Source organism: Chryseobacterium indologenes (assembly GCF_001295265.1).
Lineage (GTDB): Bacteria > Bacteroidota > Bacteroidia > Flavobacteriales > Weeksellaceae > Chryseobacterium > Chryseobacterium indologenes_A.
The window spans coordinates 57,672-110,686 of the sequence record NZ_LJOD01000016.1; the positions used below are offsets into that span (position 1 = coordinate 57,672).

General features: G+C 36.4%; 37 protein-coding genes and 1 other RNA gene (1 of these 38 only partly in view). 22 read left to right on the forward strand and 16 right to left on the reverse strand.

The annotated features are described in order from the left end of the window. From lpxB to AOB46_RS19075, 14 genes are all read left to right on the forward strand, one after another. Positions 1-573 carry the 3' portion of a lipid-A-disaccharide synthase gene (gene lpxB, locus AOB46_RS19015; protein ID WP_062702414.1) on the forward strand. Its footprint begins 540 nt before the window's first position, so only the last 573 of its 1,113 coding nucleotides appear in the window; its start codon lies off the left edge, out of view; the stop codon is at positions 571-573. A 52-nt stretch (positions 574-625) separates the two neighbouring features. Beyond that, positions 626-1,708, forward strand: a complete 1,083-nt coding sequence (locus tag AOB46_RS19020) for a glycoside hydrolase family 99 protein (protein WP_062702344.1) — start codon at positions 626-628, stop codon at positions 1,706-1,708. Between the two features lie 204 nt (positions 1,709-1,912). Next, positions 1,913-3,682, forward strand: a complete 1,770-nt coding sequence (locus AOB46_RS19025; RefSeq protein ID WP_082377266.1) for a ComEC/Rec2 family competence protein — start codon at positions 1,913-1,915, stop codon at positions 3,680-3,682. A gap of 144 nt (positions 3,683-3,826) precedes the next feature. After that, entirely contained in the window at positions 3,827-4,489 is a 663-nt protein-coding gene (locus tag AOB46_RS19030) for a succinate dehydrogenase cytochrome b subunit (RefSeq protein WP_062702348.1), read from the forward strand. 15 nt (positions 4,490-4,504) lie between these two features. Then, complete coding sequence (locus AOB46_RS19035) at positions 4,505-6,517, forward strand: fumarate reductase/succinate dehydrogenase flavoprotein subunit (protein ID WP_062702350.1); 2,013 nt, start codon at positions 4,505-4,507, stop codon at positions 6,515-6,517. A gap of 28 nt (positions 6,518-6,545) precedes the next feature. Then, positions 6,546-7,313: a succinate dehydrogenase/fumarate reductase iron-sulfur subunit gene (locus AOB46_RS19040; RefSeq protein ID WP_062702352.1), complete on the forward strand. Its 768-nt coding sequence runs from the start codon at positions 6,546-6,548 to the stop codon at positions 7,311-7,313. A gap of 339 nt (positions 7,314-7,652) precedes the next feature. Continuing rightward, positions 7,653-7,823, forward strand: coding sequence for a hypothetical protein (locus tag AOB46_RS23480; RefSeq protein WP_185113891.1), 171 nt, complete (start codon positions 7,653-7,655; stop codon positions 7,821-7,823). Between the two features lie 412 nt (positions 7,824-8,235). Next, positions 8,236-9,774 (forward strand): TlpA family protein disulfide reductase, encoded by a 1,539-nt coding sequence (locus tag AOB46_RS19045; RefSeq protein WP_062702354.1) that lies wholly within the window; start codon positions 8,236-8,238, stop codon positions 9,772-9,774. Between the two features lie 159 nt (positions 9,775-9,933). Beyond that, positions 9,934-11,340, forward strand: a complete 1,407-nt coding sequence (gene rlmD, locus AOB46_RS19050) for a 23S rRNA (uracil(1939)-C(5))-methyltransferase RlmD (RefSeq protein ID WP_062702356.1) — start codon at positions 9,934-9,936, stop codon at positions 11,338-11,340. 35 nt (positions 11,341-11,375) lie between these two features. Continuing rightward, positions 11,376-13,853: a zinc-dependent metalloprotease gene (locus tag AOB46_RS19055; RefSeq protein ID WP_062702358.1), complete on the forward strand. Its 2,478-nt coding sequence runs from the start codon at positions 11,376-11,378 to the stop codon at positions 13,851-13,853. Between the two features lie 4 nt (positions 13,854-13,857). Continuing rightward, positions 13,858-14,334 carry a DUF6452 family protein gene (locus AOB46_RS19060; protein WP_062702360.1) on the forward strand — a complete coding sequence of 159 codons (477 nt, stop codon included), beginning with the start codon at positions 13,858-13,860 and terminating at the stop codon, positions 14,332-14,334. Beyond that, the gene (locus AOB46_RS19065) at positions 14,300-14,959 is read left to right on the forward strand and encodes a DUF6048 family protein (RefSeq protein ID WP_062702362.1); all 660 of its coding nucleotides are present in this window, start codon (positions 14,300-14,302) and stop codon (positions 14,957-14,959) included. Before AOB46_RS19060 ends, AOB46_RS19065 begins: the two co-directional genes overlap by 35 nt. Positions 14,960-15,282: 323 nt before the next feature. Continuing rightward, a complete protein-coding gene (locus tag AOB46_RS19070) occupies positions 15,283-18,228 on the forward strand; it encodes a reprolysin-like metallopeptidase (protein ID WP_062702364.1) in 2,946 nt (981 codons plus the stop codon). A gap of 165 nt (positions 18,229-18,393) precedes the next feature. After that, positions 18,394-22,872: a GEVED domain-containing protein gene (locus AOB46_RS19075; protein WP_062702366.1), complete on the forward strand. Its 4,479-nt coding sequence runs from the start codon at positions 18,394-18,396 to the stop codon at positions 22,870-22,872. Between the two features lie 394 nt (positions 22,873-23,266). Here AOB46_RS19075 and coaE read toward each other — a convergent pair whose 3' ends face one another. From coaE to ruvB, 4 genes are read right to left on the reverse strand one after another with little or no spacing between them, the layout of a single operon-like run. Beyond that, positions 23,267-23,896 carry a dephospho-CoA kinase gene (coaE, locus tag AOB46_RS19080; RefSeq protein ID WP_062702367.1) on the reverse strand — a complete coding sequence of 210 codons (630 nt, stop codon included), beginning with the start codon at positions 23,894-23,896 and terminating at the stop codon, positions 23,267-23,269. Positions 23,897-23,905: 9 nt separating this feature from the next. Next, positions 23,906-24,772: an MBL fold metallo-hydrolase gene (locus tag AOB46_RS19085; RefSeq protein ID WP_062702369.1), complete on the reverse strand. Its 867-nt coding sequence runs from the start codon at positions 24,770-24,772 to the stop codon at positions 23,906-23,908. A gap of 14 nt (positions 24,773-24,786) precedes the next feature. Beyond that, positions 24,787-25,401, reverse strand: a complete 615-nt coding sequence (locus AOB46_RS19090; RefSeq protein ID WP_062702371.1) for an FMN-binding negative transcriptional regulator — start codon at positions 25,399-25,401, stop codon at positions 24,787-24,789. 56 nt (positions 25,402-25,457) lie between these two features. Beyond that, positions 25,458-26,480: a Holliday junction branch migration DNA helicase RuvB gene (ruvB, locus tag AOB46_RS19095; RefSeq protein ID WP_062702373.1), complete on the reverse strand. Its 1,023-nt coding sequence runs from the start codon at positions 26,478-26,480 to the stop codon at positions 25,458-25,460. 206 nt (positions 26,481-26,686) lie between these two features. Between ruvB and hutI the strand changes: the two genes are divergently transcribed. The 5 genes from hutI (at position 26,687) to AOB46_RS19120 (ending at position 33,922) form a co-directional block, all read left to right on the forward strand. Further along, complete coding sequence (gene hutI / locus AOB46_RS19100; RefSeq protein ID WP_062702375.1) at positions 26,687-27,913, forward strand: imidazolonepropionase; 1,227 nt, start codon at positions 26,687-26,689, stop codon at positions 27,911-27,913. 8 nt (positions 27,914-27,921) lie between these two features. After that, the gene (locus tag AOB46_RS19105; RefSeq protein ID WP_082377256.1) at positions 27,922-29,025 is read left to right on the forward strand and encodes a DUF695 domain-containing protein; all 1,104 of its coding nucleotides are present in this window, start codon (positions 27,922-27,924) and stop codon (positions 29,023-29,025) included. A 405-nt stretch (positions 29,026-29,430) separates the two neighbouring features. Further along, entirely contained in the window at positions 29,431-31,443 is a 2,013-nt protein-coding gene (locus AOB46_RS19110) for a BCCT family transporter (RefSeq protein ID WP_062702377.1), read from the forward strand. 126 nt (positions 31,444-31,569) lie between these two features. Beyond that, positions 31,570-32,493 carry a formimidoylglutamase gene (gene hutG / locus AOB46_RS19115; protein WP_062702379.1) on the forward strand — a complete coding sequence of 308 codons (924 nt, stop codon included), beginning with the start codon at positions 31,570-31,572 and terminating at the stop codon, positions 32,491-32,493. 136 nt (positions 32,494-32,629) lie between these two features. After that, positions 32,630-33,922: an aldehyde dehydrogenase family protein gene (locus AOB46_RS19120; protein WP_062702381.1), complete on the forward strand. Its 1,293-nt coding sequence runs from the start codon at positions 32,630-32,632 to the stop codon at positions 33,920-33,922. A 370-nt stretch (positions 33,923-34,292) separates the two neighbouring features. Here AOB46_RS19120 and pyk read toward each other — a convergent pair whose 3' ends face one another. Genes pyk through AOB46_RS19145 form a run of 5 tightly spaced genes read right to left on the reverse strand, consistent with a single transcriptional unit; the run spans position 34,293 to position 38,471 of the window. Continuing rightward, entirely contained in the window at positions 34,293-35,738 is a 1,446-nt protein-coding gene (gene pyk, locus AOB46_RS19125) for a pyruvate kinase (protein ID WP_062702383.1), read from the reverse strand. Then, on the reverse strand, positions 35,731-36,204 hold the full coding sequence (locus AOB46_RS19130) for an IPExxxVDY family protein (protein WP_062702385.1): 474 nt from the start codon (positions 36,202-36,204) through the stop codon (positions 35,731-35,733). Before AOB46_RS19130 ends, pyk begins: the two co-directional genes overlap by 8 nt. Then, on the reverse strand, positions 36,182-36,943 hold the full coding sequence (gene rnc, locus AOB46_RS19135) for a ribonuclease III (RefSeq protein ID WP_062702387.1): 762 nt from the start codon (positions 36,941-36,943) through the stop codon (positions 36,182-36,184). The genes AOB46_RS19130 and rnc overlap by 23 nt, the downstream gene beginning before the upstream one ends. A 9-nt stretch (positions 36,944-36,952) precedes the next feature. After that, positions 36,953-38,197, reverse strand: a complete 1,245-nt coding sequence (gene fabF, locus AOB46_RS19140) for a beta-ketoacyl-ACP synthase II (protein ID WP_062702389.1) — start codon at positions 38,195-38,197, stop codon at positions 36,953-36,955. Between the two features lie 34 nt (positions 38,198-38,231). Further along, positions 38,232-38,471, reverse strand: a complete 240-nt coding sequence (locus tag AOB46_RS19145; RefSeq protein WP_002976354.1) for an acyl carrier protein — start codon at positions 38,469-38,471, stop codon at positions 38,232-38,234. Positions 38,472-39,497: 1,026 nt separating this feature from the next. On the opposite strand from AOB46_RS19145, the gene drt3a reads away from it, so the two are divergent. Further along, positions 39,498-41,306, forward strand: coding sequence for an antiviral reverse transcriptase Drt3a (drt3a, locus tag AOB46_RS19155; protein WP_082377262.1), 1,809 nt, complete (start codon positions 39,498-39,500; stop codon positions 41,304-41,306). 16 nt (positions 41,307-41,322) lie between these two features. Then, positions 41,323-41,970, forward strand: a complete 648-nt coding sequence (locus AOB46_RS19160; protein WP_062702395.1) for a hypothetical protein — start codon at positions 41,323-41,325, stop codon at positions 41,968-41,970. 174 nt (positions 41,971-42,144) lie between these two features. Here AOB46_RS19160 and AOB46_RS19165 read toward each other — a convergent pair whose 3' ends face one another. From AOB46_RS19165 to AOB46_RS19185, 5 genes are read right to left on the reverse strand one after another with little or no spacing between them, the layout of a single operon-like run. Beyond that, on the reverse strand, positions 42,145-43,170 hold the full coding sequence (locus AOB46_RS19165; protein WP_062702396.1) for a DUF4238 domain-containing protein: 1,026 nt from the start codon (positions 43,168-43,170) through the stop codon (positions 42,145-42,147). Next, entirely contained in the window at positions 43,170-43,448 is a 279-nt protein-coding gene (locus tag AOB46_RS19170; RefSeq protein WP_062702398.1) for a hypothetical protein, read from the reverse strand. Before AOB46_RS19170 ends, AOB46_RS19165 begins: the two co-directional genes overlap by 1 nt. 29 nt (positions 43,449-43,477) lie before the next feature. Continuing rightward, positions 43,478-45,049, reverse strand: a complete 1,572-nt coding sequence (locus AOB46_RS19175; RefSeq protein ID WP_062702400.1) for a hypothetical protein — start codon at positions 45,047-45,049, stop codon at positions 43,478-43,480. Continuing rightward, entirely contained in the window at positions 45,049-47,541 is a 2,493-nt protein-coding gene (locus AOB46_RS19180) for a sensor histidine kinase (protein WP_062702402.1), read from the reverse strand. The genes AOB46_RS19175 and AOB46_RS19180 overlap by 1 nt, the downstream gene beginning before the upstream one ends. After that, positions 47,541-48,863: a hypothetical protein gene (locus AOB46_RS19185; protein ID WP_062702404.1), complete on the reverse strand. Its 1,323-nt coding sequence runs from the start codon at positions 48,861-48,863 to the stop codon at positions 47,541-47,543. The genes AOB46_RS19180 and AOB46_RS19185 overlap by 1 nt, the downstream gene beginning before the upstream one ends. Before the next feature lie 1,106 nt (positions 48,864-49,969). Here AOB46_RS19185 and AOB46_RS19190 point away from each other — a divergent pair. Then, entirely contained in the window at positions 49,970-50,500 is a 531-nt protein-coding gene (locus AOB46_RS19190) for an antirestriction protein ArdA (RefSeq protein WP_062702406.1), read from the forward strand. A 181-nt stretch (positions 50,501-50,681) separates the two neighbouring features. Here the strand turns inward: AOB46_RS19190 and ssrA are convergent. After that, positions 50,682-51,082, reverse strand: a transfer-messenger RNA (tmRNA) gene (gene ssrA / locus AOB46_RS19195). A gap of 130 nt (positions 51,083-51,212) precedes the next feature. Next, a partial coding sequence (locus AOB46_RS19200; RefSeq protein WP_131724423.1) for a T9SS type B sorting domain-containing protein occupies positions 51,213-53,015 on the reverse strand: 1,803 nt, incomplete at its 5' end.

The following is a 53,015-nucleotide window of genomic DNA, read 5'->3' on the forward strand; positions in this document are numbered from 1 at the left end:
AACGGGCTGAACGAAAAAGAAATTATTGCCCTGCTTCCCGGCTCCAGAAAGCAGGAAGTGGAAAAGATGCTGGAGATCATGCTTTCCGTAAGGCCGTATTTTAAAAATTATCAGTTCGTGATTGCCGGTGCTCCAAGTCTTCCGAAGGAATTCTATCAGAAATATGTAGATGGCAATGTGCATTTTGTTTCCAACAGGACGTATGACCTGCTGAGGTGCTCCAAAGCAGCGCTTGTTACTTCCGGAACAGCCACCTTGGAAACTGCACTCTTGAATATTCCGGAAGTAGTATGCTACCGGGGAAGCCGTATTTCTTATGCAATTGCCAAAAGGCTTGTGAAAAATATCAATTACATTTCCCTGGTCAACCTCATTATGGACCGGGAGGTGGTAAAAGAGCTGATTCAGAATGATCTTACAACCCAAAACCTGGTGGATGAACTGAATAAAATGTTAGGGGGAGAAACAAGAGAAAAAGTACTGAAAGATTATAGCCTTCTAAGGGAAAAGCTGGGTGGAAAAGGAGCCAGCGATCATGCTGCTGAAGTCATTCTGAAAGGACAAAGATCATAATGGAACAGGTATTTCAGAAGTTGTTAATAACTGTGAATTTAGACTGGTTAAGATGAATTATTTAAAAAATGTACTGACGTTTTTCATAGTTTTGTTTTCAGTATCAGAGCTTTCTGCACAAAGTGCCCGGGAAAAAATACAGATCTTCTATTACGGCTGGTACGGAAATCCTGCTGCTGATGGACAGTATCATCACTGGAATCATGATATTCTCCCGCATTGGAAGGATCCTCAGTGGAACAACCTGGGAAACTATAAAGGGGGTGATGATATCGGGGCAAACTTCTATCCGGCTTTAGGAAATTACAGCTCCAATGACCCTGAAATTATCGGCAGACATATGAAGATGATCAGAGAATCCGGAGTTGGAGTATTGGTCATAAGCTGGCTGGGCAAAGATTCATTTACCGATAAAAGTGTTAGCAGATATCTGGATGCCGCAGATCAGCAGGGACTTAAAATTGCATTTCATATAGAGCCATTTTATAAAAATATTTCTGAATTTAAAGAACAGATTTCCTATCTGATTCATACCTATTCCCGCCATCATGCTTTTTACAGAAAAGATGGGAAACCTTTATTTTATGTGTACGACAGCTATAAAATTTCACCGGAAGAATGGTCAAAATTACTTTCTGAAAACGGAGAAGAAACATTAAGAAAAACAGAACTGGATGCCCTTTATATAGGTTTGTGGGTTGAGAAAAATGATGCGGATTTCTTTGGAAAATCAGGTTTTGATGGTTTTTATACTTACTTTGCCAGTGAAGGTTTTGTTTTCGGGAGTACGGTTTCTAACTGGGATTATCTGTCTCAGTATGCAAAAGAGCATCATCTTATGTTTATTCCCTGTGTTGGTCCCGGATATTCTGATACAAGAATTAGACCCTGGAACAGCGCCAATTTTAAAAGCAGGGAGAGCGGAAAGTATTATGAAAGAATGTTTGATGCAGCCATAAAAGTTAAACCGGAGCTGATAGGTATAACATCCTTTAATGAATGGCATGAGGGAACACAGATAGAGCCTGCAGTTTCTAAAAATTCAGGAACCTTTACTTACGAAGATTATGGAAAAGATTCATGGTTTTACATTAATGAAACCAAAAGGCTGACAGACCGGTTCCTGAAAAGATAATGATTGTTTAAGATTTAAACCTGAATTTCAATACAAACCAAATTTATAAACGATAGTTTTTGTTTTTCTGTAAACTCTTGATTTTATAGTAAATATTCAGGCTTTCTGTTGTTTATTCATCATTATTAAAATGTTGCAACCCTGCAAAGCCAGTGTTAACAGCTGGATATAGAAATCAATACTTTTTATGACAAAATATTGATTGTGAATAAACAGCCTCTTCTTATTCTTACTATATGCTTTATTCTGGGAATTTTTTTTCAGGATTACTTTTTGCTGGGTAGAAAATCTGTTTATTTTGTCATTTCAGCTTGTGTTCTTATTCTGATTCTGACTTTTTTTCATTCTTATTTCCTGCATAAATCCAAAACGGTTCTGTTGGGACTGATGTTTTTCGGAGCCGCTGTGGTTATCCACTTTTTCAATACGTTTCAGTCCCGGAAATACTCATTTTCTTCCAGGGAAACCATTATTTTTAAGATTTCAAAAAAATTAAATTCTACGGAGAAAAATAAAAAATATGAAGCTGAAATTCAGGTGGGAAAACGGAAACTGAATGCAGTAATTTATATTCCTAAAAAGAATAAGGAACTGGATTTTAAACATTATTACAAGGCACAGGCTTATATTTCAAAACCGGAGTCGCCACCTTATGATTTTCAATTTAATTATGCCGCGTATTTAAACCGGAAAGGTATTGAATATCAATGCTATGTTTTGGACGGGATATCATCGTCTGTAAGGAGTGACATGACCCCTTTCGAAAAAATTAAGCAGCGGCGGCTTGATGTACTTCTGATGATTGATCATTCAGCAATGTCCGGTAAAACCCGGGAATTTTTAAAAGGCATGATCCTGGCAGACAGAACAGAGACTGATTCTGATACTGTACAGGATTTCAGCAGGTCAGGGTTGGTCCATTTTCTGGCGATATCCGGAACACATATTATTGTGATTTTCGGTATCTTTTATTTTCTGTTTACGCGTTTCAGCCCCCTTCAGTTCAGGAAATATGCCGTAGTGTTGAGCTTGTTTTTCATCTGGTTATTTGCCGGGTTTATAGGATTCGGGAATTCTGTGGTCCGCTCCTGTATTATGCTGAGTGTTTATTTTGTCTATGTGCTGCTTCAGAGAAAACCGGATCTGCTTCACTCACTTTCCCTTTCGGCATTGATTATCCTGTGTCTGGATACACAGCAGATTTTTGATGTTGGATTCCAGCTTAGTTTTCTGGCTGTTTTGGGCATTTTTTGGCTGAATCAGCCTTTACTGCGGTATTTTCCTGAACAGGACCATTATTTGAAAAAGCTGCTGTTCAGTACCATAACCATATCACTGTCTGCACAGCTGGCAACACTGCCGTTAATACTGTATTATTTTCACCAGTTTTCGCTGATTTCTTTTCCTGCAAATATCCTGATCATCCCCTTTTCGGAATCAGTTATTGTATTTTCTTTTCTGATGACAGTTCTTATCGCTCTGCAACTTGATTTCACCCTGTTCAATGTGATCTATGATTCCTCTATCAATATTCTTTTGAAGGTGATTCATGGGCTGGCAGAATCCAAATCCCTGTTTTACACGGATATTCCGATGAATCCGGCTGAAGTGTTTCTACTCTTCATAATGGTGTATATGACAGGAGTTGTGCTCAGGAAATATAGTCTTAGAAACAAAGTTAGAATGACGGCAGCAGTGGTTGTATTTTTTATTTTTCGTACAGGATGTAATGTATATGAGAACCAAAGGAATGAAATTCTTTTTTATGAGATGGATAAAAGCCGGATTTTTTCAATAAAAAAAGGAAATATAGCTGAATTCTGGGTTTCTGAAAAGTCGGACGAAGAGAAGATCCGGAAGTTTATTATAAGCCCTTACTGCTCTTCCAGACGGGTTCGCAGCTTTGATGTAAAAACCTTTCCCCTTACCGCACAACACATGGAATACGAAGGGCAAATTTATCCCTTAAAATAACCTTGTTTGAAATTCATTTTTCCCGTATTTACAACGTATAAAGCTCTTATTTAGAAAGATTACAAACTGGCTAATTGTGAGATTTCTCACTTTTCGATATTGTTAACATTTCTTAATTTTGTGGAAATTCAAATTTAAACTTATATGGCAGGTTTAACGAGTTCTACGATAGGTAGAAAATATGCTATGGCATTATCAGCTATGTTTTTGCTGATTTTTCTTATACTGCATTTGACAACCAACTTATTATCAGTTCTTAACCGTGATGCTTTCAATACCGCATCAGACTTTATGGGCTATAATCCGTTTGTGCAGTTCTTAATGCAGCCTATTCTTGGCTTTGCAGTAATTTTCCATTTTGTAATGGGATTTGTATTGGAAATCAAGAATAATAAAGCACGTCCGGTAAAGTACGAATCAAACAATCCTTCTGTGAACTCTTCATGGATGTCCAGAAATATGATTATTTCCGGTGCCGTTGTTCTGGCTTTCCTTGCGCTTCACTTATATGATTTCTGGTTGCATGAAATTACGTATAAGTACGTTGATGGAACAGCTCCTGATGCTGAACGTTTCTGGCCGGAACTGCACGAGAAGTTTGGAGACCTTTGGAGAGTGGCTTTATATGTAATCTCTTTTGTTCTGTTAGGACTACACTTAGCTCACGGATTCCAGTCTTCGTTCCAGTCAATCGGGGCAAGACATCCAAAATATACTCCGGTAATTAAAGCTTTCGGAAAATGGTATTCAATCCTTATCCCGGCAGGTTTTATTTTTATCGCAATTTATCACTTTGTAACTCAATAATATCAATATACTAATATGAGTAAATTAGATTCAAAAATTCCGGCAGGTCCTTTAAAGGATAAGTGGAAAAATCATAAAGACCATATGAACCTTGTTGCCCCAAACAACAGAGATAAGATTGATATTATTGTTGTAGGAACAGGTTTGGCAGGAGGTTCTGCTGCTGCTACTCTGGCAGAGCAGGGATATAATGTAAAAGCATTCTGTTATCAGGATTCCCCAAGAAGAGCACACTCAATTGCTGCCCAGGGGGGGATCAATGCTGCTAAGAACTATCAGGGTGACGGGGATTCAACATACAGGTTATTCTACGATACCATCAAAGGTGGTGATTATAGAGCAAGAGAAGCCAACGTTTACAGATTGGCCGAAGTATCTGCTAATATCATTGACCAGTGTGTTTCCCAGGGGGTTCCTTTCGGTAGAGATTACGGCGGCCAGTTAGACAACCGTTCATTTGGTGGAGTTCAGGTAAAAAGAACGTTCTACGCAAAAGGGCAGACAGGTCAGCAGTTATTATTAGGTGCCTATTCAGCAATGAGCCGTCAGATCGGTAAAGGAAGAATCAAAATGTACAACCGTCACGAAATGTTAGATCTTGTTATTGTTGACGGAAAGGCAAGAGGAATCATCGCAAGAAACCTGGTGACAGGTGAAATCGAAAGACATTCTGCGCACGCAGTAGTAATTGCTTCCGGAGGATACGGAAACGTATATTTCCTTTCTACCAATGCAATGGGATCAAACGTTTCCGCGGCTTGGAAAATCCACAAAAAAGGAGCTTATTTCGCCAACCCTTGCTACGTGCAGATTCACCCGACATGTATTCCGGTTCACGGAACACAACAGTCCAAACTGACTTTGATGTCCGAATCATTAAGAAACTCAGGAAGAATCTGGGTTCCTAAAAAAATTGAAGATTCAGTAGCGATCAGAGAAGGTAAACTGAGACCTGAAAATATTAAAGAAGAAGATAGAGATTACTATCTGGAAAGAAGATATCCTGCATTCGGTAACCTTGTACCTAGAGACGTTGCTTCAAGAGCTGCTAAGGAAAGATGTGATGCCGGATTCGGAATCGAAAATAATGATACTAAAGAAGGAGTTTACCTGGATTTCTCTACAGAGATCATGAAAAAAGGTAAAGAAGCTGCTATCGAAAAACATCTTCATAATCCTACAGATCAGCAGATCTATGATCTTGGTAAAAAGTGGGTAGAGGAGAAATATGGTAACCTTTTCGTTATGTACGAAAAAATTACAGCCGATGATCCTTACAAAACGCCAATGAAGATTTATCCTGCGGTACACTACACCATGGGAGGAGTATGGGTGGATTATAACCTTCAGTCTACCATTCCGGGATGTTTCGTAATTGGTGAAGCCAACTTCTCAGACCACGGAGCGAACAGACTTGGGGCTTCTGCATTGATGCAGGGGCTTGCAGACGGATATTTCGTGCTTCCTTACACCATTGCAGATTACCTTTCAGCGGATATCAGAACGGGAGCTATTCCTACCGATTCAGGTGAATTTATTGAAGCTGAAAAAGGAATTAAAGATAAAATTGATTTCTTCCTGAACAACAAAGGAACTCATTCAGTAGACTATTTCCACAAAAAGCTTGGGCACATTATGTGGAATAAAGTTGGAATGGGAAGAACTCCTGAAGGATTAAAAGAAGCGATCAAAGAAATTGAAGAAGTAAGAAACGATTTCTGGAAGAATGTAAAAGTACCTGGTGAAAGCGATGGAATGAACACTGAACTTGAAAAAGCATTCAGAGTAGCGGACTTCCTTGAATTAGGTCAATTAATGGCTATCGATGCGCTGAACAGAGAAGAATCCTGTGGTGGACATTTCCGTTGGGATCATGCCACTCCGGATGGAGAAGCGGAAAGAGACGACGTAAACTTCAAATACGTTGGAGCTTGGGAATATCAGGGTAGCGACATCAATAAAGAGGTGTTGCACAAGGAAGAACTGATATACGAAAACATCGAGGTTAAAACTAGAAGTTACAAATAAATAATCTCCAACCTATAAATATAACATTATGAGTGCAAAAAAAGGCTTACATCTTACGCTGAAAATTTGGAGACAAAAAAATAATAAATCTAAAGGTCAGTTTGAGACCTATAAAATATCAGATGTTTCTACAGATTCTTCTTTTCTGGAAATGTTAGACATTCTGAATGAAAATCTAATTAACGAAGGTAAAGAACCTGTTGCTTTCGATCACGACTGCCGTGAAGGGATCTGCGGGATGTGTTCTCTTTACATCAATGGTAGAGCTCATGGGCCGGATACGGGTATTACAACCTGCCAGCTTCACATGAGAATGTTCAAAGACGGAGAAACCATCGTTATTGAACCTTGGAGAAGTGCTGCTTTTCCAGTGATCAAAGACTTAATGGTAGACAGAAGCGCATTCGACAGGGTAATGGCTGCCGGTGGCTTCATTTCTGTGAATACTTCCGGGAATACACTGGATGCCAATGCAATTCCTGTTCCTAAAGAAGATGCAGACAAAGCAATGGATGCTGCAGCTTGTATCGGATGCGGAGCTTGTGTAGCTACCTGTAAAAACGGATCAGCAATGCTATTCGTGGGAGCTAAAGTTTCTCAGTATGCTTTACTTCCTCAGGGTAGAGTAGAAGCGAAGAGAAGAGTTCTTAATATGGTGAAAGCCATGGACGAAGAAGGATTCGGAAACTGTTCAAATACAGGAGCATGTGAAATAGAATGCCCTAAAGGTATTTCTCTTGAGAATATTGCAAGAATGAACAGAGAGTACATGGCTGCACTTGTAGACCAGGGATAGAATTCATTCAAATACAATAAAAAATCGCCTTCATTTCTGGAGGCGATTTTTTCATGTGAATATATAAAATTAGAATTTTCCATGTTTCACTAACCTTTATGGGGAACCAGAAAGCTCGTGAAGCAGAAAAAGCTGGCCATATTTCAGTTAAATTCAGGAGGTTGAAGCTTTAAAAATTTCTTACAATATCAGCTTTCAATTGATGGTGTTATCTACTATTGAATCATTTTATACTGTTTTCAATTGAATGTGTTAAATTTTTGTTAAACGTTTGATTTTCAGTTTGTTTTGTTTGTTGTGTCCAGTATTTTTAAAAAACCAACATTAAAAATTTTGAAAATGGAAAAAATGAAAAAACTTTCAAAAAGTGTTATGAAAGAAATTAACGGTGCTGCCGGAACTGGTGATAGCTGCAGAAGTCACAGCGAGTGCCCTCCGGGTCACATCTGTATGCCGGTTGCTGGTGGAGGAATGATCACCTTTATTTGCTATCCTGTACAGCAGGCTTAAAATAAGAACTGCCTCAAACAAGGCAGTTCTTTTATCTGAAACAGTAACAAAAGAATTGTAGTATAAAGATAAAAAGAGTCAGATACCGACCGTCAAAGGCAAGAATGATTCAAAAACAATAAAAGATCGCCTTCATTTTTTGGAGGCGATTTCCTTTTAAATTTATTTTCCTGTTAAAGTTTGTTAACTTATTACCATGTTTTTGCTATTCTTTATTTAATAAGTATATATTTGGAGGGTATTTGAATTGTTTTTATGGAAATTTATAAATACCCTTTGCCGTTCATACGCAGAAAGATAAAATAATTGAAAAACTTCTTTTTGAGAGGGATCATAAATTTTTCAAAAAAAATAATCAGGGTGAATTAGCAAGCCCTAAAAAACGTATTTTTGTGTAATATTAAAAATTGAAATGAAAAAATATCTTTTATTGTTTATCATCGCGGTTTTTGCGGTGTCTTGTTCAAAAAAAGTTGAAGTAAAAGGAAAGATCACAGGTGGATCACCATTGGAAAGAATAGAGCTGATAGAAGCTTCAGGTGTTGCTACTTTACCTTTGGTGAATTTAGGATTAGATAAAAACGGAAATTTTTCCGGTTCCTTTAATGCCCCGAAAGACGGGATGTATGAGATTTCTTACGGAGAGAAAAGAAATCTGATCTATTTAAAAGCAGGACAAAATTTAAATATTTCCGGTAACGGTGCCACATTCCCTATGGAATATGTAATTACCGGTGATGCTAAAAAGAACAACGATTTCTTTGTAGCAACCCAAAAATATCTGGGAACCTATGCACAGAAGGCGAACGTTCCTGAGCTGATGAGAAAAGACGAAAAAACATTTCTTCAGGGAGTTCAGAAAATAGATAGTGACATCAAGAAAAATATTGATGAGAACATTAAGAAATTCAATCCTGATAACGATATTGTAGAGTGGAAGAAAATAGATGTTTCCAGTACAGTTCTTACCATTATGGCTCAGTATGAAATGATGAAGAAAATGTCTGAAGGTCCGGCTTTTAAAGTTACAAAAGCTTTTACCGACTATGAAGAGAAACTGCAGGAGAATAAAGATAAAATGCTGAAAACAAGCCCTATTTACAGAAGCTATTTATTAAACAAATATAATTCTGATTTCCAGAAATTTGCAGAACCAAAAGTAGCTAATAATCCAGGGGTGACGTTAACTGAATTATTCACTCAGTTTTTGAAAAACCAGAAAGATGTACCACAGACGAAGAAAGATTACCTTCTTTCATTTATCGCAGCTCAGGATATGCGTCCGGGAGCAGATCCTAAAGCGCTGGACAGAGTTTCTAAGATCATTGATGAAGAAATCAAGGATAGCGGAATTAAAAAGAGCTTAAAAGATCTTCATCTGGCAATAACAGGTGTGAAAGTTGGAGAAGCAGCTCCGGATGCCTCATTAATTAAACAGGACGGTAAATCATATAAGATTTCAGAAACAAAAGGAAAGCCTGCAATGCTTGTATTCTATGCATCATGGAATCCTTACATCGCAGAAGCTACTGTGCCGATCCTAAAAGAAGTGGTGAACTTCTATAAATCTAAAATGAACTTTGTATTTGTAAACCTGGACGATACAAAAGATCAGTTTATCAAAACAAGCAACGCTCTTCTGAAAGGTATTCCGGGAGTAAATGTATACGGAGAAGGAGGCCTGAACTCAGATGTTGCCAAAAAATACGGAATCTATGGATTTAAACTTCCATGTTTTGTAGTGATTGATAAAGACGGTAAAATTGCCAGCAGATCTTTCGTAAATATCGGAGAACAGGAACTGGTAAATATTCTGGATAAGCAGACAGGTCTTACAGCACCTAAAGTAAATCCTAACATTCAGCTTCAGCCTGGAGGAATGATGGTTGATCCTTCACAGCCTGCACAACCTGCACAACCTGCAAATCCGCAGCCTGCACCTGTAAAATAGTAAACTTTAACATACATGAAAACCTTATCCTCGGATAAGGTTTTTTTTTATTGTATTTTTGCGGGATAAAGCCGGAAGGTTTTATGATTTAGAAAAATAGAAATTGAGGGATGAGACCGAAAGATTCCATCCAGTATTAGAAAAAATTGAATTTTACGGATGAAAAAGAAAAAGAATATAATTCTTGAAAATATCAGACTTATGGCTGCAGGGGCTAAAGGAGTAGCCATAGGGAAAACGGAGGAAGGTAAAACAGTGCTGGTTTCAGGAGCTGTGCCGGGAGACTTAGTAAATGCCAGGGTAAAGAAGGCTAAATCCAAATATTTTGAAGCCGAAGCGATAGAAATTGTAGAAGAATCCCCTTTCAGAACAGAACCTAGATGTATTCATTTCGGGGCCTGCGGTGGATGTAAATGGCAGAATATGAGCTATGAAAAACAACTGGATTTCAAACAGGAAGAAGTCTATAACAATATCAAAAGAATTGGCGGAATTGATGATTTTGTAACCGTACCGATTCTGGGCTCTGAAGAACAATATTTCTATAGAAACAAAATGGAATTTTCTTTTTCCAATGCACGCTGGCTGACATTGGATGAAGTAAACTCACAAGAAGATATCAATGATAAAAATGCCCTTGGCTTTCACATCCCGGGAATGTGGAGCAAAATTCTTGATCTTAAAGAATGTTTCCTTCAGGAAGATCCTTCCAATGCTATAAGATTGGCTGTAAAAGAATACAGTGACAATAACGGCCTTGAATTTTTTGATGTTAAAAATCATGCGGGTTTCCTGAGAACCCTGATGATGAGACAGAACTCTAAAGGAGAATGGATGGTATTGTTCCAGCTTTATCAGGAAGAAAAAGAAAGCCGGGAAAAACTTTTTGAGTTTTTACTGGAGAAATTCCCTCAGATCAAAACACTGGTGTATGCCATCAATCCAAAACCCAATGATTCTATTTACGATCTGGATATTAATGTTTACTCTGGTGAAGGCTATTTGATGGAAGAAATGGACGGGCTTAAATTTAAAATAGGTCCGAAATCCTTTTTCCAGACCAATTATAAACAGGCACTTGAATTATACAGAAAAACTCTGGAATTTGCTGACCTGAAAGGAACAGAAGTTGTATACGACCTGTATACCGGAACAGGAACTATTGCTCAATATGTAGCAAGAAATGCTAAACAGGTTATCGGGATAGAATCTGTTCAGGAGGCAATTGATGCAGCAATTGAACATGCAGAGCTCAATGGTCTTGATAACTGTACTTTCTATTGTGGAGATATGAAAGATATTTTCAATGATGAGTTCCTGAAAAATCACCCTAAAGCCGATGTTCTGATTACAGATCCGCCAAGAGACGGGATGCACCAGAAAGTTGTAGAGCAGATTCTGAAGCTTTCACCGGAAAAAGTAGTGTATGTAAGCTGTAACTCTGCAACACAAGCCAGAGACCTTGCATTGATGAAAGAACACTATACCCTGGTTAAAATACTACCTGTAGATATGTTCCCACAGACGCACCATGTTGAAAATATTGCCCTGCTGATCAAAAAATAACGATTTAAACTTGAAAATATAACCTGAAATTTTAAATGAAAGAAGTGAAAAACCTTAGGAATACCGCATTCATTATACTGGCGCTGACATTAGGGCAGGGTGGATTGAAAGCACAAGAGAAAGATTCTGCTGCAGTAAAAACAGATACAGCCAAAGTAAAAAAAGATGATCCGAAAAAGAAACCGGCGATGAAATCCTATAAAGAGATCATTACCGATAAGGCAGTTTCAGATCAGGGTGTTTTCACCGTTCATAAAATTGAAGACAAATATTATTTTGAAATTCCTGATAAAATGTTGAAAAAGGAATTTCTTTTAGTGACCAGACTTACCAAAGCAGCAGCTGGAATGCGCTCGGGAACTACCGGTTATGCCGGAGACCAGATTGGTCAGCAGGTGGTTGCCTTTGAAAAAGGCCCTAAAGATAAAATCCTTCTGAGATCTATTTCGTATGTAGACTATGCAAAAGATTCTACATCAGATATGTATAATTCCGTGATCAGAAATAACGTACAGTCTATCATTAAATCTTTTGATGTAAAAACGTACGGTAATGATAAAAAATCTTCGGTAATTGAAGTAACAGATCTTCTGAATTCTGACAATGAAATGGTTTCTTTCTCCGTAAGAAATAAAGATGCATTTAAAGTAGGGGCATTTCAGAAAGATATGTCTTTTGTCAACTTCGTAAAATCATTCCCTGGAAATATTGAAGTCAATACCACTAAAACTTTTGCACGTACTTTAGGAAAACCGCTGCCGGGAACTCCGCCTGCCGATATCCCGAAAGTAAGCGGAAACTATACCGTAGAGATCAACTCATCATTTGTGCTTCTGCCGGAAAACAAAATGCAGGCACGTTATTTTGATCCAAGAGTAGGATATTTTGCAGTAGGCTATACAGACTTCGATTTAGACCCTCAGGGAGTAAAAAGAATCTCTCTGGTCAAAAGATGGAGACTGGAACCTAAACCTCAGGACCTTGAAAAATATAAAAGAGGAGAATTGGTAGAGCCTGCAAAGCCTATCGTATTCTATATAGATCCTGCAACACCTAAAAAATGGGTTCCTTATCTGATTCAGGGAGTGAATGACTGGCAAAAGGCTTTTGAAAAAGCTGGTTTTAAAAATGCAGTGTATGCAAAAGTTCCGGATCCTAAAACAGATTCAGAATGGAGTCTCGAAGATGCAAGGTTCTCTGCCATTGTTTATAAACCTTCAGACGTTCCGAACGCTTCAGGACCTTCAATTTCAGATCCGAGAACAGGAGAAATTCTGGAAAGTCATATCAACTGGTATCATAATGTAATGCTTCTGCTGAGAAACTGGTATTTTGTACAGGCAGCTCCTAATGATGAAAGAGCCCGAAAAGTAAAATTTGATGATAAGCTGATGGGAGAACTGATTCGTTTCGTTTCTTCTCATGAAGTAGGGCATACTTTAGGACTAAGGCATAATTTTGGCTCAAGTTCTACCGTGCCGGTTGAAAAGCTGAGAGATAAAAAATGGCTGGAAAAAAATGGGCACACCCCTTCCATTATGGATTATGCGAGATTCAATTATGTTGCACAGCCGGAAGATAATATCGGGGATTCCGGAATTATGCCGAGAATTGGTGACTATGACGACTGGGCCATTGAATGGGGATACAGAAGATTCTATCAGTATAACACTCCGGATGCAGAAAAAGAACATCTGAATAAATGGGTCATTAAAAACCTGAAGAATGAAAGGCTTTGGTTTGGTACAGAAAGCAATCCTTTAGATCCAAGATCGCAGAGTGAACAGGTTGGTGACAATGCCATGCTTGCCAGTACTTACGGAATTAAAAATCTGAAGAGAATTATAGATAACCTGGACAAATGGACGGCTACCCCGAATGAAGATTATGAAAACCTTGGAATGATGTATGATCAGGTTGTATCACAATTCAGAAGATATACGGGACATGTTTCAAAATATATTGGAGGCCAGATGGAAACTCCTAAAACAGCAGAACAGTCCGGAGCAGTGTATGAAGCTGTTGCTAAAAAAGATCAGCAGGAAGCCATGAGATTTTTAGAAGAAAATGTTTTTACAACACCGCAGTGGCTGATTAAAAAAGAGATATTTGAAAAAACAGGAAAGACACCGGTAAAAACAGTTGAAGAAATTCAGAATGGAGTTCTTACAAGAATTTTAAGCCCTTTTGTATTACAGAATATGTACCAGATGGAAGCGGTAGATCAGAATACCTATTCCGTGGTTAATCTACTGTCAGACCTTAATAATTCAATTATCAGAAAACAGAGTCCGGATGTATATGGAAGAAACCTGCAGCGAAATTATATAGACAGCCTGATTAAACTTGTTGATACAAAAGTTTCAGATAAATCTGATGTTGCCGCTATTGCAAGAGGAAATTTAAATACAATAAAAAAAGAGCTTTCAGTAAAAGCAGATCCTGATACAGTCAATAAGTACCACTATGAAGACCTTGTTTTCAGAATTGAAAAAGCATTAGATCCAAAATAACAATATGAAATACCTAAGATATCTTATAGTATTATGCGGCCTTTGTATGATCTGGTCATGCGGGGGAGACGATGACATATGCGAAAGCGGAGAGGGAACTCCCCGAATGAAAATAGGCTTCAAATCTAAAGCAACCGGTAAGATTATTCCCTTGGAAAATGTCTATGTTGCAGTAGACTATGGTTCCGGAAAAGTAGAATTGGGAAGACAACAGAATGTTGAGACCATACTTGCTCCCTTAAGAGTAGATGATAGCCCGTATACGGATATTTATCTCAGAAGGGAAGAAAAGGGAAAAGAATCTCAGATAAGAATCAGTTATACCACAAAAGCAACTTATGTATCTCCGGGGTGCGGTGTAAAAAAATCCTATGAGAATCTAAATGCAGAATTAATAACCGCTGATCCTGTCAATGGAACGGAAGTAGTACAAAATCAAATAGAGAATGAAGACAAGACTAATATTTACCTTCTTTTTTAGCCTGATCGGGATACTGACACTGGCTCAGGAAGAAAAAGAAGTGAAGAAAACCAAGTGGAAATACGAGCCTAATTTCATGGTAGGTCTTGATGCGCTGAATACAGGAGTATCTTTTTTTTCAGACCGTATGCTGTATCAGGGGTTTATCTCCTCCAGGATAAAAGAAAATATTCATGCCATTGCCGAAGCCGGTTTTGAAAAAAATGTCTATCAGAAAAATGGATATGATGCAAAGGCAAGCGGCCCTTTTGTAAAACTGGGAGCCTTTTATATGCTGGCAAAAGATCCGGAAAATGCATTCAATGGTTTCTATGCCGGAGGTAAAGCAGGAGGAGCCTTTTATAACCAGGAATATATGGCGATCCCGGTGCGTGGATTTGGCGGAAGTACTTCTTCTGTAGCATTTCCGTCCTCTTCCCAGTCTTCTTTCTGGCTGGAAGGAACATTGGGGGGCAGAGTTCAGCTGTTCGAATCTGATTTTTATATTGACGTCAATCTCCAGCCAAGATACCTTGTATATACCTCTAAGCAGGATAATATATCACCAATGATTATCCCCGGATTTGGCCGAAGCTCTTCCAAATTCAATATGGGTTTTGCATGGAACATAGCCTATAAGTTTTAAAATGAAAATGGTATAAAAAAACAGAACTCCGGAAGCACCGGAGTTTTGTTTTTTTTATGGATAGAGTGAAAGATATTGCGTTTTCCTGTGATAGAAATAAATTGGCATTTATGGTATTTTTTTGTCAATGTAATTGGGTATTTGTTTTAAAGTGTTGATTTTTTTTAATTTAAGTTGGATGTTGTTGTTTGTGTGTTTTTATAGGTTTGTTGTTGTTTTGTTTGTTAAAAAACGGTTATTTTGATGTTTAAATAGGATTTTAAGTTTTTTCGTTGAATATTTTTTATATTTTTGCTGGATATGAATTTGTTAAAAAGTAATTTATGAAAAAACTTATTACTACTTTATGTTTAAGTTTGATAGGAGGTACAGCCCTTGCGCAATGGTCTCCTGCCAGACCGGAAACAAAGGTCAGGTCAATTGATCTGAAGTCACCTACGGGAATGGTGAGGCAGAGTTTCAAACTGGATATCAATTTACTAAGGGAGCAGCTTAAAAATGCTCAGGAAATGGGAAAAGGGAGTAAGCCTGTGGTTATCTCCATTCCAACATTAAGCGGGAAAATAGAAAAATTTAATGTGTACAGTTTTCCGGTTTTTGTAAAATCTCTTGCGGACAGATATAATTTGGGTTCCTATGTGGGAGTTGGGATTGATGATCCGGGAAAATACCTGAGATTCTCATTGGCTCCGAATGATTTCCAGTCTATGATTATCAAAGGAGGAGAATATGAATTCATCGATCCGCAGAATGCAGATAAAACACTTTACGGAGTTCATCCTAAAACGGTAAACACGGAAGGTAAAAGTTTTGTATGTACTACATCGGAAAACCCAAATGAAGTTCATCAGATAGAACAGATGTTCAGATCCGGGCAGACTTTCAGCAACCAGCCGACAGATTTCTCCAGAAGTTCTGACAAGAAGTACCGTACAATGAGACTGGCTCTTTCGGCTACAGGAGAATATACTACTTTTCATGGAGGTACCAAGCAGTTGGCACTTCAGGCAATGAATGCTACAATGACAAGAGTAAATGCAGTATTTGAAAAAGATCTTGCGCTTCACTTAAATGTTCAGGATTTTGAGAATATTATTTTTACGGATGCAACTTCAGATCCTTATTCAAACAATTTAAATTTACAGCTGCAGCAGACGCTTACATCATTGGTAGGCAACGAAAACTATGATATAGGCCACGTATTTAATGCTGCCGGAAATAACGGAAATGCCGGATGTATCGGCTGCGTATGTATATCTCCGGTTTCCACTACAGACAGAGCAAAAGGGTCTGCCTTTACTCAGAGTACAAGCCCGGTAGGGGATAATTTTGATATTGATTTTGTAGCTCATGAGATGGGGCACCAGCTGGGAGCTAATCATACCTTTGCCCATACCCTGGAAAGTGCAGGAAAGAATGTTGAACCAGGCTCCGGAACCACTATTATGGGGTATGCAGGAATTACAGGTGCTAATACAGATGTTCAGCCTCATTCCGATCCGTTTTTTCATCATGTGAGCATTCAGCAGATTCAAACCAATCTTACCAACAAGCTATGTGATATAGAAACTCCGGTTACCAATAACCCTCCTGTTGTTGCTGCATTACCTACTTATAATATTCCTAAAGGAACAGCATTCGTATTAACAGCTTCTGCTACCGATCAGGAAAATGATGCGCTTACCTATATTTGGGAGCAGATTGATAATGCTGCGCTTGTTATTGATAAAAATAATCTCGGGAATACCACTTCAGGGGCTACATTCAGATCGCAGCCGGCCAGTACAAGCCCTACAAGATATTTCCCTAAATTATCTTCAGTACTTGCCGGAGTATTGGATAATTCAAACAACGGTTGGGAATCTGTTTCTAAAGTGGCAAGAACGACCAACTTTGCTGTAACTGTAAGAGATAATAATCCAAACCCGGCAGAACAGCAGACTAATTATGGTACACAAACCATTGTGGTAGGAAATGACGGACCATTTAAAGTGAATACTCAGTACGTATATCATAATTCACCAACTGCCGTTGAATGGGATGTGGCCAATACAACAGCTGCTCCATACAACTCTGCGAATGTTAAAATTGATTATACAACAGACAATGGAACATCATGGACTGTTCTTTCAAATTCAACAGCCAATGATGGTTCAGAAGTGTTTTCTTTCCCTTCCTCATTGAACGGCCAGACCATTAAATTGAGAATTTCCTCAATAGGTAATGTATTCTATGCTGTTAAAGCAATTAATGTCGTTACTTTAATTGCTTGTGATGGTACTGCGCCGGTTGGTATAAGTGTGAGTAATATTACTCCTAGCTCAGCTGCAGTAACATGGGCGCCTGTACCAACAGCTACGTATGTCGTGAGATATAAGAAGGTAAGTGAGACAACATGGCAAACAATCAATACAACTTCAAATACAGTAACGCTGCCAAACCTTGTTGATGGAACTGCATATGAAGTACAGGTTGCAACAGTCTGCTCTGGAACTACTGGAACCTATTCTGCACCTTCAGGATTTACAACACCAGGTCTTGTATATTGTAATGTACAATCCGGAAACGGAACAGATGACCACATCGCTAACATATCATTATCAAATATAACAAGCAACCCTTCTGGTCCTAGTGTGTATACCAATTATACTACGAATCCTGCATTGCAGATCAATTTGGTAGCAGGTACCCAATATACACTTTCTATTACAAAAGGATGGACAACCGGTGCTGTTCCTGAAATGGTAACTGCCTGGATCGACTTTAACAGAAACGGAAGCTTCGAAGATAGTGAAAGAGTTTTAATGGTTTCTAATGCAACAACCAATACACAGAACCCTGTTACTTCATCATTTACAGTTCCTGCCAATGCTGTTATAGGACAGGGATTAAGAATGAGAGCCAGTGTGTTCTATTACCAGACTCCAGGCTATGTAATTTCTACTGCTCCATGCGGTACTGTAGGTTTATACGGAGAAGTTGAAGACTACAACGTAGTGGTAACTTCACCAAATTTAGGAACAAGTGACATTAAAAAAGCCAATGACGGAATCCAGATCTATCCTAATCCGGTAAGTGATATTCTTAACGTAACAAAAGTTTCGGATAAAGCAGCATATAAAATTTATAATGCAGCCGGCCAGCTTGTAAGTGATGGAAATATCAACAGCGGAAAGATCAATGTTTCCTCTTTAATTAAAGGCGGATATGTGATCACAATAGATGATAATGGAAAAGAGCAATTCCGATCTAAATTTATCAAAAAGTAACTGATTCGCTTGAAATAACGTTAATCCCCGGTAAATCCGGGGATTTTTTATTTTATGATGTAAAAACAAATATTATGAAAATTTTACAAAAAAAATACTTGTTCCTGTGAGATTAGTAATGAAAAATGATTAGATTTGTATGATTAATATAATAATGAGAACATTATGAAGAAACTCTTTACTTCTTTAATACTTCTTCTGTGTTTGATAAACATTGGCTTTGTATCAGAGCTCTATGGTCAGACACCCGCGACATTACCCTATAGCCAGGACTTTACGGCAGGTAATGATTTCACAATTCTGAATGGTACCCAGGTTAACAAATGGGTACACGGTAACGTAGTCGGAAATCCCGGAAACTCCCTTTTCATTTCTAATGATGATGGAGCTAGTAATGTTTATGACAACGGTACCAAAAGTGTTACTTTTGCCTATAGGGATATTACCATTCCTGCAGGATCTGTTATTGGTAACTTTTCGTTTGACTGGAAAGCTAACGGAGAATCCACCTATGATTATTTAAGAGTATGGCTGGTTCCTACCACATATACTCTTACCCCGGGAACGGCAATTACTACCGGAACCGGAAGAACACTGGTAAGTGGTGGACGTTTTGAACTTCAGTCAACCTGGCAAACTTATTCTACCAGCAACTTAGCTATTAATACATTTGCTGGTGGTACTATGCGTCTTGTATTTGAATGGGTTAATGATACTTCAGATGGATCAAATCCTCCGGCATCTATTGATAATATCTCACTCTCAGTACCTTCGTGTCTCTTCCCTATATCATTGGCAGTTCCTACAGTAGGCGCTAATTCTGCAAGCCTTTCATGGGCTCCTCAGGGAACAGCTCCGGCTAATGGTTATGAATATTATTATAGTACAACCAATACACCTCCTGCAGCGGGTGTATCAGGTACTCCTTTTGCTGGTACTACGGTTAACCTTCCTGGATTAACTACTGGTGCCACATATTACTGGTGGGTAAGATCAGTTTGTTCCGGTACAGATAAAAGTGCCTGGGCAGCTGGTCCTTCATTCATGACCGGACAAATCGGGCAAGGAAACCTTACTGGGGTATTACCGGATTATTCATATTATGGATACAACTACTCCCAGCAGATTTATACTGCAGCTGAAGTAACGGCTGCCGGTACCAACAGCTATATTACAGCTATTAAATTCTATGTAGCAACAACTTCAACCCCTCAAACCAACTATAATGACTGGACGGTTTATATGGGGAATACCACTCAGAATAACTTTGCCACTACAACAAGCTGGGTGCCTTTGGCTAATTTAAAACAGGTATATACGGGAACTCTACCTACTATGAATGAGGGGACCTGGGTGACCATACCTCTGAGCAACCCGTTTGTTTGGGATGGAACAAGTAACATTGTCATCGCTGTAGATGAAAACTCTCCGGGCTATACCTCATCTCCGGGTGCTACCTGGGGGAATTATGCTGCCGGAACCAACAGAGGTATTCTTTTCTACGAAGATAGTACCAACCCGGATCCTGCTGCTCCGCCAACAGCAACCAGCAGATATGCTAATATCCCGAAACTGGTATTGGTAAGTGAAGCTCTTCAGCCGTGTTCTGCTGCGCCGCCTGCCAATATTGCGGTAACTGGTATTACACCTACTTCAGCTAATGTAAGCTGGACACCTACCCTTGGGGCAACATACGTTCTGCAATACAGAGTAGCACCTAATGGTCCTTGGACACAGGTTCAGATAAATACGCCTCTCACATCAAGCTGGCCTCTTACCGGTCTTTTAGAACAGACACAGTATGAAGTTCAGATCGCAACAAAATGTAATGGCAGCCAGGGAGCATTCTCTCCAGGTGTGTTTTTCACAACTCCTCCTATTACATATTGTGCTGCTGCTTCTACAAGTGCCACCATTGATGGATACATCAGTAAAGTTGTAGTAAATCCAACAGGAGGAATACCAGTGACAAGTAATTCTGGTTTCAGTAACTATACAGATTATACAACAGATCCTGCAAGACTTATTACTTTATCAAGAGGATTAAATAATAATACCATTTCAATTACCAAAGCATGGCCGGATTACCAATGGTCTTTTGCAACCGGGGTATGGATTGACTTTAACAGAAACGGAGTATTTGAGCCTTCTGAAAAGGTTTTAACTTCAGGAAGCAATACAACTTCTCCGGTTACCGCTACCTTCTATGTGCCAACTGTAGCAGAAGGTGCTTATGGTGGTGCCCTTACTACCCGTATGCGTGTAGCCCTTAGAGAAAGTACTGCACCGGCTGCCTGTGGTACATTTACTTATGGTGAAGTAGAAGACTATGCTGTAAAACTGGTTGACCAGCCGGCATGTACTAATGCCCCACCTACCAATATTACAGTAACAAACCTTACTGCAAACACAGCTACGGTATATTGGACAGCCGCAGCTAATGCTACCTATTCACTTAGATATAGAGTAGTAGGAGGAGGATGGATTGCAACAATAAACCCTGTCCCTGCTCCAGGAAATAGCTATACCATTACTGGCCTGCTAGAACAGACTAAATATGAAGTACAGATAGCTACCAAATGTGGTACTGCTGCTCTGGGAGCATATTCTGCTTCAGTAGAATTTACTACACCGCCATTATCATACTGTGATATGACAGGTACAGGAACTAACGACCACATTTCAAATGTAACTGTTACTTCTATTAACCCTGGTGTGCCGGTAATGAGTAATACTTCTGTACAGACCAATTATTTCAGCTACACAACACCGGAAACTCTGATCACTCTTGACGCAGGTTCTGTCGGTAATAAAATTTCTGTAGCTAAAGGCTGGACAGCAGCAACCAACAGTGATGCTGTTACAGCTTGGATCGATTTCAACAGAAACGGACAGTTTGAAACAGGTGAACGTATCCTTATTGCACCATCAAATACGAATACTCCTGTTACAGGAACTTTCAATGTTCCGAATGATGCTTATGTAGGACAGTATACTACAACAATGAGAGTGGTGCTGAAGCGTGGAAGCGCACCAACCATGTGCCAGAATGCGGCCAACGGAGAAGTAGAAGACTATGCGGTAAGAATCAGACCGTGTACAACAACTACTCCGAACCAGCCTAACATTACACCTACACACAACTCTGCAACAATTAACTTTACAGGTCCTGCAACTACTGTTACATACCTTGTAAGATACAGAACTCAGGGACCTCCTCCGGGAGCCTGGACAGAAGTATATGCTTCTACTGTTCTGAATAACGTTCCGCTTGTTATCACAGGATTGGCAAATGCTACAACTTATGAAGTTCAGATCGCTGCAGTTTGCGGTGGAGTAACTGGAAACTTTACACCAATAAAGACATTCACAACAAGATGTGATCCTACTCCTCCGAATGTTACGGTAAGCAATATTACTTCCAACTCTGCCCTTATTACCTGGGCACCGGTAGTAGCAAGCTCAACGTACGTTTTTGAATGGAGAAAAGTTGGAACAACAACCTGGACTCAGATTACAGGTATTGTACCTCCTACCAACACCTACCAGCTGAACAATCTGGATCCTTATACTACTTATGAAGTAAGAGTGGCGAACAAGTGTAATGGAGAATCAGGAATCAATCCATATTCTAATCCAAAAGTATTTACAACAGAGAGAATTTGTGAACTTCCTCCTCCGGGATTAACAATTACACAGCTTACTCCTACAAGTGCTGAAGTGGTATGGGAAGGATTCACTGGAGCAACCTATATCCTTAGATACAGAAAAGTGGGAATTCCGAGCTGGACAACAGTTACAACAATCAATCCTACTTATACAATCACAGGATTAACTGAACTTACGAGATATGAAATGCAGGTAGTGAATGTATGTAATGGTACCCCTGGAACTTATACTCCTCCGTACTATTTCACAACACCAACAGTAATCTACTGCCAGATGGGAGCAGAAAGCTCTACAGGAGAACATATTTCTAAAGTTACCGTAAAACCTAACGGAAGACCTGAAATGAAGAATGAATCCGGAGCATCAAGCTACACTGATTATACAGGAGTTCCGGGTGCTTTCATTGAACTTGTTCAGGGATCTACAGGAAACGAGATTTCAATTGAGAAAAAATGGACAGGTACCAACCATGATGAAGGTATCGCTGTTTGGATTGACTTCAACAGAAACGGATACTTTGATATTGATGAAAGAGTATTCACTTCACCACCGAATACAACAAGTCCTGTATCAGGAACATTCAGTGTACCAGCTGATGCATTCGTGAGCACATCTACTCATAAATATGTAGTAATGAGAGTCGCAATGGCAAGAGATGGTGTTCCTGTAAACTGTGTGAATATGAAGAACGGAGAAGTGGAAGACTATTCTGTAAGAATTGCAAAACAAGGTGTTCCTAATTCATTGAACCAAGATGATATCATGATTTATCCAAACCCTGTAAGCTCAGTATTGTATGTGAAAAATATCAGCAAAAAAGCAAAATATAAGATCTACAATGCAGCAGGACAGGTGATCGCAGATGGTATTCTGTTAAACAATCAGATCAATGTAAGCAGACTCATCAACGGAGTATATGTAATTGATATTGATGACAACGGTAAAACCGTACAAAAGAAATTTATCAAAGAATAATCAATAAATTTCAAATATAAAGAGCCCTCAGTAATGAGGGCTTTTTTATGGCTTTATGGTTATTAAAATGAAATATGAAGTCCTTCCTCCGGATGTAATGGGAAACCTGCAAATCAGGGCCAATTTGGGGGACATAGGCTGAAACAGGAGAGATGATCATTCAAAGTATTTTTTGCTGAATAATAAGAGACGGATGATCAGTGAACTAATGCGGTTGTTTTTTTAGACAGTTTGATTTTACAGAGGCATCCGATACATATAACTAAAAGTAACTCCCATCTTCCTCCTTAATCCTGATTTCATTATCCCGAACTTAGATTAAAAAAATAAGCTCTCAGAAATGAGAGCTTATTTTTTATGGTTTTCAATCCTGTAATAATTAACAGGAACATATTTATTCAATAGAAAAAATGATCTTTTCAGTCTGTTCTTTAAGATCTTCCAGATTGGTATTGTTGTAGATGATACAGTCAGCCAGTCTTATTTTATCTTTTTCAGGCATCTGTTTCTCCATAACAGCTTCTACTTCGCGGTAGGTTTTGCCATCACGGTCCATTACCCTTTTAATTCTGATATTATCTTCTGCCGTTACTAAAAGAGACTTATAGCATTGTCTGTTAAGTTTTAATTCAAACAAAAGAGCTGTTTCTTTAAAAACCAGATACTTGGTCTGTTTTTTTACCCACTCTTCAAAATCAATTCTTACCGCAGGATGAATGATCTCGTTTAGCTGCTGGAGCAGATCTTTATTGTTGAATACTTTTCCGGCTACAAATTTGCGATCATAAAGACCATTCTTATCATAGGCATCTTCTCCTAACAATTCTTTGATCCTTATTTTTAAATCTTCACTGTCGTTGACGATACTTTTGGCTCTGTCATCCGAATAATAGACAGGAAATCCAAATTCTTCAATAAAACGGGCAACCGTCGTCTTTCCGGAGCCTATTCCTCCGGTGAGACCAATGACTTTGGGTGATGGTTCCGGTTCTGCTTTCGGTGTTTCTGAATGTAATTCTTCCATGATTAAAAATTAATATCCAAAAACATCATTAAAGCTATAGGTTTCATCAAGCCTTACCCCTTTTTCTGTCATTTTAAGGCTGGCCAGCTCATGATGAGCATCATGCTCAAAGAACAGTAAATATTCATTATCAATACACTGTTTCAGAAATTTTCCTTTCTCTTCAAGGGTCAGAAGAGGTCTGGTATCATAGCCCATTACATACACCTGGTTTATATGTCCTGCAGTAGGAATAAGATCCGCAGCAAAGACAATTGTTTTTTCCTGATACTGGATTACGGGAAGCATTTGTTTTTCGGTATGTCCGTCTACAAAAATCACGTCCATTTTCAGGTCAGGAGCAAATCCGTAATTTCCTGTGGCGGGAAGCGGTAAAAAATTAAGCTGTCCGCTTTCCTGCATCGGAATAATATTTTCTTTCAGAAAGCTGGCTTTTTCCCTTGCATTAGGTTCTGTAGCCCATTTCCAGTGGTTTTCATTAGTCCAGAACTGAGCATTTTTAAAGGCAGGTCTGTATCCCGTTCTGTCGTCGTTCCATTCAATAGCGCCTCCACAGTGGTCAAAATGAAGGTGGGTAAGGAAAACATCTGTAATATCTTCTCTTATGAAACCGAATTTTTTTAAATTCTTATCAAGGGTATCATCACCCCAGAGCGAGTAATGGCCGAAGAATTTATCATCCTGTTTATTGCCCAGACCGCAGTCTATCAGGATCAGTTTTTTCCCGTCTTCAACAAGCAGCGAGCGGGTTCCCAGCTCAATCAGGTTTCTTTCGTCTGCAGGATTCGTTTTTTCCCACAGACTCTTTGGGACGACGCCAAACATGGCACCGCCATCCAGTTTAAATTTTCCACATTGTATTGGATATAGCTTCATATATATTTTGATTATTATTTCTTTATTAATTTCATTTTTTCGGCAATCTTTGCTGCATAAATATCAGAAGAATTTTCAAGATGTGAAATGATACTTTGAAAATCGTCTTCTTTTCTGTTCTGCGAAAGCTTCTGCTTGATGAATATTTCCGTGGGAATAATCTTCAGTCCGGAAGCTCCCTTCATTTCCTTTTCCACAAATTCCTGCCCCATATCTTTAACTATCATCGGACACTGCTGAAATTTTTCATATTTGGAAGTCAGTTTTTCAAGATGCAGATAAAGCTCTTCAGAATTCATTACCTGTACTTTTCCATAAATCTGTACCGCTTCATAGTTCCATGTTGAAACATTGATATGATTATACCAGCTGCTCGAAATATAAGTATGAGCTCCTAAAAAATCACACAGCACTTCATCACCATCCTTTAAAGTTTTCGCCTGAGGATTCGCTTTGGAAATATGAGTTTCAATATAAACATTTTCAGGATCATTTTCGTTAAGCATCATCATAGAATGGGTTGCTCTTATTTTATCAACAGAGGAAATCAGTAAAGCAAAAGAGTTTTCGCGGATAATTGCTCTCATCACATCAAGATCTTCACTTCTGTATAATTTAGGAATAAACATAGACTAATAACTTCTCATTAACTTTAAACTCTGACCAGTAAACCTAAAACCGTGAATCAGAAAAGCTCTCCCGGATTCTTAGGTCTCGAAATATTTAAATGCTTATACGCTTTTTCAGTAACTTCTCTTCCTCTTGGAGTTCTGATGATAAAGCCCTCCTGAATCAGGAATGGTTCATACACTTCTTCTACGGTTTCTGGATTTTCCCCGATAGAAGTGGCCAGGGCAGAAATTCCAACAGGCTTCCCTTTGAAATTTTCAATCATGACACGCATAATTTTGTTATCCATTTCGTCCAGACCGAACTCATCCACATTAAGAGAATCCAGAGCATATTTTGTAATGTTGATTTCAATTTCCCCGTTTCCTTTTATTTCAGCAAAATCACGTACCCTTCTCAGTAATGCATTGGCAATTCTCGGAGTTCCGCGGCTTCTTCTGGCTATTTCTATTGCTGCATCCTCATAAATGATGCTGCCTAAAACCCTTGAGCTTCTTTGAATAATCATAGATAAAAGCTCTACAGAATAGTATTCCAGCCTGCTTTGAATACCGAATCTGGCCAGCATTGGCTTAGTCAGCATTCCGCTTCGGGTAGTAGCACCCACCAGCGTGAAAGGATTCAGCCCGATCTGTACGCTGCGTGCATTTGGGCCGGTTTCCAGCATAATATCAATTTTGTAATCCTCCATGGCAGAATAAAGATATTCTTCCACTACCGGAGAAAGACGGTGAATTTCATCAATAAAAAGAACATCATTTTCCTCCAGATTGGTCAGCAGTCCTGCCAGGCTTCCCGGTTTATCCAGTACAGGACCGGAAGTGATCTTGCAGTTTACCCCAAGTTCATTGGCAATAATATTCGCTAAAGTGGTTTTACCCAGACCCGGAGGACCGTGAAGAAGAACATGGTCGAGAGCGCCGCCACGTCTTTTGGCTGCCGATACAAAAACTTCAAGGTTTTCCAACGTTTTTCTCTGTCCCGCAAAGTCTTTAAAACTCTGGGGGCGGATCTGCTCCTCCTGCATTAGCTCTTCGTGCGAGTAGTTTTCTTTATCTGGATGTAAAAAATCTGGCATTAATTCATTTCATTTACCTCAAAGATAGGAAATTTAGAATAAGGTTGAAAGCCGGATTGAGAAAAGGACGGGGACTGTACCGGGATTAAAGCAGTTAACGTAATGAGTTTAACAGATTGAGATATTTTAAGTATTTTTGAGAGGAAATATTAAAGTTTGAATTGTGAATTGAACGCAGTTCATCTTCTAACCCATAGTCTAAATAAATGAAATTACTAGGACCATTCAGGCAGATCGTAACACTTGCCAACTTACCATTAAGAGGAAAACTTTCCGATGAACAACTGGAAGTTATTGTTGACGGGGGAATTGTAGTAGATAACAATACCATTCAGAAAATTGGACATTTTGATACCCTGAGATCAGAAAACCCTGCTATAGAAATTGAACATATTGAAGGAGAACAGGTTGTTCTTCCTGCTTTTGTAGATTCACACACCCATATCTGTTTCGGAGGAAACAGGGCTAATGATTTTGCCATGCGTAACGCCGGAAAAACATATCTGGAAATCGCTGAAAGTGGAGGAGGAATTTGGAGTTCTGTACAACACACAAGAAATGCTTCAGAAGAAGAATTGCTGAAAACATTATTGGAAAGAATCAACTTCTTGGTTGATCTCGGAATTACAACAATTGAAGTGAAAAGCGGTTATGGCTTAGATGTGGAAAACGAATTGAAAATGCTCCGGATTATCAAGAAAGCGCAGGAATCTACTAAAGCGACTTTAGTTCCTACCTGTCTTTCCGCCCATTTAAAGCCAAGAGACTTTGAAGGAAGCAATCCTGAATATTTAGAATATATTCTTACTGAAATTTTACCAAAAGTAAAAGAAGAAAACCTGGCGCAGCGTGTTGATATTTTTATTGAAAAATCAGCATTCCAGCCCGAAGAAAGTAAAGATTTTTTACTTAAAACTAAAGATTTAGGTTTTGAAATTACCGTTCATGCAGACCAGTTTACCCCTGGAAGCTCCCGAATAGCGGTAGAGGTTGGAGCGAAATCTGCAGACCATCTGGAAGCAACAATTGATGAAGATATTGAGTTTTTAGCAAAATCAGACACTGTGGCAACAGCCCTTCCGGGAGCAAGCTTAGGGCTGGGAGAAAAGTTTACTCCGGCAAGAAAGCTATTGGATGCAGGAGCTATTGTAGCAATTGCAAGTGACTGGAATCCCGGATCAGCACCCATGGGGAATTTAATTACCCAGGCTTCCATTCTGGCCACTTTCCAGAAATTAACAACAGCTGAAGTATTGGCAGGAATGACCTATCGTGCAGCTTTTGCTCTTAACCTTGAAGACAGAGGGAAGCTGGAAGCTGGTAAAAAAGCTGATTTTGTAACGTTTAAAACCAATAATTTCCAGAATATTCTATATAATCAGGGAAGCTTAACGGCAGAACATGTTTATATTGACGGAAACCTTGTAAAATAAATAGGCTTATGGGTATCTTTGATAAAATTCCCGGCAAAAAAGATCCGGAACAGGAAATTCACACCTATAAAGACTTTTGGGACTGGTTTCAGACCAGAGAAAAAGATTTTTACGAAATCGTGAAAAACAGAGAAACGTCATCCATTGAAAAAGATTTTTTTGATGTACTCTCTCCTAAGCTTCGTCAGATCAATGAAAACTTCTATTTTCTTACGGGAATGTTTAATGATACTACTGCCGAGCTGATCATTACAGTAGACGGAGAAATAAAGAATATAGTGTTTGCCGAAGAATTGATCAATGCAGCACCGAAGTACGATCATTGGTTGTTTACCGCTTTAAAACCGGCTAAAAATATAGATAATATAGCCCTTCAGATGAACGGTTATGAATTTACAAAGGATAATGTTTTCTTTTATTCCAACGAATCGGAAGAGTATCCGGATGAAATTGATCTTACCTTTATTTATGAAGGTTTAAATGAAGAAAATAAAGGACCGATTACCACCGGAATCTGCGTGTTTTTAGATCATTTTTTAGGCGAATTGAATTTTGCAACGCAGATTGACGTATTCAATATTATGGGAAAAGATCAGGCGAAAAAGGAGCTTGTTCCTATTGAAAAGCTGAAAGATTTCCTGTTGTGGAGAGAACGGGAATTTACAGAAAAGTATGAAAGGATAAAAAGAGCCGATACAGAAGATGAGTTTTCTTTTCTCAGAGCTGCTTTAGGCAATGAAAGACCGCTTATTGCCTGCATGAATCTTCCTTTATTACAATACGATGCAAAAGCTTCCTATCCATGGATTTCGGTTCTTAAATTTCACTATAACGGAGATAACAACGACGGGCTTCCTGAAAAAGAAGATTTTGAAAAATTAAGCGATATAGAAGATAAAGCCATTGAAGATCTGAAAGAGAAAGGATATTTGTACATAGGCCGGGAGACGGCGGATAACATTAAAGAAAGTTATTTTGCAGGTAAAGATTTCAGAGAGATCTCTAAAGCTTTTAAAACAATACAGGATAATAACCCCGAATATAAAATTTCATCCAGGATCTTTAAGGATAAATACTGGCAGTATTTTAAATATTACAATAATGCTGTATAACAAAAATGCGGAAGAGTTTTTCTTCCGCATTTTTTCTTCCTGTTGGGAAGCAATCAAAGCAATTACCTTCGTCTTTATTTTTTATTTGCAAAATAACCCCAAAAATCTCCCATCTGTAAAGCTGCGGAAAGCTTAATCTGCAGGTTAGATTCATTAAATAGCAGATCTTAAAAGTCAGTAGTATAGAATCATAAACTCCTTCATATTTTTCATATTTTCTATAAGTTTTCTTATCTTGCGCCGCAATCAGCGTTGATTTTTAGATAAATAACGCGTTTTTCAATAGTTCTTAAGTGCACCGGAGATCCCGGAAAACCTGGATATTTTCTTGTTCTCAGTACTTTTTTACAGCTATATCCCATACCAGGAAGACTTGTCAGTACAATAAATTCGAAAATAAAAAAGATGAATTTTCAAAATGTTAGATCTACTTTTAACAAAGGGGTCACTATTCCGAGTTTGCTCTTTATTCTAGGTACCTGTATTCTGTCAGCGGTTTATCCGAAGCCGACTGAAAATATCCTGAATGAAGTCAAACAGTTCATATTCGTTAATTTAAATTGGGTGTACGTTTGGTCCGTAACGCTTTTTGTCATTTTTCTGGTATACCTGCTGTTCAGTAAATATGCCAACATTAAGCTGGGAGCAAATGACAGCAAACCTGAGTATTCTTTCTTTTCCTGGATTTCCATGCTGTTTGCTGCAGGAATGGGGATTGGACTGATTTATTTCAGTGTGGCTGAGCCCATGCAGCATTATTCCTCAGAGGTTTTTGCCGATAATCATTATGTAAGCCGGGCCAAACAGGCACAGCTTTATACCTTTTTCCATTGGGGAATCCATGCATGGGCAATTTATGGAGTGGTAGGACTCTCTTTATCTTACTTTGCTTACCGTTACAGACTTCCGCTTTCATTACGGAGCTGCTTTTATCCCTTGTTAAAAAATAAGATTAACGGAAAATGGGGCAATGCTATTGACGTTTTTGCCTTATGCTGCACTTTCTTTGGAATCACTACCACGCTGGGTTTCGGAGTGGTGCAGATCAGTTCCGGATTGAATATTCTTCATATTACACCTGAGAACAGCTTTATATATCAGATCATCATTGTGATTACTCTTGTTGCTCTTTCCGTGATATCTGCTATCTCCGGGGTAGCAAAAGGTGTGAAGATTTTAAGTAATATCAATGTCATCAGTGTAATCGGGCTCCTGCTTTTTGTATTGATATTGGGGCCAACCGTATATCTGATCGGAAGTTTTACAGAAGGACTGGGAAATTATATTAATAACTTCTTCAATCTTACCTTCAATACCCATGTTTATGAGAAAAATGCTTTGCCATGGTTTTACGACTGGACCATTCTGTACTGGGCATGGTGGATTTCCTGGTCTCCTTACGTAGGCTTGTTTATTGCAAGAATTTCCAAAGGAAGAACGATCAGGGAGTTTATTCTGGCCGTTTTAATTCTTCCTACACTATTCAATTTTATCTGGATGTCCGTATTTGGAAACAGTGCCATCTGGTTTGATTTAAATATTGCCAACGGACAATTAAGCCGGTTTGCCACAGATCCGGACGCGTTAATGTTCCGTTTCCTGGACTATCTGCCTTTGTCAGGATTTACGGAGTTCTTTGTGATCCTTATTATCCTCATCTTTTTTGTGACTTCAGCAGATTCAGGAATATTTGTAATGAACAGTATTGCGACTAAAAATGCAGACAAGTCTCCCAAATGGCAGATTGTGTTCTGGGGCGTTTTGCTGGCTGTTCTTTCCCTTTTGCTGCTGAATGTGGGCGGTTTGAAGGCACTTCAGAGCATGACTTTAATTACGGCATTACCGTTCTCTGTCGTGGTGATTCTATTCATTGTAAGTCTGATGAAAGGGCTCAGTATCGATCAGAAATATTATGAAAGAAACTTCTCTGTTTCCACGGTTCCGTGGTCCGGTGAATTCTGGAAGGAACGCTTAAAAAATATCGTTTCCTTTAAAGATAATGCTTCAGTAGACAATTTCATTCATGTGAAAGCAAAAGAAGCCTTCACAGATCTGCAGCAGGAATTTGCAGCCAATGGAATAGAAGCCGGAATAAATCAATATGAAGCCCCCGTCAGAATAGAAATAGAAATTCATCAGGGAGTAGTGAATAATTTTATTTATGGTATTAAAAATCAAATGAAAACGGTTTCTGAGTACATGATTAATGAAGAGAACCTGCCTGATCTGGATGACAAGAAAACCCACTATCCCAGAACCTATTTCGGAGACGGAAGAGAAGGTTATGATGTACAGTATTTTACTAAAAATGAACTGATTTCTGATGTCCTGAAACACTACGAGCGGTTTTTGGAAATTATTTCAGAAGAGAGCAATGAAATGTTCATCAGCAGCAATGCCAACCAGAAAAAAGAATAGAATAAGCTTAAGTTGTTCTTATCCTAAATTCTTTGCATAATATGTAAACATAGCTTTTTTATCTAAACAATATTAGCTAGCTTTACTGGATATAATGATGTGACTAAAATTGAATTTTAAAGGATTATGTTTCAAGATATTTGGCAGGGTAGACTGGATGGAGAAGAGCTTCTTTTCCACAGGCTGTTTCAGAGAGTAAAAGAAGAACACAATTATGATACTATTTCAACGAATGATTTCGTTATGCACGGTTTTGCCGTAGATGAAGGAGTACGAAGGAATAAAGGACGCCTCGGGGCAAAAGACGCACCTGATGTGATCAGGAAGAATATGTCTAATTTTCCGGTTATTTTCCCTGATTTTTCTTTGCTGGATTTCGGAAATATTACCTGTGAAAACGGAGATCTGGAAACCGCCCAGAACAGTCTTGCCAAAAATGTGTCAAAAGTACTTTTAAAAGGAGGAAAATCATTAGTGCTGGGCGGTGGCCATGAAGTAACATATGCCCATTATTTAGGAGTAAAAACAGCTTTTCCCGAACAGAAAATAGGGATTATTAATATTGATGCCCATTTTGATAACAGGCAGCCGGAAAAAGGAGTAGGGCCAAGCTCAGGAACAGGATTCTGGCAGATTGCACAGGAAGGACCAATCAATTCCCTTCATATCGGAATCCAGAGAAATTCAAATACGTTAAAACTTTTTGATACCGCCCACCAGTATGGAATGAAATATATCCTTGCCGACGAACTCTTTTTTGAAAACCTACCCTCCATTTATCAGCGGATCGATGAATTGCTGGACAATGTAGAGTATGCCTATCTTACCATTTGTATGGATGTGTTCAATGCTTCCGTTGCGCCGGGAGTTTCTGCCTCTGCTTATAACGGAATCTTTGCAGATGCTGCTTTCATGCATTTTTACAGACATATCCTAAAGAATAAAAAAGTAGTTGCACTGGACGCCGCGGAAGTAAACCCGTCCTTTGATATTCAGGACAGAACAGCAAGACTGGCAGCATGCCTTTTGAATGAATGGTTTATGGTATAGGAACGTATATTGTATTAATAGAGAAAATCATTACTTTATATAAACTTAAGGAACAAAATTTGTTGCTTTCATGATGCTTTTAAAGAAGAAGCATTCAATAAATTCATTGATTTGAATTTAAAACAGAAATTAAATTATGGAACAGTTAATTGAAAATAAACTTATTAAAGCTGATAAGACATTTTCATCATGGAGAAAAGTGCCGTTTGAAGAAAGACAGAAGCTGATTGCAAAGGCGGCAGAAATTTTAAAAAATAATTCGGAAAAGTTTGGAAGGATCATTACTACGGAAATGAATAAACCTATCTCAGAATCAATTGCTGAGGTGGAAAAATGCGCTTTAATGATGAACTATTATGCAGATGCCGAGAATATTTTAAAGCCCGAAAAAGTTGAGTCTGAATTTGCTTATTCTGAAGTTCATTACGCTCCGAAAGGGGTGATTCTAGGAGTAATGCCCTGGAATTTTCCTTTCTGGCAGGTATTGAGATTTGCTGTTCCTGCCATTTTAGCCGGAAATACAGTGGTTCTGAAACACGCTTCCATTTGTTTCGGAAGCGGAAATGCAATTGAAGAAGTTCTTCTGGAAGCAGGTTTCCCGGAAGGTGTTTTCCAGAATCTTGAAGTAGGGCATAAAGTTGTAAAGGAAATTCTTGAACATGATGCTGTAAAAGGAGTAAGCTTAACGGGCAGCGGAAAGGCTGGGGGAGAAGTAGCTTCTATTGCTGGCCTGAATATTAAAAAATCGTTACTCGAGTTAGGGGGAAGTGATGCTTTTATCATTTTTGAAGATGCGGATTTGGATGATGCAGCAAAAGCCGGAGTGAAATCAAGACTTCAAAACTGCGGACAAACCTGTACGGCAGCAAAAAGATTTATTATTGCTGAAAAAATTGAAGAGGAGTTTTTACCGAAATTCATTGAAGAATATAAAAAATATGAAATCGGAGATCCCTTAAATAAAGAAACGAAAATAGCCGGAATGGCAAGACCTGACCTCGCTGATGAACTGGAAGCTCAGTTCAAGAGGGCGTTGGAAAATGGAGCAGAAATCATTATTCCTCTGGAAAGAATCTCAGAAAACGAGTTTAAACCTGGCTTAATCAGAGTTAAGGAAGGAAATCCTATTTTAAAAGAAGAACTTTTCGGACCGCTGGGAATGATTATGACGGCAAAAAATGATGAAGAAGCTTTACAGATGGCCAATGATATTCCTTTCGGGCTTTCCAATTCTGTATGGACGGCCAACAAAGAACGTCAGTTATATTTCATTGAAAACCTTGAATCAGGAACGGTAAATATTAACAGAATGACCAGCTCTGATCCGCGTTTTCCATTCGGTGGAAGCAAAGCCTCAGGATATGGAACAGAACTTTCTTTACTGGCTTTAAAAGAATTTGTAACGGCGAAAACCATCGTCGGAAATTAAAATGAGAAAGGTATTCTATCCTTTTTTTCTCTGTTTTGGCTGCTTTCATCACAAAAACTCATTCCTATAGGATCGTTATGGGGTGATGACGGATTCTGCGGATATTAAAGCTTTCAGGAAAAATATAAACTTATAGGCCTGTTTCAGAAGGTTTCGGGAAAATCTGATGAACAGGAGCCAGAGTTTTAAAGGATGGGAAAGAAATCATTCTGTCGGAGTATACCTCTGCTTCTGTTCTATAGGAACTCAATAAAAGCATCCGAGCTGAATTATAATATTGACGAAGAAGACTTTAGATAAAACAAAAACTCCCGGAAGAAAATATCCCGGGAGTTTTTTTATGCTTTGACAAAAGTAACTTTGCCTATTGCTAGACAGTTGTCAATCGTAATGTATTGGTTTTTCCGCCTTCGTAAGATGGAGTAGCATTGATATTGATCACGAAATCTCCGGTTTCAATATACCCGTAATTATGCGTTAACATATTGACCTGAATGATCGTTTCATCCGTAGATTTTTTCATATCGTAATAGTAGGCGTGTACACCCCAAAGAAGGTTCAGCATGGTGATCACCCTTTTATTACCACTGTATACAATGATATGGGAATTAGGTCTGTGAGCAGCAAGCTGGAATGCTGTATATCCTGAATGCGTAAGTGTAACAATGGCAGAAACATTGGTTGTTTTAGCAATTCTTACCGCAGCAAGACATACCCTGTTCGTGATAAATCTTTCATCGATGCAGTTGTAATCTTTCTCGATAGGCTCATTTTTATGCTGGTAAAAATGGGTCATTTCAATATTCTTTACAATTTTTGCCATGTTTTCCACTACCTGTACCGGGTATCTTCCTACAGAAGTTTCTCCGGAAAGCATTACCGCGTCAGCACCGTCCAATACAGAGTTGGCTACGTCGTTTACTTCCGCTCTTGTTGGCGTAAGGCTGTTGATCATGGTTTCCATCATCTGGGTTGCAATAATCACCGGTTTTGAATAGAATCTTGCCTTTTCTACCAGGTTTTTCTGAATCGCAGGAACTTCTTCCATCGGAACTTCAACACCTAAGTCACCACGGGCGACCATTAAGCCATCACATTCCAATAAGATTTCGTCAATATTTTTAACCCCTTCAGGCTTTTCAATTTTCGCAATGATTGGTGTTTTGAATTTACCGTTCGGGTGGGCATCAATCAATTTTTTCAGATCAATGATATCCTGTGCGTGGCGTACAAATGAAAGAGCAATCCAGTCAACCTCCATGTCAAGCATGAAATTAGCATCCTGAATGTCCTTTTCCGTCAGTGCAGGAAGAGATACATTGGTATTAGGAAGGTTTACTCCTTTTTTAGAGCTTAGAGGACCCCCTTGAATTGTTTTAGCCTTTACCGTATCCTTTTCATTGGTTTCAGTTACTTCCAGTACCAGTTTACCATCATCAATAAGAATTCTTTCTCCCACTTTTACGTCCTGAGGAAACTGCTGATAGGTCATATACACTTTGGTAGAATCACCTTCCATTTTTTCGTTGGTAAATGTCAGGATATCTCCGGGGTTAAGATAAGAGCCTTCCTTTACAACACCTACTCTCAGTTTAGGGCCCTGAAGGTCTCCCAGGATTCCCACAGAGTAACCGTATTCCTTATTTAGTTCTCTGATGATTTCAATATTGTTTCGAACCAGGTCGTAATCTGCATGTGAGAAATTTATTCTGAAAATATCAACACCCGCTTTCATAAGTCCTAACATGACCTCCTTAGATGATGAGGCAGGTCCTAGTGTTGCGATAATTTTTGTCTTCTTTAAATACTTATTCATAATACTGGATAATTTGATAAAGTTCCTCGTCAGAACTTAGTGTATAATCTTGTATCGGAAACACAAGATTTTCAGGGAGCAAAATTACGGAAAAATCAGGAAATTGTTCCGAACTATGCAGAATATATTCTACATCTGCCTGATTATTTAATAAAAATTTAATATTTTCTTCTCCTGTGAAGAGTTCGGTCTGTAGTTTTTTTTGCTTACTTTCCGATGACCGGTTAGAAATAAAAGTAAAACAAGTCTTGGTAGACTTATGATAGGCTTCAAATCTTGGAAAAAAATAATCGTAATAATCCCCATGAAAGACAAGATCCTTCTTCCTGGAAAAATTGAGTCCGTTGTTCTGATTTATTTGATAGAAAAACTCATGAGCGGGTATATCTTTTGCTAATCTTACCAATCCTATGGCAATATCTTCAAATTCTATATCATCCAGATCATAAAGTTTTTGAATTTCCAAGTATGTTTTCTTTTTTGTTTAAAATATAAAATGCCCTCTGTGCTGCCTTTTCTTCTGCTTTTTTCTTGGAAGTCTCAGCTGCGTTAGCTATTCTTTCGTCTCCCAGCCATACATGGCACCTGAATACGACTGCTTTATTCGCCTGAGTTTCCTCGCAGGTTTCGTACTTTATATTTACTTTTTTCTTTTGGCTCCATTCAAGCAGAAGACCCTTGTAGCTTACAATTTTATTCTCAAGCTTGTTGATTTCCGTAGGGGTCAGAAGTTTTTCAAGAATAATCCTTTTACAGGCATCATACTGAAAATCCAGATAAACGGCACCAATGAGTGCCTCAAATAAATTTCCGGAAATATTTTCACCTAAAGCTGCGGAGCCCTGCTTCTGCAGAAGATCGGTAAGCTTGAGGTCTTCCCCTAATTTATTAAGGTTTTTCCTGTTCACGATTTTTGATTTCATCTGGGTCAGATAACCCTCGTTAGCCTGAGGATACGTCTGGAACAGATGGCAGGAAATAATGGTACCCAAAACAGAATCTCCCAAAAATTCAAGCCTTTCATAATTGCTGTCTTGATTTTTAGAAGAACTTTTCAAAGAAAAAGCTTCACGGTAGAGCGCAATATTCTGAACCTCGGTACCCAACATTCTGTTCAGTTCAGTACTAAGGAAATAGTCTCTCTCCGTTAATTTTCTTTTTCTTTTTTTGAGAAGGAATTTAGAAAAGTATTTCTGTAACTCCATTCAGTAAATTTAGATTTTCTTAAATAGAACGCAAGCGTTGTGCCCGCCAAATCCAAAAGTATTGCTCATGGCTACTTTTACATCTTTTTTCACAGCTTTATTAAACGTAAAGTTAAGTCTGCTGTCAATATTTTCATCATCAGTAAAGTGGTTGATGGTAGGAGGAACAATACCATGAATAATAGTTCCCAACGCAGCGATAGCTTCAATTACCCCTGCAGCACCCAGAAGGTGGCCGGTCATTGATTTTGTAGAATTAATCTGAATATCATAAGCGTGTTCACCCAATAGTCTTGAAATAGCGTTGGATTCTGCAATATCTCCTAATGGAGTAGAGGTACCATGCATATTGATGTGGTCTACTTCATCAGCAGTTAAGCCTGCGTCTTCCAGACAGTTTTTCATAACCAGGTAAGCGCCTAAGCCCTCAGGATGCGGAGCGGTCATGTGATGTGCGTCTGCACTCATACCGCCTCCTTTTAATTCTGCATAAATTGTGGCACCTCGTTTTACCGCGTGCTCATATTCTTCAAGGATGATGCATCCTGCACCTTCGCCCAGTACAAAACCGTCTCTGTCTTTGTCAAAAGGTCTTGAAGCTGTTTTTGGATCATCATTTCTTGTAGAAAGTGCCATCATTGCATTGAATCCACCGACACCACTTGCTGTAACGGCTGCTTCAGAGCCTCCGCACACAATAACATCTGCTTTTCCAAGCTGGATAAGCATTTTGGAATCAATTAAAGCGTTTGCCGAAGAGGCGCATGCAGATACCGTTGTGTAATTTGGCCCGTGGAATCCGTATTCAATTGAGATGTGTCCCGGAGTAATATCCGCGATCATCTTTGGAATAAAGAACGGGTTGAATCTCGGTATTTCAGTGTTGGCCCAACCTAAAACTTCAGTTTCAAAGGTCTCTAAACCTCCGATTCCTGAACCCCAGATTACACCGACTCTGTTTTTATCTACATTATCTTCAATAATTCGGGAATGGGCTACTGCTTCTTTAGCAGCTACCATACCCAATTGGGTATTACGGTCCATTTTCTTGGCTTCTTTCTTATCGAAATGCTGCAATGGATCGAACCCTTTTACTTCGCAGGCGAATTTGGTCTTAAAGTTTGTGGCATCAAAAAGAGTAATCGGAGCTGCACCGCTCTCACCTTTCACAAGATTTTCCCAGTATTCTTTTGCATTTTTTCCAATCGGTGTTATTGCGCCAAAACCGGTTACAACTACTCTTTTTAATTCCATAAACTTTTTAAATTTTCTTTTTTGTTGAAGAATATTATTTATTTACTACTTCCTCGATATAAGCAATAGCGTGTCCTACAGTAGTAATTTTTTCAGCCTGATCATCAGGGATTTGAATGTTGAATTCTTTTTCAAACTCCATGATAAGTTCAACTGTATCCAATGAATCAGCTCCTAGATCGTTAGTGAAGCTAGCTTCAGGAGTTACTTCTGTTTCTTCAACGTCAAGCTTATCAGCGATGATAGCTTTTACTCTTGATGCAATGTCTGACATAGTAAATTATTTTTTTAATTGTTAGATGGTGCAAATATATAAAATTCTTTACGATAAAACATTTTTTTAGTCTTTTTTGTGGATAACGATTCCTGATTTTGAATAATAAAAGTTTAGTCTTTTCGTTTTCAGGAGTTTATATTGGTGTATATTATATGGCGTCTGAAGATTAAGTAATATCAATTATTCCTTCTACTTTACTGTTTTTCATGAAGGGGAACTGTTTGTTCCCTGCAATACCTTAGTCTATGGTGATTTCAGAAGAGATGGAGCTTAATAACGGAGAGCATAAGAAGATGTTTCGGAGCGGAGATGTGTATCTTGTCAGGAAAAGTCTACCTTACCGGAAGATGCCTGGCCGCGTTTAAAGCAATTTTGAAAAGATATTCGGAATAGCACCCGGGGGAAGTGGCTGCTCCAGAGAAAGCTTCAGGAACCCGTTATCTTCTGGAAAAGGGAAAAATTTCATGCATTTATACTGATATCGGATTTGAAGATCATCCCATTTTTCATTCGTATTTAAAAAACAGTTTGGATTGCCGCCTAGTGAATTGTCCTTATAACATCTACCCTTGCTATATGAAATAATAAAGTGTTTCGTCTTATATCTTTTCATAATAGAAAAATTGCTAATCATGCTGTATATAGGGGTTTGTAGCTTTTTAGCGGACCAGAATTTATCATTTAAAAGCAATTGATATTTTGAATAACTATAATTTGCGGCTTCATTATTTGCGGTTATTCATTATTTATGAGTAACTTTGCCGTGATTCTCATTTATTTGAGTTTTCATGGTTATTAGTTTTTATCCTCGAAGAAATTCGGGGATTTTTTGTTCTATATTGGCTTTGTTGATGGGAATTAAGGCAAGAGGGTTTGGAATAAAGGAAAAAAGAGAAATAATATAGTTGTTACATACTCTTTTTAGCTTGAGAAAAATATAGGGAAAATACGTATTGATTTTTCCTATATTTTTTTTATAATTGTTCAATATAAACAATAATCTGAAAGAAACAAAAATAACAAATGCTGGATCAATCTTTCTCATCAAAAGCCTTTTATGAAATTTTTGACATGGAAAATCGTAAAGGTATTAATATCGAAAAAAGATTTCAAACAAACTTTGCACGATCAATAGTAAAAACAGAAGAACTAAAAGCTATTGGAAAGCAAATTCAGAGTGAAACTGATTTAGATAGAAAGAAAATTCTATTTAAGAATAGAAAAGAAATTAAAAAATCAAGAGAGATAATTTTATCTGAAATTTTAGAAAATATTTCTGAGAAAATAAAAAAGCACAAGATCAATTTAACAAGAGGTAAAGTGCATGGTAAAAGAAGCTATTTATTTGAAGAAAATGCTGAGAATTTTTTTATTTCGAAAAAAAATCAAAAAAATGTGAATGGTACTTATGATGTAAAACAAGCTTCAAGGTATTCGATTTTAAATGAGTTACTAAATTTACTTGAAGATAAGTTTCCTAAGTATATTGTAAGAACAGATATTAAAAACTTTTATGAGTCGATACCTCAAAAATTGCTTTTACAAAAAATTAATGAAGACTATCTTTTAAGTATCAAGACTAAAGATTACATAAATCAAATATTTGATAGTTATAATTCCTTGACAGGTCAGAGAAATAAAGATATAGCTAAAGGTGTTCCTAGAGGAATTGGTATAAGTGCTTATCTAGCCGAATTATTTATGAGAAGAATAGATAATAGAATTAGGGAACTTGATGATATGATTTATTATGCTCGTTATGTTGATGATATAATAGTTGTTTTTATTCCAGAAAAGAATCATGGAAATGTTTATTTCAGAGAATATCTAAAACAGATGAAGAGTATCATAAAAGAGGAGGCTGGAGATGATTTTAAAATCAATGATGAAAAAACAAATGAGTACAATTTAATTGATGGAATAAAAGCAATTACACTTGAAGAACACCATTACTTAGATAAAGCTTACAAAAAAAAGCAAAGCAAAGTAAATCCAAAGTTCATTAATTTCTTAGGATATAAGATTGGAACAAAAGAAAAGATATATAAAAAGACCGAAAATCATAATGGGAGTATTGTAGAAGTTGCAGATGGTAGGTCGTTGCATGAATTGTGTATTCAATTATCTGAAAATAAGATTAAAAAATATAACGAAAAAATAAGATTATCCTTTAATCATTTTAATAAAAAGAAGCAACATGACAGAAAATATGCTTTCAAACTATTATGTGCAAGATTAAATTATTTAACCTCCAATACCAAGTTACGGAATAATAAAGATAAAGTTTTTGTTGGTATTTATTATTCTAATCCTTTTTTAAATAGTATGACCTCACTAGAATTGTTGCAAAATAGAATAAAGTGGTTTGTCTCAAGAAGTGGTCTTACCATCGAAGAGAAAATTAAAGTAGAACGATATTGTTTTATAAAAGGTTTTAAACATAAAAAATTTTATTTAACTCCATTGAGTAGCAAGAAATATAAAAATCATAATTGTAAAAGGAACAATGTGAATAATGACGGAAGTTTTGCTTTGAAATGTGCTGAGAGAGCAATACAAATACACCCTTATTTAGCTAATGCTTTAATATTACAGGCTGAAACCCATACAAAGCAGTTTCAAAAGCTGATGAAAGAACAGAACACAAAAGATATTCAGGCTACAACATTAAACAATCCAAAGGCTAAAGAATTGTTTGATATGATGAATAAAGAATATAGCCATATTCACAAAATAGGCTACCGCAGTATGCCAGAAGAAATGTATTTGGATTGGCTGGTATCTCTAAAAACTGAACGATCAAAATATGAAGATACGAGATTGCAGAAATAAATACAATTTATAGAAAATGGATAAAATTATTACTGAGCAAATACAAGCAAGCTTTAAGGATAATAATGAATTAATGATAGGTTTATTAATTATATACACATTAATAACAATTATAATTCAATTCATTTCCAATTATTGTTTGAGTAAGAAAATAGAAACTTTTAAAAATGATTTAAAAAGAAGTGAAATAAAATTCAGTAAACATTCTCAAATGCAGATTGAATGTTTAAAAAATATGTATAATAATGTAGTAGATTGGCACTTTAGCTTTTATGAATTACTTAATCCTAAATATTTGACACATGCTTCATTAAAGAGTAACATAAATAATTTGAATATTATCTTCAAATCAAACATGGATTATTTTCACCGAAATAAAATTTTATTAACTGAAGAAATTATAAAACAAATAGGAGTAGTACATTCAAAATTCAAGAAAATTCAAGAATTGTGCAACAAAGAATTAGATACCCTTTCAAGTATCGAAGAATATTATATGAGTGATGAACCTCAAACAATATATAATGAACCAGAAAACGAGACAAGTGAAATAAAAAACCGAATTGAAGAGTTAAAAGCTAATTATGAAGTCTCTAGTTTTGAAGATGATTTAAAAAAATTACGTGAATTAGTTGAAAACTACTTTAAAGAACTTACAAATTAAATCCGTTATATTTCTACCATAATCATTCAAAACAATATTTTAGGGATTTTTTTTGACAGTTTTCATGATACAGGTTACGTTTTTTACGATTATAAATTAAAACTGTCAGATCAAGTAGTGGCTATTACAGTATAGCTTTATAAATCGATAATATAAATAATTTCTGAATACAATTTATCTAATACTAAATGATGGATGTCTTAGAGGATTAATTCCATTTTTAAAATGATTTAGGTTAACCTTTATTTTCAGAAAGTCTAATTGCAAACGAATTTGTATATCTTCCGAACTAATGAAGAAAAATTTTTTGTTATTTTGGTTGATTATTTCGTTGATATTTCTTTTAGTTCCCCTATATTCTTGAAAATTATTAGAAAGTTCATGGGTATATTCTTCAGAGATAAAATTATTAAAATAAATTTGAGACTCACAATTAATAAACTGTAATCCATTTAACTGATGTATTGTATCAATAGATTCTGTTGAACAACAATTAACATCATCTCCTAAATCATATACCTCTGGATCATACAAACAAATCATAAGTCTAGGATGAATTGGATAGAATATTTGTAAGCCTTTTGCGACTAAACCTGTAGCTCCAATATAATTGCCAGCCTGTTCCATCAATTGATTATAAAAAATGATAGGAGAATCAGATGTAATAAATGGAAGTAAAGAAAGATTAACTATAAATCTAAAATCAAGATAATCTAATAGCTTCTCGTGTTCGATGGAATGCAATAATCCAAGTAATACAGGATTTTCATGTTGTAAAGTAGCATCTTTTAGGCTTTCCCATAATTCTGGCTTAAATTCTTTAACAAAAGCTTTTAGCCCTTTGTTTAAACTTTCCATTATATTTTCACCAGAATTTGGAGTTCGAAAGGCTTGATACAACATGAATCTTTTTATCAATTTAAATCCATTGCTTTCAATTGGAGGAGGAATTAATACTTTTTCCTCTGTCCAGTAATAAAACATTTTTGCAACGTTACCTTCAATGTGAGCTAAAGCATTTTCTATTTCATCATCTTCTCCATATAGAAAATTTCCATAAGCTTGATTTTTCAATGCAGCATTAGGTATAAATTTTTTATTATTGAGATTGTATAGCCCTAAAAACTTACCCCCATTATTAATGGAAAATCTTTTTAAATAAAACCTAGGTATGTAATGATGCTTTTTTTTCTTTACCATTAATTATTTGTAAAATCATGATCAAACGCATTTCTCGATAAGTATAGCATGAATTTCTGCAATAAATCATCTGAATAAGGAGATTTATAGTGTCTTACTCTTTTAATCGTTGTATCAAAAACTCTTGATAGGGGGTTATATATTTTTGTACAGTTAATTTTAATCCTACTTAATTCTTCTATATGATATACTTTCTTCTCAGTATTACTTAAATGTTCGTTCAATATTCTTATTTCTTCTGAAATTTGTATTTTCTCAGATTCTTCAACTTGTTTCAAACGTTGTTGTTTTTCTACTATACTTTCTTTTACAACTTTCCAAATAGTTTTAGATTCATTAATCTTTTTTCATGGGTTATTAAAGAGTTATAAATATATCCATATCTTTTTTGCCAAGGGAAATGAATAAGTTCATTACTTAAGTTAGGAACTCTAAAATCTATTGAAACATTTCCATTATTATTGAAAACGGAGAGATCTAAAAAATCAAGAGAAATAATTTTATAGCCAGGAAAATATGCAACATAAAATTGATCGAGATTTTCAGCTATCTTAATCTCTTCAGATGTAATATTTAATTTTTCTTTTGGAATGTATTTGAGTGGAATTAGCATTCCAGTATCATAATCATAATCTCTCTTACCATTTGATCTTAGGGCAAGATTACAGGGCTGAACTAATAAAATATACTCTTTATCTTTAATTTTAAAAATATCCCCATTTGTTAACGGGAGATGTAATTTATTAATAATATTTCCAGATAAGTATAATTCACTATTTCTAAGATCTATTAACTGTTGATTACGTACTGTCGAATTATAGCCAGTGTCTTTTAAATCTATTTCTCTAATCTTTTTAATTGATTCGTTAAAGTTTTGTCTGACAGTTGGTTCGGCAATCATGTTATAGTTTTCTTCTTTAGAAAGCAAACCATATAATCTAAAAAGAGTAGTAATTTCCCATACTCCCTCTTTTAATGATGATTTTTGGACAATCTGATTAAAAGTCTTTGGAGTCATTCTTTTAATACGATCTCCTGCTTTTCTATTTGATTCTGTCAATACAGTTAATGATTCTGTCTTTAGCTGCTCGACATATGGAAGTAGTAATAAATTCTTTATTCCTTCTGCAAAACCACTAATTTGAGGATCAAAGGCAAATCTCCTTTTTGATATAGTATAAAATTTCTCAAGTCCAATATTATAATCCTCAGAATATTTTTCTCTAAATTCATCTTCTTCCTCTTCAGTGAATTTATGAGAAAAGATCCCGCAAACAATTTTTTCCATATAATCTTCTTCATCAATAAGCGATTTGGCGAGCTGTACACCATTACGCCCTTTTGTAAGCTCATTACCACTTTGAAATTCAAAATCAAATAAACATAATGCTTTTTTATTTTCCTCAAGCTCTTGTATTACTTTATATTTATCTTTTATCCAGTCATCTGGAGTCATTAATTTAATTCTTTCTCCGTAACAATTCTTAATTTCGAGAGCAGGAATAATATTAGAATTATCTTCGTCTTCTGTATGTGTACAAACATCAAACAGTAGTGCTGATTTATTTTCCGTTTTTTCCCATAAATTTAAGATTGAGCTTTCAAATTTTGGTTGTGGTGCTGTCCAATCTATCCCATTAAATGTATCACTAGTAATGTGATTGCCAGTGTTTTTTAATTCGTTCAGACGAGCTTTAAAAACTTCCTTTTGACCTCCAATATCAAACTTATCGTCAATATAGATTATATGAGCTATATTTTCAGCATCTAGTAAATTAATGGTCGTTTCTATTGCTTTATTTCGTAACTCATTTAGTGGATCATTAGGTTTAATTTCTAAAGATTCTTCTCCGTTTTCTATTATAATTTTCTGGGTCATTAGTTTTCGATGATATTTGAAAGGTTAATAGCAAAAATATATTTTCTTTTTAATTCATTTTTCTCTGGCTCTAGTGCAATTGTACAGCCAGAGGAATCAAGGAGTTGCTGAACAATAAATAAACCTAAACCACGCCCTCTTCCTTTAGGTTTTGTAGTTACAAAAGGCTCAAAAATTTGATTTTCTATTGCGGGAGTTATACCGTTCCCATTATCAGAAATATAAATCCACGGTTTTTCAATTTTAATATTAATAACTGGATTAAAATCTGGATTGTCAAGCTTTTTCTCAATTAACCAAAATTCTGAATTATTTAGAAGGTTATCTACTATCTGAATAAGTTTACCTCTATTTATTTTTACTTTAAAATCAACAATAGAATTAATTTGAAGTTCAATATTGTTTTTGGCAAATCTACTGGCATAGTATTCTTTTTCTTCATTAAATAGATGAGATAATAAAATATTATCTTTTCTCTCCCTATTATATTTTAAAGCGGGGTCAAGGTGTTTTAGTTGAATTTTTAAACCATTTACAGTAGAGTTTATGTATTCCATTAAAACATAAATATCAGAATTGGTTAATTTATTACTCTGTAATTTACTAGTATAAAAGGATGCCTTTTCTGCAAGTTTGTCTGAAATAGAAGCAAATTCATGACTAACTGATTCAGTGGTTAATCCTAAACTTGCTAATTCTGAAAAGTTGTCTAATTGTTCTTCTAGTACCTTTATTTTAGGTTCAAGGATATCAATGACTTCATTTAATTTCTTTGTTTTATTAACAATATTTTGTAATTTATTAAATACGTCCTGGATTTTTTTTAGTTTCTCTAATAGAATTTTTGCTCTTTTATAATCTTCTTTATTTTCATCACTGGAAAAAATAGGGTTATTCTCAACCTCATCTACTATTATTGCGTGTTCTTGAACTGTATTATCTAAAACTATTTTAGCATCTTCAGTGTCAATAATTATTTCATCTGTTGATTTACTTAGGCTAGTAAGCTCTTGAAATGATTGATTAACTGTCTTAATTCCATTATTTTCAATTTTATATTCTCTTAAAAAATCGTCATAACTTCTACGTATTTTTCTATGATAGATGTTAATCTGATCTTTTATAAAGTTTGCCAATAGAAAAAAATTGTTTGAATAAGGATTTGATATAAAACCTTGTCTATCGGTTTTTTCTTTTAAATACTTATTTTTTTCTTCATCAATTGCAAAATAACCAATAACATTTGAGGGTCTAATATCATAAAATGAAGTTTTTGTCTGGGATTCTGACAACCTTAACCAATCTTGACCATTAATTCCATAGGGTAAAACAGCAAATCCATTACGGAAAATTTTTATTCCAACTTGATTCTGAGTAAATATTTTATAATTTGATCTTTGACCAAAAATATCATTTGTATCAGTCTCATTTTTAGCTAATTCATCAAAGTTGAACTCATCGATTAAACCTTCAAATTTACCAGGGTTTGCCTTTACAATTTTTTCTTCATTATCGTCAAGTTCAATGATCGTATCTAATTTAGGTATATCTGTCTTAAAAGAATAACAATGTTCAATTTTCAAATAATATTTTTCCTCATCTGATAATACGATGTCGTCATATTTTGATAATAGATATTCACTAAATTTTTTACCATTATCTAAAATCATAAAATTATTAAAATCGTCTTTTCTCTCGAGCGTATTTCCTCTGAATTTAGATAATTTAGTTTTTCCTTTAATTGATAAAAATTCTCCATCAAATTCAAACGTAAATCGTGAGATTGCCAAATCTCTAATTTCTTCGTTCGATTTTTCTAGATCTACATTGATTCCGTTTATTGATAAATAAACTTCAAAGGGTCTGTTTTCTTTATATGGTGATATAAGTTGTGAAACCTGTCCCTTAAATCTATCTAAACTGTCACCTTGCCAAACATCGGGAAAATTAATATTACTTAAAATAAGTTTTGTTCCGTGAGGTTTTTTAGGGGCAAAGTTATTTGCATAAATATTTACCTTACTAAGACGTTCTTCCGTTTCGAAATCTTTCCAATTGAAAGCAAGATGGGTACCTATATTTATATTTTCATTTGTATAGATCTCACAAATATTTGCTAATCTCTGTGTACTGAGTCTACCTAAACCTTTATCTCCTAGTGGAGTTCTTCCTTGAGGAGTGCGTTTTCCTTTTGCCTTAAAATCTCTCTTAGCAGAATAAGAAATTACCAGCCATGACTTCAGTATAGTTTCTTCGCTCATACCAAAACCATCATCTTCTACAATAATAAATCCTTTGTGGTTTGGATAAGATAAAGATTCTTTCAAATATTGACCAGAAGTATTTATTTCAATAGAAACATAAGAAGCGTCTGCATCATATGAGTTTTTTATTAATTCTAAAAGAGCTGTAACTTCATCTGGAACTAACTGTTCCCCTAGCTGCTTTACAATGTGGGGCGTTATGTCAAAATGGTATTCTTTCTTAGCCATTAATTAGTCTTTTTGAAAATTATAATTTTTTCTTTACTCATCATATTTGAGAAGTTGTTTCTTCCAGGCATTCTTTTACTTAAAATTTCTCTTTCTAAATCTGTAAATAAATCAATACCCTTCGAAGCAAATAACTCTTTAAGAATAAGATCGTTTTGAACGATTTGTTTATTGACATTTCTATTTCCAATTGTCCATACTAAAAAAGAATCCTTTCTCATTTTTGGAAGCATCTTATCAATACTATTATCTAAGTCATATATAAATCGAGTAACTTTCTCAGCTTTTTTACGTTCATTATTGTCAAATTGATTTATAAATTTTTTAAGTGTTTTGGACTTTTTAAAAACTACTTCTTCAATATCTTTTAAATTTTCTTTAATTTGACCACCTAAACTTTTATTATCAATTGATTGAGCAGTTTGTAAATAATCAATTTCAATTGAGCTATCAATGTCTCCAATTGGTATCCATTGTAGGGGCAGATAAGAAAATTGACCATAAGTAACAGTCGTTTGATTATCTCCATAGGGTGGCGAAGTAACTAACAAATTAAAAGTCTTTTTTGTTTTAATTCCAATATTAGTATCTCCCCAAATTACATCAGCATTTTTAGCATATTTATTTTTCTTTATATGTCCATTACTTACCAAGACTGAAATATAATCACTTATGTTTTTTATATTTTTTTTCGTTATGGAAGTAAAGGTCTTTAATGCAGAAATTTGTCGAGAGCTAATTTCTTCTATTGGACGCATATGCATCTTAAATGTAGATGTTCTGTCATTGCTAGTTAGTCGAATTGTTTCAGCTAATGCTACCCAAAAGAATTTTCTTATTTTCAAGGAAGGTTCATTGTGGATTGCTCTATATATTTTTGACAGTTCTATTTGGATGTCTTTTGTAAACCATTTGTCAATATTAATAAATGAAATTTCAACACTTGTTGAAGCGTCAGAACCAATCGTATTAATAAGGCTTTCAGCGGCATCTATAAGTTCTTCAGCCTGGTAAAAAGTTGTTTTAACTTGACTTAACAAAATGGATAAGGGGTTTATATCTTGCCCAAATACATTCATGCCATATTTCATTCCTGTAACAAGAGTATTTGAGGCTCCCATAAAAGGATCTAATAAAGAAACATTCTTATTTAAAGCTTCTGAAAGCCTTTCTATAATTGGTTCTTGAACAGATGGAACCATCATAGCAGGATAATTCAGTATGCTTCTAGCAAAGTCATTCCTAGAATAGTTTTCACCATTTAGTGTTTCTGAACTTATAGCCTTTAAATTTTGTTTAATATTTTTAATACTCTTGTTCACTTTATCGGATTTTAAAATTCCTTTTTCATCTAAAATTCTATTTCTAACTTTTTAGTTATTAAATAGCTTAATCTGCAAAGATATGAACAAAATGTAACAACTTACTTACTTATCTAAATGTTAGTTGTGATCCTACTCACACAATGTATTGAAATTCTAAATTGATTATTTTAATTGTAAAGATAAATATTTCCTTTTATAGAGAAATTTATTGAATTAAGTATTTATTTTTATAGATAAATATTAAAATATGCGAGCAATTAATTCTCTATATGCTAAGTTACTACTTATGATTATTAATTTATTTGAACTCAAAAGAAATATTTTTAATGTACAACTAAATCAAAACGATAGTTATTTGTTATTGTCATACCCATTGTTAAGATTAGAACTAAAGAGGAAATAGCTATAAACACTATGAAATTTCCACTTTCCTTATTGGATTCTTTATTTCATTTGGTTAATAATTTTGTCAAATATATAGAAAGAAAGCTTTGTGACTAGACCTATTGACTTTTTTAGATTGTTGAGTAATAATTTATTTCAATGTTAGATTCATTTATAAATTATTTGAGTGAAAAAATGTAATGGTGAGTCCTCATCCACAAAAATACCCCCACCAAATCTCTTTCAAAAAATCAAATGCTCTTTATAGTAGAATTTACGACAATTTAACACCAAGAAATATAGTGAGTGTACGGACATGACCTACTACCTCTAATCAGCACCCCTCCGAAGTTCCTTTTTGGGTAGCCCCCACCAACTGCCAAACGTTTTCTCAAAAGTAGATTTTATTTTATTTGGTTTTTGCGGAGCTGTTTTTATTTTCCACTTACTCTTTTGTACTGGTGATACTCTTCAAACTGCATATTTTTTTGACAGTTTTTATTTGTTGCGGTTTGGGTTTAAAAATATTTTAAAAACTTTTATTTTAAAGTTAAAATCTCTGTCAATTGGCATGAATATTGACTTTATTAATATATCAAAGAACTGTTTCAAGTTCTTTTTTCTGCATAGATTCTCACAATAATATATAAAAAATGCCTAAAGTGCTACGAACACAATAGGCAGGTCAATAAATTTTAACTCATCTAAAACTTATCAACATGACAAATTTACAAAATTGTCTTGATTCTTGCAGTATCTATGTAGGAACCTATGCAAAGTACAACAACGGAAGCCTTTACGGCAAATGGCTCAATCTTTCGGATTATTCAAATTATGACGAACTATTAGACGAAATGAAAGAATTACACAAAGACGAACACGATTCTGAGTTTATGTTCCAAGATTATGAAAACTGTTCTTTCTTTGAAAAGTTAGGATTAATCGGAGAAAGTTATTTATCAAATGAGATATTTGAGATAGTAGAGCAAATAAATGATTCTGGCTATAATATTGAAATATTTGAGGCTTATGTAAATTGTATCGGAAAAATGGATTTTCAAAGTGTTTATGAAGGTATAGTAAACTATTATATAGGTGAATATTCAGACGATGAAACATTTGCACAATATATGTTAGAAGAAAGCATTCCTGAAAGCTTACCAAATTATATTTATATTGATTGGGAAGCTACAGCAAGAAGTTTGATGTATGATTATTTTGAAAGTAACGGACATTATTTCAGATCTTAGTATATTTGCATTATAATAAACTCAGTTGTAACTCTTAAAGTTCAAATAAGTTTAATTAAATTCAAACAGATTCAAAAAAAGCATTTTTCAAAAATTTGGGTACAACTTTGGGTACAAAAACAAAAAAGAGAAAATGTAATTATTTAAAATTCAATAAATTACAAGTTCTCTTTAGTTTGAAAAGTGGAGTTGGAGGGATTCGAACCCTCGTCCAAACAAGCAATACATAAGCTTTCTACATGCTTATTCTACCATTAATTTTCGACTGAAGGCAGAGGGCAGACACCCAACCATCAGCTTATCTTCTAAATTTTCGTGCTTTAGCCGAAGCTTCTAAAGCCTTATTTCCGCATTCCTATATCCCAGGATCAAACGCCGCAGAACAGAGCATTTGTGGAATATCTTGCTTCCCTACTAAAATCTTCGGGAAAACGCTTGATCTACTATACTTCGATATTAAGCTGCAAGAGCGAACTCTTCGTTGCCAGTTAAAATTTTGTAGCAAGGGATTATAGAGATCGCGCTACGGTTCTCTGCATGCTTACTTACCCATTGATCTTGCTGTCGAAACCAGTCAACCCCATGAATAAAGTGACTGCAAATATAGAATATTTTGTTTAAATACCGTTAATATCAGCCATTGCTTTTTTAAATTACAGTAATAGGATGATTTTGTGATCAGATGCTAAATAAAACTGCCGGCAGTTTTATATTAATCTCTGTTTTTTAATAATATCCAGCCTGATGTTTCAACAGGTTTTTTGCTGATTTTATCTTCCCAGAACAACCGGTACCAGTAACTGCCTGTAGGAAGAGGTGCGTTAAGATATTTACCATCCCATATCGGATTTTTAGGAGTGACTTTAAAGACTGCTTTTCCATACCTGTCAAATATACTTCCTTCAAAGTTTCCATATCTGCTGATGATGCTGAAATCAATGACGTCATTAATCCCGTCATAATTTGGAGTAATAACATTGGACATGAAAAACGTATAATACGTAGTATTTGTTTCGCATAATGCACCTCTGTTTCTTACTTTAACAGGATATTGGGTATTTCTGAGCACATTGGTGAATATGTTGGATGACTGCCAGGTTATCCCACCGTCTATAGAGTATTCTGCCGGAAAGTTTCCACTGTTTTTGATATTGATCGTTAAAGTATTGTCCTTATAAATAATATTCAGAATTTCAGGTGTAACAATATATTTTACCGTAGCAGTGAATGTTTTTGAGCAGGCTCCGTTGTTTATGGTAACCGAATAATTTCCTTCAAGTTCTGCATTAATGGTTCGGGTGGTTGCTCCGGTATTCCATAAGTAGGTGTAGTTAGGTCCGGATCCGGCATCAAGAATAGCTTTGTCTCCCTTGCAGATTTCAATGTCCTGTAGGGTTGAGATAATTTCAGGAACAACATTAATTGTTATGGTAGCCGGTGTCTGGGCAGCGCATCCATTAGCTCCGGTTCCGGTTACCGTATACGTTGTGGTTGTAGTAGGGGAAACGATCTGTGTGCTGCCGCTGCCCGGAAGCCCCGTCCATGTATAAGAAGCAGCTCCTGTGGCTGTAAGCGTTACGGATTCCCCGAGACAAATAGTAAGCTTAGGTGCAGAAACGGCAATGGCAGGAGGAGTTGTGTTTTTTGTAACCGTTACCGAAGCCTGGCTTGTACATGTTGAAGGTGCTGCATTTGTAATGGTGAGTGTATAAGTTCCGCTATTATTCACTGTAGGAGATAAAGTATTGCTTCCCGAAACAATAGATCCTCCATTAGAAGCTGTCCAGAGAAATGTAGCTCCCGGCTGATAGATGGAGGCTGTTGCATTGAGTGTGATTTGTGGGGTGGTGCAGGTGATCTGTGCAGGAGCAGCAATATTTACAATAATAGCAGTTTCCATCGTTACAACTACAGATTTTTGATATTGGCAGCCGGAAGGTGTTGTGGCAGTAACAGTATAGGTGCCCGGTGTAGTAACCGTATTGGCAGCCCCGTTCACACCGTTTGACCATGTAAATGTATTTCCGGCTCCCTGCGAAGAGGCAGTGAGTGTAGTTGAAGATCCCTGACAGAAAGAAAGATTTCCTGAAATCTGCAAATTCGGATTGCTTTCCGCTGCAATGCTAATGGAAGCCGGCGTACTTGAGCATAACCCGTTTGAACCTGTTAAAGTGTAGGTGCCGGCAGCTGTAATAATAATCGACTGGGTGGTTTCCCCTGTGGACCACATATTTCCTGTTGCATTGCTTGACGTTAAAGTAACCGTTCCTCCATAACAGATCGCAGTAGAAGATGCGCTGATTGTTGGTACAGGAAATTGTGTCACGGAAAGCTGCAGCTGAGCTATTTTAGAACAGGTGGATGACTTTACACGCACATAGATGATAGCATTCCCTGATGGATATGTTGCCGGGTTCGTAATTGTATTCCCATTTCCTGCAATCGCATCTGCCTGATTTATATAGTAATCAAAACTTACAGCTGGAGTCGTACTGATATTAGGTTGTGCTGAAGT

Excerpts from the sequence above, each read along its gene's own strand:
- AOB46_RS19020 (WP_062702344.1), top strand. The coding sequence starts at position 626 with ATGAATTATTTAAAAAATGTACTGACGTTTTTCATAGTTTTGTTTTCA.
- AOB46_RS19030 (WP_062702348.1), top strand. The coding sequence starts at position 3,827 with ATGGCAGGTTTAACGAGTTCTACGATAGGTAGAAAATATGCTATGGCA.
- AOB46_RS19035 (WP_062702350.1), top strand. The coding sequence starts at position 4,505 with ATGAGTAAATTAGATTCAAAAATTCCGGCAGGTCCTTTAAAGGATAAG.
- AOB46_RS19040 (WP_062702352.1), top strand. The coding sequence starts at position 6,546 with ATGAGTGCAAAAAAAGGCTTACATCTTACGCTGAAAATTTGGAGACAA.
- AOB46_RS23480 (WP_185113891.1), top strand. The coding sequence starts at position 7,653 with ATGGAAAAAATGAAAAAACTTTCAAAAAGTGTTATGAAAGAAATTAAC.
- AOB46_RS19045 (WP_062702354.1), top strand. The coding sequence starts at position 8,236 with ATGAAAAAATATCTTTTATTGTTTATCATCGCGGTTTTTGCGGTGTCT.
- rlmD (WP_062702356.1), top strand. The coding sequence starts at position 9,934 with ATGAAAAAGAAAAAGAATATAATTCTTGAAAATATCAGACTTATGGCT.
- AOB46_RS19055 (WP_062702358.1), top strand. The coding sequence starts at position 11,376 with ATGAAAGAAGTGAAAAACCTTAGGAATACCGCATTCATTATACTGGCG.
- AOB46_RS19060 (WP_062702360.1), top strand. The coding sequence starts at position 13,858 with ATGAAATACCTAAGATATCTTATAGTATTATGCGGCCTTTGTATGATC.
- AOB46_RS19065 (WP_062702362.1), top strand. The coding sequence starts at position 14,300 with ATGAAGACAAGACTAATATTTACCTTCTTTTTTAGCCTGATCGGGATA.
- AOB46_RS19070 (WP_062702364.1), top strand. The coding sequence starts at position 15,283 with ATGAAAAAACTTATTACTACTTTATGTTTAAGTTTGATAGGAGGTACA.
- AOB46_RS19075 (WP_062702366.1), top strand. The coding sequence starts at position 18,394 with ATGAAGAAACTCTTTACTTCTTTAATACTTCTTCTGTGTTTGATAAAC.
- coaE (WP_062702367.1), bottom strand. The coding sequence starts at position 23,896 with ATGGAAGAATTACATTCAGAAACACCGAAAGCAGAACCGGAACCATCA.
- AOB46_RS19085 (WP_062702369.1), bottom strand. The coding sequence starts at position 24,772 with ATGAAGCTATATCCAATACAATGTGGAAAATTTAAACTGGATGGCGGT.
- AOB46_RS19090 (WP_062702371.1), bottom strand. The coding sequence starts at position 25,401 with ATGTTTATTCCTAAATTATACAGAAGTGAAGATCTTGATGTGATGAGA.
- ruvB (WP_062702373.1), bottom strand. The coding sequence starts at position 26,480 with ATGCCAGATTTTTTACATCCAGATAAAGAAAACTACTCGCACGAAGAG.
- hutI (WP_062702375.1), top strand. The coding sequence starts at position 26,687 with ATGAAATTACTAGGACCATTCAGGCAGATCGTAACACTTGCCAACTTA.
- AOB46_RS19105 (WP_082377256.1), top strand. The coding sequence starts at position 27,922 with ATGGGTATCTTTGATAAAATTCCCGGCAAAAAAGATCCGGAACAGGAA.
- AOB46_RS19110 (WP_062702377.1), top strand. The coding sequence starts at position 29,431 with ATGAATTTTCAAAATGTTAGATCTACTTTTAACAAAGGGGTCACTATT.
- hutG (WP_062702379.1), top strand. The coding sequence starts at position 31,570 with ATGTTTCAAGATATTTGGCAGGGTAGACTGGATGGAGAAGAGCTTCTT.
- AOB46_RS19120 (WP_062702381.1), top strand. The coding sequence starts at position 32,630 with ATGGAACAGTTAATTGAAAATAAACTTATTAAAGCTGATAAGACATTT.
- pyk (WP_062702383.1), bottom strand. The coding sequence starts at position 35,738 with ATGAATAAGTATTTAAAGAAGACAAAAATTATCGCAACACTAGGACCT.
- rnc (WP_062702387.1), bottom strand. The coding sequence starts at position 36,943 with ATGGAGTTACAGAAATACTTTTCTAAATTCCTTCTCAAAAAAAGAAAA.
- fabF (WP_062702389.1), bottom strand. The coding sequence starts at position 38,197 with ATGGAATTAAAAAGAGTAGTTGTAACCGGTTTTGGCGCAATAACACCG.
- AOB46_RS19145 (WP_002976354.1), bottom strand. The coding sequence starts at position 38,471 with ATGTCAGACATTGCATCAAGAGTAAAAGCTATCATCGCTGATAAGCTT.
- drt3a (WP_082377262.1), top strand. The coding sequence starts at position 39,498 with ATGCTGGATCAATCTTTCTCATCAAAAGCCTTTTATGAAATTTTTGAC.
- AOB46_RS19160 (WP_062702395.1), top strand. The coding sequence starts at position 41,323 with ATGGATAAAATTATTACTGAGCAAATACAAGCAAGCTTTAAGGATAAT.
- AOB46_RS19165 (WP_062702396.1), bottom strand. The coding sequence starts at position 43,170 with ATGGTAAAGAAAAAAAAGCATCATTACATACCTAGGTTTTATTTAAAA.
- AOB46_RS19175 (WP_062702400.1), bottom strand. The coding sequence starts at position 45,049 with ATGACCCAGAAAATTATAATAGAAAACGGAGAAGAATCTTTAGAAATT.
- AOB46_RS19180 (WP_062702402.1), bottom strand. The coding sequence starts at position 47,541 with ATGGCTAAGAAAGAATACCATTTTGACATAACGCCCCACATTGTAAAG.
- AOB46_RS19190 (WP_062702406.1), top strand. The coding sequence starts at position 49,970 with ATGACAAATTTACAAAATTGTCTTGATTCTTGCAGTATCTATGTAGGA.